Consider the following 54940-nt stretch of genomic DNA (forward strand, 5'->3'; position numbering starts at 1 on the left):
GCTCTTGTTGGCGATGGTGGGGCCCTGGTCGTGGGCGAAGCCGATCAGCCCGTCGACTCGGCCCGACATCAGCGCCGACATCTTGCCCGCCGCGTCCAGGCTCTGCTGGGTGACCTGGTCGGCAGGTACGCCGGCTTTTTCGAGATAGATGGGGAACGTGGTGGTCGGGGCGTCACCGGCCGACACTGCGATGGTGCGCCCGGCCAGGTCCTTGGGCTCGTTGATGCCGGAATCGGCGAACACCTGAACCGCCGACGGCGTGGTCTGAAGGAACACGCCGGCGCTCTTGATTTCCACGCCCTTGTCGATATTGCTCAGGACCGCCGGGGTGTCGGCCCAGCCGAAGTCGACCTGCTGCGAGCCGACGGCCTGAGCGGTCTTCGTGGAACCCTGACCGGCATCGATCTGCAGGTCGATCCCGTGCTTGGCGAAGATGCCCTCTTGCACCCCGTAGTAGAACGGAGCGTGTTCGCCGTACGGGTACCAGTTCAGCATCAGGGTTGCCGGGGTGGCTGAACCGTCTGCGGCAGGGGCATTTTCGGAACTGCCGCCTCCGCAGCCGGCCAGCGCCAGCATCGCAGCGGAGGCCAGCGCGACAGTGGCGTGGCGTCGGGAAAGGATCATGGCTCTACTCCTGGTTCGGTGAAAGTCAGGCGGAAGTTGCGGATTTGGTGGTGCGGCGGGACGAATGCCACGGGATGAGCAGCTTCTCGGCGATCTCGATGATCGCGAACAGCACGATGCCCAGCGTGGACATGATGATCAGTGCGGCGAACAACATTGCGGTATCGACATTTCCGTTGGCCTGCAGGATCACATAGCCCAGTCCTTCGTTGGCGCCGACGAATTCGCCGACGACCGCACCGGTCACCGCAAGCGTGGCGGCCACCTTCAAACCGGACATCAACTGTGGCAGTGAGGCCGGTAGCCGGATCTTGAGGAACGTCTTGAACCGGCTGGCGCCCATCGTGGAGGTCAGTTCAAGGATTTCGGGATCGACCGAACGCAGCCCGGCCAGGCCCGAGATGACGATCGGGAAGAACGCCATCAGGACTGCCACGAGGATCTTGGGCGTCGGCCCGAAGCCCAGCCACACGATGAACAGCGGCGCGATCGCGATCTTGGGAATCACCTGGGCGAACAAGATCAGCGGGTAGACCGTTTTCTCGAGGCTGGTCGAGTAGATCATCACCACGGCGACCAACTCGCCGACGATCGCGGCGATCAGGAACCCGATGACGGTCTCCCAGGTGGTGACCCAGGTGTGCTGGGCCAGGTAGGCCACGTTCTCGTGCGCGGTGCGCCAGGTGTCGCCGGGCGAGGGAAGGATGTAGGGCGCGACGAGCTCGGACGCGGTGACTGCCCACCAGCCGGTGAGTAGCACTGCGACGAGGGCCAGCGGGCGCCACAGCGCCGCGGCGGTGCGTTGGGCCGAGAAAGCTCGGGCGGGGGAGAAGGTTCGGCGCCGGGGTTTCGGCCCGGAGGCCGGGGCCCCGGAGGGGCGCACACCGGCCGAAGCGGTTACCGCCATGGATAAGTCCTAAATGTCGCAGTGTCACGGGCGCGGAGCCCGATCTGGGAATGCGCTTTCCGAAGCTCCCCGACCATAACGTGACCCATCGCACACTGTCAACGCCCGTGTGAGGCCCGACGCCCGACCGCAGGTTAGGTCAACCGGGTGCTGTCCCGCAGAACCACTCGTCCTGGGATACGTTCCCGCAGGTCATCGCAGTCGGTATCCGTGCGCAACGCCAATTCGACTGCCCGTGCACCAATCTGTTCAAGTGGCAGCGCCACCGTCGTCAGGGTCGGGGTGTAATCCCGCAGGGTCGGGATGTCGTCGAACCCGGCGATCCCGATGTCCTGGGGGACAGTTAGGCCCATTTCACGCCACGCCGCGATGGCGCCGATCGCCATCACGTCGGTCACGGCGAACACGCATACCGGCTCGGCCTGGTTACCTGGGCTGATCTGCAACGCCCCGGCCAGGCGGCGTGCCGCGGAGTGGCCACCGTCGCGGGTGAACTCGCCCGAGACCTCGACCAGCGGCGTGAGTCCACGGCGGCCGAGTGCGTCGACGAATCCGTTGCGCCGGTCCACCCCGGTGCGGATGCTGCCCGGCCCGCCGATCACCGCGAACTGGGTATGGCCGTCGGCGACCAGGGCATCTGCCAATTCGCCTGAGGCCAAGTAATTCTCGGGTTCGACCGCGCCGCCGAAGGCCAAGGGCTGGCCGACGACGACCACCCGGCCGCCGTTGGCGCGGTAGTGGCCGAACTCGTCTTCCAGTTCGCGGTCGAGGTCACCGCTCTGGCGGGAGCCGGCCAGCACAATCGCGTCGGCCCGGTGTGCGATGAACGTGCTGACCGATTCGCGTTCGATGTCGAAGTCGCGGTCGGTGCTGGCCAGCAGCACCTGCTTGCGTGCCGTCCGGGCGGCGGTCTGCACGCCGCGTGCGATCGATGAGAAGTACGGGTCGGCGATGTCGTGGACGATCAGGCCCAGCAGGCCGGTCGACGCCCGTGCCAGGGCCTGGGCCTGGGCATTGGGCACGTATCCGAGTTCGCGGGCGGCCGTGCGCACCCGGTCGGCGACGTTCTCACCCGGGATCCGGCTCGACCCATTGATCACGCGCGACGCCGTAGCCAGCGAAACCCCAGCTCGGGCGGCTACGTCCTGCAGTCTCACCGCTGCCATCTGCGTGCTCCCGCCTCGTGCTGCATTGGTACCCCGGGGTTGACCGGATCGTCGCATGAGCTTACCGTGGAAAGCGCATTCCGAAGTGCTGACATCGCAGACGGCTTGTTGTGGCGTCTTGAGCGATGCAGGTCAAACGACCGCACTGCCGGTGTTCACCGGCCTGTCAGATAAGGCATCTCTTCGATGAGTACATCCACCGGCACGTCACGCCGCACCCTGCGCATAGCCATGAACGGCGTCACCGGCCGCATGGGGTATCGCCAGCATCTCGTTCGCTCCATCCTGCCGCTGCGCGACGAAGGCCTCATGCTCGAAGACGGCAGCCGGGTGGCGGTCGAGCCGATCCTGGTCGGCCGCAGCGCGGACAAGCTCGCCGACATGGCGGCCGAACACGGTATCGAACACTGGACCACCGATGTCGCGTCGGTGATCGCCGATCCGACCGTCGACGTGTATTTCGACGCACAGGTGACCTCGCGGCGGGTCGAAGCGCTGACCGCGGCGATCAAGGCGGGCAAGCATGTGTACACCGAGAAGCCGACCGCCGAGACGCTCACGGAAGCAGTGGAATTGGCGCGAATGGCGCAGAACGCGCAGATCACCGCCGGAGTGGTGCACGACAAGTTGTACCTGCCGGGTCTGGTGAAGTTGCGTCGTCTGGTGGACGAGGGGTTCTTCGGCCGGATCCTTTCGCTGCGCGGCGAGTTCGGCTACTGGGTGTTCGAGGGCGACGGCCAGCCTGCCCAGCGGCCCAGCTGGAACTACCGCGCCGAGGACGGCGGCGGCATCACGGTCGACATGTTCTGCCACTGGAATTATGTGCTGGAGAACATCCTCGGCAAGGTCGAGTCCGTGACCGCGAAGGTGGCCACCCACATCCCCACGCGCTGGGACGAAGCTCATGAGCCGTATCAAGCCACCGCCGACGACGCCGCCTACGGCATTTTCGAGTTGGCCGGCGGCATTGTCGCCCAGATCAATTCGTCCTGGGCGGTGCGGGTGTACCGCGACGAGCTCGTCGAGTTCCAGGTCGACGGCACCCACGGGTCTGCGGTCGCGGGACTGCGTCGCTGCGTGGCCCAGCACCGTTCACACACTCCGAAACCGGTGTGGAATCCGGACCTTCCGGTCACCGAACCGTTCCGGGACCAGTGGCTCGAAGTGCCGGCCAATGCCGACCTGGACAACGGGTTCAAGCTGCAGTGGGAGGAATACCTGCGCGACGTGCTGGCCGGTCGGCCACACCGCTACGGCCTGCTGTCCGCGGCTCGGGGCGTGCAATTGGCCGCACTCGGCCTGCAGAGCTCGACCGAGGGCCGGCGGATCGACGTCCCGGAGATCGTGCTGTGACCGTGACGCAAACCGGCATCGCGATATCGCTGCCGACCGATGGCGCGCTGCGCCGCTTCGAACTCAGTGAGCCCGGTCGGTGGCGCAGGCCCGAGCAACCGATCACGTCGCGGATCGCCTATGCCGCCGCCCATGTCGTGCCGCGTTCGCTGGCCGACAACACCCCGGGTGCTCCTGCCGACCTCGACTGGGACGCCACCCTGGCCTACCGCCGCGAGCTCTGGTCCTATGGGCTCGGGGTCGCCGACGCGATGGACACGGCCCAGCGGGGGATGGGACTGGACTGGGCAGCCACCTGTGAGCTGATCCGGCGCAGCGGTCGGGAGGCCGCAGCGGTCGGTGGTCGCCTGGCGTGCGGGGCTGGAACGGATCAGCTTGTGCCCGAGGATGTTCCGTCCGGTGCCCGCGGATTGACGGCGATCGTCGACGCCTACCGCGAACAGATAGAGGTGGTCCGCGGCGCCGGAGCCCAGGTGATCCTGATGGCCTCCCGGGCATTGGCGCGGGTGGCGCAGTCTCCAGCCGATTATCTGACGGTGTACAACGCCGTGTTGTCTGAGGCGGATCAGCCGGTGATCCTGCACTGGTTGGGGGAGATGTTCGACCCGGCGCTGCGGGGTTACTGGGGATCTGGCGAAATTAATTCTGCGACAAAGGTCTTCCTGGAATTGATCGGGGCCAACGCCGACAGAGTCGACGGTGTGAAGGTCTCGTTGCTCGATGCCGCCCACGAGGTGGCACTGCGCCGGGCACTGCCGGCCGGGGTGCGGCTCTACACCGGTGACGACTTCAACTATCCGGAGTTGATCATCGGGGACGATCTGGGCCATTCCGATGCCCTGCTCGGCATTTTCGCTGCCATCTACCCGGCGGCCTCGACCGCGCTGCAGGAACTCGATGGCGGCAATGTCCAAGGCGCCACAACGATCTTGGAATCCACCCGTGCACTCGGTCGCCACATCTTCACCGCGCCGACCTACTACTACAAAACCGGAATCGCCTTCCTGTCCTGGCTCAACGGTCATCAGCAAGGGTTCGCGATGGTCGGGGGGTTGGCGAGCGGACGGTCGGTCATGCACCTGTCCGAACTGTTCAGACTGGCCGACCGGGCCGGCCTGCTGACCGACCCCGCCCTGGCCGCCCGCCGGATGCAGGCCTTCCTCGAGATGAACGGGGTTCCGGCATGACCGACGACTACCGGCGTCTGTCTCTCAACACGATGACCACCAAAGGTTTCACCCTGCATCAGGCCGCGGACGCCACTGCCGCGGCCGGGTTGGAATCGATTGGACTGTGGCGCGACCGGGTGGCCGAAGCCGGCCTGGATACCGCAGCGAAATTGGTGCGTGACAACGGGCTTCGAGTATCCAGCCTGTGTCGAGGCGGGTTTCTGACCGAGCCCGACGGCGCCGCCGCCCTGGACGACAATCGGCGTGCAATTGAAGAGGCGGCCACCCTCGGCACGCGAGAACTGGTTCTGGTGGTGGGCGGCATCCCGGACCGCGATCTTCCTGCGGCGCGGCAGCGGGTGGCCGAGCGACTCGACGAACTGGTGCCCTACGCCGTCGAACACGACGTCCGATTGGCGCTGGAACCGCTGCACCCCGTGTTCTGTGCGGACCGGGCGGTGATCTCCACGCTCGGGCAGGCACTCGCGCTGGCGGAGCCGTATCCGGCCACGGCGGTCGGTGTCGTCGTCGACACCTTCCACGTGTGGTGGGATCCGGGCCTGGCGGCGGGCATCGCCGCAGCCGGGGCTCAGGGCCGGATCAGCGCCTACCAGGTGTGTGACTGGCTGGTGCCCATGGCAGCCGACCCGCTCGTATCGCGCGGCATGATGGGTGACGGCGTGATCGACTTCGGCGCGATCTCGGCGCTCGTACAGGCCGCCGGATACAGTGGCGACATCGAGGTCGAGATCTTCAACGAAAAGGTCTGGGCTACAGACGGACACACCGTCATCGAAACCATGAAGCAGCGTTATCGCGACCTGGTGGCTCCGGCGCTGGATTAACGCACCTGGGCGCGTCCCCGCTGCAGCACCGCGTCGCGGTTGGCGGCGATGTCGTCGCCCGTCGCCCTGCTCATCCACTCCCGGGCCGACGCCGCCTCGATCCACAGCCCCTCGTTGGTCTGGGCTCCGTCGATGCGGTGATAGGAGGCGAGCAGGGCCTGCACCGCGGCCTGGTTGTTGCCGACGATGGAGGCGGCCACCCGGCGCGCGGTGGGCAGAAGCTCGTCATGCGCGACGACTTCGGTGACCAGTCCGGCACGTAACGCGTCGGCCGCCGAGAGGTAGTCGCCGGTAAGGCTCATCCGCCGGGCCAGGCCCACGCCCACCTTCTGCGGCAGCCGCACACTGAGCCCCCAGGTCGGCAGCAGGCCCACTCGGGCGTGGGTATCGGCGAACCGGGCCTGCTCGGAGGCGATCAGGATGTCGCAGTAGAGCGCCAATTCGAGCCCGCCGGTCACCGCGGCGCCGTTGATGGCCCCGATCACCGGTTTGGTCATCGCCGGCCACTTCGGCGAGATGTCGGGCAGCTCGGTGGTGTCTCCCAACTCTTTGAGGTCCAGCCCCGCGCAAAACACCGGGTCAGCGCCCGTCAAGATCACGACGTCGACACCATCGTCGGCCTGTGCGGCGCGTAGCGCGCCGTAGAAGGCGGTACGAAGCTCCGCCGACAGCGCATTGCGGGACTGCGGCCGGTTCAGGGTCAGCGTGCGGACCCGGTCGGTGGTGTCGATGAGCAAGACGGTCATGCGCTCACCGTATCCGCCGCACCGAACGCGCCTATCGTTGGTTCCATGTGCCGGAACATCACCGAATTGCGTGGGCTTGAGCCCGCCGCAACTGACGAAGAGATCGAGGCCGCGGCCCGTCAGTACGTCCGCAAGGTCAGCGGCATGACGCGGCCGACCGGGGCCAACGTGGACGCATTCGAGGCGGCTGTCGCCGAGGTCACCGCCACCACGACCAGATTGCTGGCCAGTTTGGCGCCGCGGCGTCAACCGCCGAAAACGGTTCCACCGTTGCGCCGTCCGGAGGTCCGCGCCCGGCTGGCTGCACAGCAGTGACACAAACCGCGCTCAAGGAGTGGAGCGCGGCGGTGTATGCGTTGCTCGACGGCCGTCAGACCGTGCTGTTGCGTAAGGGCGGCATCCACGAGAAGCGGTTCGCCGTGAATGCGACCAGTTTCCTGCTGTTCCCGACCGTCGCGCACAGCCACGCCGAGCGGGTACGCCCTGAACACAGCGACCTGCTAGGCGCCGCTGCTGCCGACAGCACCGAGGACGCGGTGACAATCCGGGCCGGGGCGAAAGTTGTTGCCGCAGTGGAGGTCAACCGGCCCGAAGCGATCGACAAGCTGGCGCCGTTGCACATCTGGACCGCCGAATCAGTGCAGGCCGACCGGTTGGATTTCCGGCCCAAACACCGGTTGACGGTCCTGGTGGTGCAGGTCAGTCCGTTGGCGGAGCCGATCCGGCTGACGCGCATGCCCGCGTACGCGGGGTGCAAGAGTTGGGTCGACCTGCCCGTGCAGGCGGAGTGGGGCCCACCCGTGCACGATGACGCGACGCTGCGGGACATCGCCGATCGGGTGCGGCGCTCAGTCGCCTGACGGTGGGCGCGGCCCGGCGGGCAGCACCACCCGTGACACCCCGCCGTCGCCGTGATGCACGGTGTGAGTGGCCGGTACCAACCGCGATCCGGAGATCGCGGGTTCGCCGGTGCCCAGATTCCGCGCGAACCGCGGATGCGAGCCGCCGGCAACCACCAGCCGGATGCGCGATCCAGCTGCGAACCGATGTGCCACGGCGTCCAGTTCGAGCCGGATGGTTCCGGACGGCTCGGTGCGTCTGCGGAAGGCATCGGTGACGTTGCGGGATCGGCCCTTGGCGTCCACCTCGCTGATGCGGACGAACACATCGTTGTGCGGGTTGTCGCAGCTGTGCGCCAGTTCAACCACCGGCGTACCGACGACGTACAGGTCGGCGGGCAGTGCATCGCCGGTGAAGGTCACCACGTCGGGACGGCACGCCAGCGGGGCGTCGTCGCGGTACCCGCCTTCCCGGGCCAGCATCCGGCCGCCGATCGTCGGAGTCGGCCGGGCCGGGTGGTAGGTGAAGGACGACGCAGGCCCTGTCGGCGACGGCGGGGTGTCCGCCAGCCGCCCGGTGGGCTGGAGGAACAGCTCGTACTCAGGCATCACCGGCGGCCAGTCCGGCAGCTCGACCCAGCCGTCGTCGTTGACATGAATCCGCACGGGACTGCGGCGCTTGTCACCGCGGCCGGCCAGATGCGTGTCCAGCCAGTCCAGCGATTCGCGGATCACCGTCGATACACCCCTGGTCATCAGCTGGCCGTGTGTCCATGACCCGACGGTCAGCGCGACGGGCACGTCGCGGCGGCGCAGCTGGGCATACTGCTGCAATGTCTGGTCGAGAAACAGATCCTGCCATCCGCTGAGCAGCAGGATCGGCACCTCGACGTGCTCGAGCGCCTTGTCGAAGCGCAGCCTGTCCCAGAACGGGTCGTCGCGCTCGGGATGCTCCAGCCAGGATTCGTACCACGGTGCACCGCTGCCGAGCAGTTGACGGCCGGCCGCCCCCATCGGCAGCCCACTGGTGGCCCGGGCGAGCTCGGCGGACGATCGCATTTCCCGCTTGAGGGCCGCCAACACGCCCGGTTCCTCCTGCCGGGCCACCATCGCGCTCCAGCCGAGAAAATCGTTGAGCGTGAACGAGCCGGTGCCCCAGGCCGACGCACTGAAATCGTGCGGGCCGACCGTGATGACGGCTGCCTTCATCTCCGGTGGCGGATCGGTCAGGAGCGCCCACTGGGTGAATCCGAGGTACGACAGTCCCACGGTGGCGAAGGAGCCCGTGAACCACGGCTGGGCGCGCAGCCAGGCGACCGTGTCGGCTCCGTCGTCCATCTCGTGGACCATCGGGGTGAACTCGCCGCCCGAGCCGAACGTTCCGCGCACGCTCTGTAGCACCACGTGGTAGCCGCGGGCGGCGTACACCTCGGCGAACAAGGTCGAGAACGGCAGCCGCCGACCGTACGGTCCGCGCACCAGCAGGGTTCCCGCGGGATGATCGGTTTCCGGCGCATAGTGGTCGGCCACCAGCTCGACTCCGTCGCGCATCGGGACGCGCAGCCTGTGCTGCACGGTGTAGCCGATTGTGTGCGGCGGGAGTCCGAGCAGACGGCTGACGGCCTGGTCGGTGAACCGGCGGAGTCTGGGGGTCACCGCACCAGATTACAAATCAGAATTTGTAGTACGGGGCCAGCTCATGGGCCCGCTGCATGTTGACCTGCAGGCAGTCGGGGTCGGGTTCTGAGTACACCGGCGAGTAGAACAGCGACTGCTGGATCACGCCGTAACTGGTCTTGAACGCCACCATGCAGGTGATCCACCAGCGGTCGTTCCAGTCGGTGGGCTTCATGATCCAGAATTGCGCGGCCCGGTGACCGTCGATGTCGAGCTCGAGCGCGTCGGGCGGAAGCGTCTCCTCATAGGTGCGCCAGACGAACGCTTCTATCGCCATCTGGTAGTTACCTGCGTCGTACTTGCAGCGCAGGCTGTCCTCGGGCGTCGGCGGTGTGTGTGCCAACCCGATCCGCTGGACCACGTCGAGCGGGATGTCCCGGCACGGATCGAACGGCGAGGGATCTGTGGTTTCGATCACCGGCCATTTGATGGTGGTGGAGACGTTGGTCATCGGCAGGTCGGTCGCGTCGAGACTCAGCACACCGGTGCCGGGTCCCGCCTGCGGACCTGCCTGCCAAACCAGGATCACCGCGGCAACCAGCGCTGACAATGCGGACAGCAGGCGCACTCTGGCGGCCATCCAACCCCCTAGCAGACTCGGTGAGAAATCATCCCCGGCTTGCGGGGAGTGTAGCGGTCAGCCACCGCTGACTCGACCATAAACGAGAACATGTTCTAGTTGCGAGGCCGGTGGCAGCGCCGTGCGCGATTAGGCTGGTCTGCTGTGGTTGACGCAATTGTGGTGCAGCTGTGGTGACGGACCAGGAGTCCAGGGACCGGCAGCCGGTCCTGTGGGCGGTCAGCGATCTGCATACCGGGCACACCGGAAACAAGCCGGTGACGGAATCGCTGTATCCGGCGTCGCCGGATGACTGGCTGATCGTCGCGGGCGACGTCGGTGAGCGCACCGACGAAATCCGCTGGGCGCTGGACCTGTTACGGAAGCGCTTCGCGAAGGTCATCTGGGTGCCCGGCAACCACGAACTGTGGACCACCAACAAGGATCCGATGCAGATCTTCGGGCGGGCCCGCTACGACTACCTCGTCGACATGTGCGATCAGATGGGCGTCGTCACCCCGGAACACCCGTTCCCGGTGTGGACCGAGCAGGGCGGTCCGGCCACGATCGTCCCGATGTTCCTGCTGTACGACTACAGCTATCTGCCCGCGGGCGCCACAACGAAGGCCGAGGGGCTGGCCATCGCCAGGGAGCGCAACGTGGTCGGCACCGACGAGTTCCTACTGTCCTGTGAGCCGTACGCCACCCGCGACGCCTGGTGCCGCGACCGCGTGACCCAGACCCGCAAACGGCTCGAAGATCTCGACTGGATGACACCGACGGTTCTGGTCAACCATTTCCCCTTGGTCCGGGAACCTTGCGACGCGATGTTCTACCCGGAGTTCTCGCTGTGGTGCGGAACCACCGCAACCGCGGACTGGCACACCCGTTACAACGCCATCTGCTCGGTGTACGGACACCTGCACATTCCTCGCACCACGTGGTACGACGACGTGCGCTTCGAAGAAGTATCGGTCGGTTATCCGCGAGAGTGGCGCCGTCGCAAGCCGTATCGGTGGCTCCGCCAGATCCTCCCGGACCCGAAGTATGCGCCCGGCTACTTGAACGAATTCGGCGGCCACTTCGAGATCACCCCGGAGATGCGTGCCAACGCCAAGGAGATGCAGGACCGGATCAAGGCCCGACGATCATGACGGGCACGCTTCTGGGCCAGGTGCTGCCGGGCCTGGTCTCCTCCGCCGAACTGTACGACGACCCACCGGGTTTGACGCCGCTGCCGGAAGAGGAGCCGCTGGTCGCCCGCTCGGTGGCCAAGCGCCGCAACGAGTTCGTCACCGTGCGGTACTGCGCGCGCCAGGCGCTGGGGGAGTTGGGCATCGGTCCGGTCCCGATTCTCAAGGGGGACAAGGGCGAACCGTGCTGGCCCGACGGGGTGGTGGGCAGCCTGACCCACTGTCAGGGTTTCCGCGGCGCAGTCGTCGGCCGGGCCACCGACGTCCGCTCGATCGGGATCGACGCCGAACCCCATGACGTGCTGCCCGACGGGGTACTCAACGCGATCAGCCTGCCGGTCGAACGCAAGGAGCTCGGCGGCCTGCCCGGTGAGCTGCATTGGGACCGAATCTTATTCTGCGCCAAAGAGGCAACCTACAAAGCGTGGTATCCGCTGACACATCGCTGGCTCGGTTTCGAGGACGCCCACATCACCTTCGGAGTGGATGATTCCGGCGCTGCGGGCGCCTTCCGGTCCCAGATCCTCATCGATCCGGCCGCAGAACACGGACCGCCGCTGACCGCACTTGAGGGACGCTGGTCGGTGCGAGATGGCGTGACGTTGACGGCGATTGTGCTGTGAGCGCCCTCCCTGAAGCGGGCTTGGTCATCGTCGACAAACCGGCCGGCATGACCAGCCATGATGTGGTGGGTCGATGCCGGCGGCTGTTCGGTACCCGCAAGGTCGGGCACGCGGGCACCCTGGACCCCATGGCCACCGGTGTGCTGGTGATCGGCATCGAGCGGGCCACCAAGATCCTGGGATTACTCACCGCGACGGACAAGTCCTATGCCGCGACGATCCGACTTGGCCGCACCACCACGACTGACGACGCCGAAGGCGAAGCATTGCAAGATGTTTCGGCCGCTTCGGTGACCGATGAACAGATCGAGGCGGCGGTTGCCGCACTGCGGGGCGACATCTCCCAGGTCCCCTCGGCCGTGAGCGCGATCAAGGTCGGCGGACAACGCGCCTACAAGTTGGCCCGTGAAGGGCAGACGGTCGAGCTTGCGGCGCGTCCGGTGCGCATCGACCGGTTCGAGCTGCACGCCGTCCGACGGGCCGGCGACTTCGTCGACGTGGACGTCGAGGTGGACTGTTCGTCAGGCACCTACATCCGGGCGCTGGCCCGCGACGCGGGTGCGGCGCTGGGCGTGGGCGGGCATCTCACGGCGCTGCGGCGCACCAGGGTCGGTCGCTACGGTCTGGACGAGGCCCGCACACTTGACGAACTCACCGAGCACGCCCGGCTGAGTTATTCACTGGACCAGGCCTGCCTGTTGGCGTTTCCGCGCCGTGATCTGTCGGATGCCGAAACCGAGGACACCAGACACGGCCGACCGCTCACACCGGCGGGCATCGCCGGCGTGTATGCGGCCACGGCACCCGACGGACAGGTCATCGCCCTATTGCAGGACGGTCAGGCCCGCACCAAGAACGTGGTCGTGCTGCGGCCGGCAACGTTGTAATACCCGGGCGCGCATGCATGGCCGGCACGTGACGTTCACTGCGTGCTAGTACGGCGGGGGTTTGTTCAGTTCGATGTTGAGTCGGCGTTCGGCGTTGATGCGTTGTCTGCGGGTTTGTTGGCGTGTGCGATTGCGGACCGGCATGTTGTGGTTCCGGTCGGTGGTTGGTGTCGGTGTGCGTTTTGTTGGTGGGGGTGGGGTTTGGGTGGTCCAGCCGGGGAAGAGGATCTGGCTGAAGGGTGTGGTGTGGTAGGTGTGGCCGGTGGGTGCGGTCCAGGTGTGGCTGCCGTCGGGATGTTGAAGGTCGGTCCAGCCGTCCTCGCCGGTCTCAAAAGTCTTTACTAGGTGGTGATTTCGGCATTTGGCGCCGAGGTTGCCGGGGTGGGTGGCACCGGCCGGCCATGGGGTGCTGTGGTCGAGGTCGCAATAGTCGGCTGAGACTCCGCAGCCGGGGAACATGCACCGCATGTCGCGCATCCGGACGTACGTGGCCAGTTTCGTGGAGGGCCGGTAGCCGGTCTGGTCGTCGAGGTCGCCTGGGGTGCTGAGGTATTTGACGGTGGCGCCGGTGGCGATGAGTTCGGCGAGCAGTGGGGCGGGCACGATCCCGCCGCCGAGGATGACGGCCGGGCCACCGCACACGGCGGGCACCCGGTCGGCGTCGAGATCGTGGCCGCATTCACCGTGGATCCGCGGATCCCGCGGCGCGGTGGCCGCAGGCTTGGTTTTGGTGGACTGCGCGACGGGCTGCGCGTCGGAAGGTGCGGGTGCCTGCGTGTCGGCAGCCTGTGCATCGGCAGCCGGTGTGTCGGTGTCGGTATCGGTGTCGATGTGGGCGCCGTTGCTGTCGCCGGCGTCCCCTTTGGCGTCGCCGCTGTCGTGGTCGGGGGTGGCGGTGGCCGCTTCGGGCAGTGTCTGTGCGAGGAGGTGGATCACCACGGCGCGGGAGCGGGGGTCGATGCCGGTGGCCTGGCAGTCGGGGTTGCCGCATTGGCAGGTGAGGTGGTCGGCGCCGGCGCCGATGGCGCCGAGTGCGTCGGAGCGGCGTTGGCCCATGGTGCGTGGGTCGTTGTCGCAGACTCCGCGGGCCATGGTGTTGAGCAGCTTTTTGAGCAGCTCTGCGTCGGTGGCCAGCAGGCGGCCCCAGACCGAGACGGTGCCGTTGGGGTCGTCGGCGTCACCGAAGTGGATGTCGCGTTCGCGGGCGGCGGTGCGGGTTTTGCGCACGGCGGCGGGGTCGAATTTCTCGACCCACACGTCGATGGCGTGCTCGGCTTTGGTCACCGAGAGCGCCCCGTAGGTGGTGGCGGCGCCGGCCAGGGCGGTGTCGATCAAGGCCAATGCGTCGTCGTCGACGATGAGGTGGGTGCGCCAGGTGATGGTCGAGATGACTTTCGCCGAGATCTCGCCGCGGGCGAACACGGCCGCGACTTTGGGAAGTCGTTCGCGTAACGCTTGGGCGATGCACATCTGGGCCGAGGCGGCGCCGCGGGTCAGGTTGCAGGTGGCGCTGACTGCCGCGGTTGCGCATTCCCAGCCGTCGATCACCTGCAGGGCTGAGGTGTGGTCTTCGTCGTCACAGTGGCGGGACACGATTTCGGCGATGAGGGCCAGGCGTTGAGCGGCCGCGGCGGCTTCGGTGCGGGTGCGGTGAGCGAGGGCGTCGATCAGTGCGGCGTCAGTGAAATCACTGAGCATCGACCGATCGAGCAACTCGAACACATGTTCGATACTACTTGAGTTGCCTCATGCCAGCAACGCTTTTCGGAGATTCTCGATTTGTCGCTGACCAGGCGGGCAAACCTCTGCGTCTGCTCGCGCGGGTTGGAGTCAGGCAACCACCCAGATTGCCTCTGCGGCAGGGTTTCCCAGTTCGACCGTGCTCGCTGACACGGGGGAACCCTCAGGCGCCTCGACGGACACCGAGATCATGCCGGCGAAGTCGCGCCGGGCCAGCACCCGCAAGCGTGAATCCAGACTGATGCCCACACTGTCGAAATAGCGCAGCATCTCCGGGTCGGCATCGGAGATCCGCGCGACGGTGCCGAAGTCGCCGTCCTCGCAGACTGACAACTGGCGGGCAGGCGGCGTCGGCACCTGTCCGTCGGCGGCCGGAATGGGATCGCCATGCGGATCGCGGGTTGGATGGCCCAGTTTCGCGTCGATGGCGTCGAGCATCCGGTCGGACACGGCGTGCTCGAGGATCTCGGCCTCGTCGTGCACCTCGTCCCAGCTGTAGCCGAGCTCGGACACCAGGAACGTTTCCATCAGCCGGTGCCGGCGCACCATCGCCAGCGCGGCGCCCCGGCCGGAGTCGGTCAGAGTCACCGCACCGTACTTCTCGTGGTGCACCAGGCCCTGATCGGCGAGTTTGCGGATGGATTCGGACGCGGTGGACGCCGACACGCCGATCCGCTCGGCCAGCAGTTTGGTGCTGACCTTCTCTCGCGACCATTCCTGGGCTGTCCAGATGACTTTCAAATAGTCCTGGGCAACCGTCGAGAGGTCGCGATGGTTACCGTCTGGACTCACAGTAAGGAAGTTTAGGCAATCATCACCTGATCTGGGGATCTAGAGCAGACCACGGCGCGGCTGGGTCGTAGGCTAGCTGCTGTGCAGCGCTGGCGTGGGCAGGACGAGATCCCCACGGACTGGGGCAGGTGTGTTGTCACCATTGGGGTGTTCGACGGTGTTCACCGTGGACATGCCGAGCTGATCAGCCACGCGGTGAAAGCGGGCAGGTCGCGCGGGGTACCGGTGGTGCTGATGACCTTCGACCCACATCCGATGGAAGTGGTGTTCCCAGGTAGTCATCCGGCACAGCTGACGACGCTGACCCGGCGGGCCGAGCTGGTCGAGGAACTGGGCGTCGACGTGTTCCTGGTGATGCCGTTCACCTCCGACTTCATGAAGCTCACCCCTGAGCGCTACATCCACGAACTGCTGGTGGAGAACCTGCATGTCGTCGAGGTCGTGGTGGGGGAGAACTTCACCTTCGGCAAGAAGGCGGCGGGAAACGTGACCATGCTGCGCAAGGCAGGGGAGCGGTTCGGGTTCGCGGTCGAGGGCATGTCGCTGGTTTCTGAACACCATCGCGACGAAACCGTCACGTTCTCGTCCACCTACATCCGCTCGTGCGTCGACGCCGGGGATGTGGTGGCGGCAGCCGAGGCATTGGGTCGCCCGCACCGCGTCGAGGGCGTGGTGGTGCGGGGCGACGGTCGCGGCAGGGTGCTGGGCTTTCCCACCGCCAATGTGGCGCCGCCGATGTATTCGGCGATTCCGGCCGACGGCGTGTACGCGGCGTGGTTCACCGTGCTGGGCCACGGCCCGGTGATGGGCACGGTGATTCCCGGCGAGCGCTATCAGGCCGCGGTATCGGTGGGCACGAACCCGACTTTTTCGGGTCGCACCCGCACCGTCGAGGCGTTTGTCCTCGACACCAATGCCGACCTGTACGGCCAGCACGTCGCGGTCGATTTCGTGGCCCGCATCCGCGGCCAGGAGAAGTTCGACATGGTCAAGGATCTGGTGGTGGCGATGGAAGCCGATACCGACCGCGCTCGCACGATTCTTGCTGCGCAGTAGGTCACTGCTAAACTTCTGGGCGATCCGGCGCATGCTGCAGTCCGCGGTGGCTGTGCCGAGAATGTGTTCGCGGGACTGAAAATGATGGAGTTACTTCGTGGCGCTTACAGCCGAGCAGAAAAAAGAGATCCTGGGCTCCTACGGCCTGCATGACACCGATACCGGTTCGCCGGAGGCGCAGGTCGCCCTGCTGACCAAGCGGATCTCGGACCTGACCGAGCACCTCAAGGAGCACAAGCACGACCACCACTCGCGCCGCGGTCTGCTGCTGCTGGTCGGCCGTCGTCGCCGCCTGCTCAAGTACGTCGCGCAGGTCGATGTGGCGCGCTACCGCTCGCTGATCGAGCGCCTCGGGCTGCGTCGCTGACGCGGCCTTAGTGCCGTCCCTGCCCGCGGTCCTGATTCAGGGGGCCGCCGCGTTACTCGCTGTTGGGATTTTGACGGGATGTTCCTCGGCGGCAGCCGCGGACATGCAGGCTGGCGACTGCCTCAAGATCGGCGGCACGCTGGAGCGTCCGGAAGCCACTGAGGCGGTGTGCGGTAGCAAGCAGTCCAACTTCAAAGTGGTCTCCACGGTCAGCGACAGCGACCAGTGTCCGATGGACGTGGACTCGTACTACTCGATGACGAGTCCGTTCAACGATGACTCCGAAACCGTCTGCATGGACATCGACTGGGTCGTCGGCGGCTGCATGAGCATCGATCCGGAGAACGACACCGACCCGTACCGGGTGGATTGCGCCGATTCCGATGCGCCGCACCGGCAGCGGGCGACGGAGATCCTGCAAGGCGTCTCGAACGCCGATCAATGCGCCACCGGGGTGGGCTACGCGTACGACGAACGCCAGTTCACCGTGTGTGTGGAGGACGTGGCCTAAGCAGCGCCGCGTTGGCGGTCCGACTGTTGCTGCCGTGTAGCATGAGGGCGTTCGATGGCCGAAGTTGATTCGAGTTCGCACTACGAATACTTGCTGGCCGATTGAACGTGAGGTGCGGTACCCGCGATCCCGCGGGCGCTGCTCCTGCGAGTCACATCAGGGCCCGCCTGGACGGGCGGTCTTCGGTAGTGGCTGCCGGGAATGCCGGAATGGGCATATCCGGCCGCTTCGATCGACGGCCGTAGCCGTATCCAGGCCCGTGGCATATCTGAGCGTGACGACGCGAAACAGCTGAATGAAAAATCAGAGAGGCCTTCGGACTAAATGTCTGCAGTCGAACTTGAAGACGGCGTGTTCGAAACCACCGCCGTCATCGATAACGGGAGCTTTGGCACCCGCACCATCCGTTTTGAGGCAGGACGCCTTGCCCAGCAGGCCGCCGGTTCGGTCGTCGCCTACCTCGACGACGAGACCATGCTGCTGAGCGCGACCACCGCCAGCAAGACGCCTAAAGACCATTTCGACTTCTTCCCGCTGACCATCGATGTGGAAGAGCGGATGTACGCCGCCGGACGCATCCCCGGGTCGTTCTTCCGGCGAGAGGGCCGGCCCTCCACCGATGCGATCCTGACGTGTCGTCTCATCGACCGCCCGCTGCGCCCGACGTTCGTCAGCGGACTGCGCAACGAGATCCAGGTCGTGGTCACGATCCTGAGCCTGGATCCCAAGGATCTCTACGACGTGCTGGCGATCAACGCCGCCTCGGCGTCGACACAGATCTCGGGTCTGCCGTTCTCCGGCCCCGTCGGCGGTGTCCGCGTCGCGCTGATCGAGGGTCAATGGGTCGCTTTCCCGACCGTCGAGCAGCTGGAAAAGGCCGTGTTCGACATGGTCGTCGCCGGTCGTGTGGTCGCTGACGGTGATGTCGCGATCATGATGGTCGAGGCTGAGGCCACCGACAAGGTCATCGAACTCGTCGCCGGCGGCGCCCAGGCGCCCACCGAAGCCGTCGTGGCCGAGGGCCTTGAGGCCGCCAAGCCGTTCATCGCCGAACTGTGCAAGGCACAGCAGGCGCTCGCCGAGTCCGCAGGCAAGGAGACCGCCGACTACCCGGTGTTCCCCGATTACCAGGACGACGTCTACTACGCGGTTTCCTCTGTCGCGACTGACGAGCTCGCCAAGGCGCTGACCATCGCCGGCAAGAACGAGCGCAATGACCGCACCGACGAGATCAAGGTCGAGGTGCTCGAGCGTCTCTCCGAGACCTACGCCGGCCGCGAGAAGGAAATCGGCGCCGCGTTCCGGTCGCTGACCAAGAAGCTGGTGCGTCAGCGCATCCTGACCGACCACTTCCGTATCGACGGCCGTGGTGTCACCGATATTCGCGCGTTGAGCGCGGAGGTCGCCATCATCCCGCGGGCGCACGGCAGCGCCCTGTTCGAGCGCGGCGAGACCCAGATCATGGGTGTCACCACGCTGGACATGGTCAAGATGGCTCAGCAGATCGACTCGCTCGGGCCGGAAACCTCCAAGCGCTACATGCACCACTACAACTTCCCGCCGTTCTCGACCGGTGAGACCGGCCGCGTCGGCTCGCCCAAGCGTCGCGAAATCGGCCACGGCGCACTGGCCGAGCGGGCCCTCATGCCCGTGCTGCCGAGCGTCGAGGAGTTCCCGTACGCGATCCGCCAGGTGTCGGAAGCGTTGGGCTCCAACGGTTCAACCTCCATGGGTTCGGTGTGCGCCTCGACCCTGTCGCTGCTCAACGCCGGTGTGCCGCTGAAGGCGCCGGTTGCCGGTATCGCCATGGGCCTGGTCTCCGACGACGTAGAAGTTGACGGCAAGACCGAGCGTCGCTTCGTCACCCTGACCGACATCCTCGGTGCCGAGGACGCATTCGGTGACATGGACTTCAAGTGCGCAGGCACCAAGGACTTCGTCACCGCGCTGCAGCTCGACACCAAGCTCGACGGCATCCCGTCCAAGGTGCTTGCGGGTGCGCTGGCCCAGGCCAAGGACGCCCGGGTCACCATCCTGGAGGTGATGGCCGAGGCCATCGACGCTCCGGACGAGATGAGCCCGTACGCACCGCGGATCACCACCATCAAGGTGCCGGTCGACAAGATCGGCGAGGTGATCGGGCCCAAGGGCAAGATGATCAACTCGATCACCGAGGAGACCGGCGCGTCGATCTCCATCGAGGACGACGGCACCGTGTTCGTCGGCGCCAGCAACGGCGAAGCCGCCCAGGCCGCGATCGACAAGATCAATGCGATTGCTAATCCGCAGCTGCCCAAGATCGGTGAGCGGTTCCTCGGAACCGTGGTCAAGACAACCGATTTCGGTGCGTTTGTGTCGCTGCTGCCGGGCCGTGACGGTCTGGTGCACATCTCGAAGTTGGGTCGCGGCAAGCGCATCAACAAGGTCGAGGACGTGGTGAAGGTCGGCGACAAGCTCCGCGTGGAGATCGCCGACATCGACAACCGCGGCAAGATCTCGCTCGTGCTCGTCGCAGAAGAGCAAGCGGAGCAGGCAGAGCAGGCCGACAACACCACCGAGGCCGCTGGGGACACTGCTGCGCCTGCCGATGTTGCGTCCGCCGAAGCCTGATACGCCGGCCTACACGTCGGCTCGAACCGAGGCATCCACACTGGAGACATCGCACATCCGCCGGACCACTTTGCCCGGCGGTCTGCGGGTGGTCACCGAGTTCATCCCGTCGGTGCATTCTGCATCGGTCGGGGTGTGGGTCGGTGTCGGCTCCCGCGACGAGGGCCGAAGCGTCGCGGGCGCCGCCCACTTTCTGGAACACCTGCTGTTCAAGGCCACTCCTAACCGCACCGCAGTGGAGATCGCTCAATCGGTCGACGCTGTGGGCGGTGAACTGAACGCGTTCACCGCCAGGGAGCACACCTGCTACTACGCGCACGTCCTGGACACTGATCTGGAACTGGCCGTCGATCTGGTCGCGGACGTGGTGCTGCGTGGCCGGTGCGCGGCCGATGACGTCGAGGTGGAGCGCGACGTGGTCCTCGAAGAGATCGCCATGCGTGACGACGATCCCGAGGACACCCTGGGCGACGTGTTCTTGACGGCCATGTTCGGCGATCACCCGGTCGGGCGGCCGGTGATCGGCAGCATCGAGTCGATCTCGGAGATGACACGCGCGCAACTGCATTCGTTCCACATGCGGCGCTACACCCCCGACCGCATGGTGCTGGCCGTGGCGGGCAACGTCGATCATGACGACGTGGTGGCGCTGGCGCGGCACCACTTCGGCAATCGGCTGGTGTCCGGACGCGCCGCGATGGCGCCCCGCAAAGGGTCGGGCCGGGTGCCCGGCCGACCGTCGTTGGTTGCGATCGATCGGGACGGTGAGCAGACCCATGTGTCGCTGGGCGTGCGTACTCCTGGACGGCACTGGGAGCATCGCTGGGCGCTGTCGGTGCTCAACAGCGCGTTGGGTGGCGGCCTGAGTTCGCGACTGTTCCAACAGATTCGGGAGGCCAGGGGATTGGCCTACTCGGTGTACTCGACGGTGGACACCTTCTCCGACAGTGGCGCGCTGTCCATTTACGCGGGCTGCCAGCCTGAGCGGTTTGACGAGGTGGTTCGGGTAACCATCGATGTGCTGGAAGACGTTGCGCGGGAAGGCATCACCGAGAACGAGTGCCGGATCGCGAAGGGTTCGCTGCGGGGTGGGCTGGTGCTCGGCCTGGAGGATTCCGCGTCGCGCATGCACCGGATCGGCCGCAGCGAATTGAATTACGGCGAGCACAAGACCATCGAGCACACGTTGGCTCAGATCGACGCCGTCACGCTCGACGAGGTCAACGCCGTTGCACGCCAGCTTCTGACCCGCGACTACGGTGCGGCTGTTCTCGGCCCCCAGCAAGCGAAAAGTTCACTACCGCAGCGCCTTCGGGCTCTGGTCGGCTGACACGCGTACGCAGGTACCGGGAGAGGGACTGTACGCTCGGTCCAATGACCGAATTCTCGCGGCGCAACGTACTGTTCGGATCCCTGGTGGCAGCGGCGGTGGCCGGGTTGAGTAGCGCGCCGGCGCACGCGGCGCCGGTCGACGATCAGATCAGCGAGCTGGAACAGCGGCACAATGCGCTGATCGGTATCTACGCAGCGAATCTCAATTCGCCTCGAACGGTCACCCACCGTCCCGACGAGATGTTTGCCATGTGCTCGACGTTCAAGGGCTATGCCGCGGGCCGGGTGCTGCAGATGGTGGGGCGCGGCGAGCTTTCGCTGGATCAGCGGGTGTTCGTCGACGCTGCCGCCATCGTGGCGAATTCGCCGGTGACCGAAGCACGGGCCGGCGGTGAGATGACGATCGGCGAGTTGTGCCAGGCGGCGTTGCAGCGCAGCGACAATACGGCGGCCAACCTGCTGTTGAAGACCATTGGCGGCCCTCCCGGCATCACCGCGTTCGCCCGCAGCGTCGGCGACGAGCGCACCCGGCTCGACCGTTGGGAGATCGAGTTGAACTCGGCCATCCCCGGCGATCCCCGGGATACCAGCACGCCGGCGGCATTGGCAATCGGATACCGGGCGCTCCTGGAAGGCGACGCCCTCCTGCCGCCCCAGCGCAATCAACTTCAGGAGTGGATGCGCGCCAATCAGACGTCGAGCATGCGGGCCGGGCTGCCTGCCGGCTGGACCACCGCTGACAAGACTGGCAGCGGGGATTACGGCAGTACCAACGATGTCGGTATGGCCTACGGTCCGGGCGGTGAAAGACTGTTGTTGGCGATAATGACGCGGTCACAGACCGACGACCCGAAAGCCGCCAATCTGCGACCGCTCATCGGCGAGCTGACGGCACTGGTGCTGCCGTCGCTACTCTGACCTACTCGACCGGGTCGATATCGGCGGCGGCGTTCTCGACCGTTGCATTCTCAGCACCGTGGTTCTCGGCGTTCTGGATTGCGATCTGCCGTGCGCCGGACGGGTTTTGCGTCAGCGGAACCCGCACCGTCAGGATGCCGCGTTCGTAGCTGGCGGTGATCTCTTCTTCGTTGGCCTCGGCCGGCAGTGTCACGGTGCGCACGAACGAACCGTAGGAGAATTCGGAGCGCGAGCTGACGTCGGTGCGTTCGGCCCGCTCGGCCTTGACGGTGAGCTGCCCCTCGATCACGGTGATGTGGACGTCGTTGGCCGGGTCGATACCGGGAATCTCGGCGCGCAGCTCGTAATGATCGTCGGTGGCCTCGTCCTCGATACGCATGAGGTTGCGCTCGAAGATGGGCCGCAGGCTGGCGAAGGGCGTGATCCCGGCGAAGAACTCGGAGAGTTCCGGCAGGAACGGACGGGGCTGGTGCGCGACGGGCAGGTTAACCACGGGTGACTCCTAGGATCCGGGTAAATGACTTGTGACGCTTGCTCTTTCGATCCAAGCATCGCTTTTGATCCGTCGGCCGAATGCGCGGTGAACAGCTCGAGTACGTGCGGCTGCTAGGCCAGCCGCATGGAGGTGTCGCGGCGCAGCACGAAGAAGTAGGGCTTGGCCGATCCGCGCAGGTCCATCGCCCCGATCACGGCGTCGTCGGTCAAGCGGCGGAACACGTCGTTGATGGGCAGCTGGTCGTAGATCATCGTGGCCGTGTCGACGCCGCGGTATCGGGTGGTGCGCAGCCTCGCTTTGGCGCCCCGGGCTTGCAGTACCGGCCGCATGGTGGAGATCGGGCCGGCCATCGGACGGTTCTTCAGCAGCGGCACCTTCGTCACGATCCCGAGACCGCCGAACGCCAGCGCGGGATTGAGCGCCCACAGGGACGCGTCGTCGGCCGCTGGGAACAGCAGTGGGTGCACGGTCTCGGCGTCGATGAACTGCTTTCCCCACCACCCGCTGGCCACCAGCACCCCGTCGAGCGGGTGGCAGGTGGGAAGTTCGGCACCGTGCCAAGTGCCGATCATGAAGTCCGGTTCGACGGCCTCGGCGGCGTCGAACACCTCAAGGGCCTCGGCGGTGGTGGTCGGCACGGTCACAAACAGCTCCTGCAACATGGCAGCCACCATACTTGACACCTGTCAACAATGGCCAACGTCTGTGATGGTGGGGGGCTGATTACGCCAAGAAGGGTGCTGGGTCGGTGAACGGCATGCCCAAGTCGCTGGCGACCTGCTCGGACAGCAACCCGCCCTCGTGTGTCGACAGGCCCTTGGCCAGTGCGGCGTCGGCGCGGCATGCGGCCTGCCAACCCTGATCGGCAAGCTTGAGCACGTACGGCATGGTGGCGTTGGTCAGCGCGAAGGTCGACGTGCGCGGCACGGCCCCGGGCATATTGGCAACGCAGTAGAAGACCGTGTCGTGGACCTTGAAGGTCGGATCGTCATGCGTCGTCGGCCGGGAATCCTCGAAGCAGCCGCCCTGGTCGATGGCGATATCCACTAGTACAGCGCCCGACTTCATGTGGGCCACAGTCGAATTGGTCACCAGCTTCGGGGCCTTGGCACCCGGAACCAGGACTGCACCGATCACCAGATCGGCACGCTTGACGGCTTCCTCGAGCTCCAGGCTCGATGAGTAACGAGTCTCGATGCGCCCACCGAACTCACCGTCGACGCGACGCAGCGTGTTGAGATTGAGGTCGAACACCGTGACGTGGGCGCCCATTCCGGCAGCCACCCGCGCAGCGTTGTAACCCGCAGTGCCGCCACCGATCACGACCACCTCGGCCGGAGCGACACCGGGCACGCCGCCCATGAGCACACCGCGGCCACCGTGGCTGCGCATCAGGTGGTAGGAGCCGACCTGCGCAGAGAGTCGGCCGGCGACCTCACTCATCGGGGCCAAAAGAGGAAGCGCGGCTGATCCGTCTGGGTTGGCGGTCTGCACGGTCTCGTAAGCGATCGAGGTGGTGCCGGAAGCCAGCAGCGCGTCGGTGCACGGCTTCGAGGCCGCGAGATGCAGGTAGGTGAACAGAGTCTGGCCCTGGCGCATGCGCGAGTATTCGGCTTCGATCGGCTCTTTGACTTTGAGCAGAAGCTCGGCGTCGGCCCAAACCTGGTCGGCGGTGGTGACGATCTCGGCACCCGCGGCCTTGTAGTCGTTGTCGGAAATGGCTGAGCCGTCGCCGGCACCTGCCTGGATGATCACGTCGTGGCCACGACGGGTCAGCTCGGCAACGCCCGCAGGGGTGATGGCCACGCGGTACTCGTTGTTCTTGATCTCGGTCGGGATTCCGACGAGCATGATCGCTCCTTCAGAGTGGATGTGCTAGAACAATTGTGAAGAACCTTCGAACTCTGAGCAATATCGATGATGAAGATTCGCTAGATTGGCGGAATGGCAGAAGAAACGTCAATACCGCTAGCGCGTGCGAGCCGTCCGCCGAAGGATGTTCGGCAACCTGACCTAGATGATGTGGACCGGCGCATCCTGTTGGCGCTGCATGCCGACGCCCGCATCTCCAACAGCGCGCTTGCCGATTCGGTGGGCATCGCCGCGTCGACGTGTCACGGGCGGGTTCGGCGACTCCAGGAGATCGGGGTGATCCGTGGCTTCTACACCGATATCGACCCGGCCGCCGTGGGTCTTGGTCTGCAGGCGATGATCTCGGTCAGCCTGCAGTCGAACGCACGCGGCAAGATCCGCAGCTTCATCGCGCACATCCGGACGCGGCCACAGGTGATGGACGTCTACTTTCTGGCGGGCGGTGACGATTTCATCCTGCACGTCGCCACCCGTGACACCGAGGATCTGCGGGCATTCGTGGTGGAGAACCTCAACGCCGACGCCGATGTCGCCGGTACGCAGACGTCGCTGATCTTCGAGCATCTGCGCGGGGCGTCACCCCTGTAGTCACCCGAGCTACTGGGCGCGCAGGATCAGCCCGTTGCCGTCGGCACCGGTCAGGCGTAACTCGTCACCTTCGATCGCAGACTGCACCTTGCCGTCGAGGACGCGCAGCACGGTCTGTTCGACCTCGCCGAGGCCATCCGGGCAGGCTCTGCGTGTGGTGGCCAGCGGGCCGAAGTCGATGACGGCCGGCGTGCCGGACACCACTGCGCGACCGGTGATCTGGTTGCATCCGGTCGAGCCGGTGACGGTGCCGTCGGCGGCGATCTTCAGCGTGGGTTTGCCTTGCTCCAACGCCTGCGATGTCGTGACCGCCTGCGCGGAGACCAGGCTGGTCACTTGCCAGGTGGTGTCGGTGAGCGGACGGTCGGGGTGAACCACCTTCTTGTCCTTCAGCGTGACGGTCGCAGTGTCGGTCTTCAGGGTGAGGGTGTCACCGTCGAGAGACCACGAGGGCTGTGCGTCGAAGAACCGTGACACCCACAGGTCGGAGTCGCCGACCGGCGGTGGGCACGCCATCATCGTGCTGGCCAGTTGGGTGACGACGCGGCCCTCGGCGAGGTCGACAGTGCCGGATCCGTGGTTGCACCCCGCAAACGTGCTGATCTGACCGCCGTCGAATCCGACTGTCAGCGGCCCGCCGCCCGGGATCTGATCGCCCTCGACCTGTACCGAGACGAAGTTACGGCCGTTCGGGCTGTCGTCGGCGCCGGCGTTGTCCGAACACGCGGCGAGAGCGAGGACGGCGAGCGCGATCGGCAGCAGACGCATGCCCCTACGGTAGAGGTCCGGACGCTGCGCACGGCGGGTTATCCGTGGGGTTGATCCGCCCAAAACGATTCGGCATCAGCCAGCGAGGTGTGATTGCCGAGCTCGGGTGAGTGCCGCTTCGGTGCCGAGTTCGCTGCGCAATTCTGGGTTGTCGACGTAGGCCCGCACGTAGTCGTACAGGATGTGGGGATCGGCATCGAATCTTCGGCACTCGAATTGGATCATCGGTACTTTCGGGAGGCGATCGATGCGCCAGAAGCGAGTCGTGTACCGGCGCACCCAATTGGCATTGGCCTGCCCGCCCACCAGGATGACGGGTAAGCCTGTGTAGCCGACAAATGCCAGCATTACACCCGCGATCGCCGGCCAGTCCAGTCGCGACTCGAAGCTCCATCCGCGGTGCACAATTCCCTGACTCGACAGGGTGATACCACCACGGCGGATGCGTCCGAAGATCACTGCAGCTCCGAACGACGCGAACACGACTCCCAGCGCGCCCAACAGCACTGCGCCACCGGGAAACCCCTCGTCCTGGTGGATGAATATCTCGATGGCTGCCATCCCGCAAAAGATTGCGCCACATCCCATCACCGCGACCAGGATGGTGAAATGCCAGGCCGAATAACGAATCTCCGTCCCCGGAATGCCATCCCGCTCCACCGTCCGGACCGCCGCTGAAAGGTCCACACGCCGGTATCGAACGACGACGCTGTATGCAATCACGAGAACCATAAACAGCGCGAACAGCAGGCAGTACCTGAGCGCTGTAAAGTTGCCGGCTCGTGCGACAACGATTCCGAACAGGACTGAGACCACGGCGATCGTGGTCAGCGTCGCGAGTGCGAAGTAGAAGCGGACACCGTCGCTTCCCCCCTTCAATCCTTGGCGCACGTCTGCCGGCTCAGAAGATCGCATCCCATGCGTCCTTTGCTAGTCCTCCGATGGCATTCCCTGTGTCGCCAACTGCGGCGATGCCATCACCGATGGCGTCGCCGAGGCTGCCGACGCCCACATCCTTTCCGATTTGAGGCCCAAGTGACCAAAGTGGCTGAAGATTGTTCGTGGCCGGGCTCCGACGACCGAGAGATCGCGCGCAGTAGGCTCCAGCCATGCGAGTTGGTGTTCTCGGAGCAAAGGGCAAAGTCGGCGCGACCATGGTGCAGGCGGTCGAAACCGCTGAGGATTTGACGCTGTCAGCCGGGGTCGATGCCGGCGATCCGCTCAGCCTGCTCACGGAGTCCCAGACCGAGGTGGTCATCGACTTCACCCATCCGGATGTGGTGATGGACAACCTGAAGTTCTTGATCGACAACGGCATTCATGCGGTTGTCGGAACCACCGGGTTCACTTGGGAACGGATCGAGCAGGTTGAGGCCTGGCTCAAGGGCAAGCCTGACGCCGCGGTGCTCATCGCGCCGAACTTCGCGATCGGTGCTGTGCTGTCAATGCATTTCGCCAAGCAGGCTGCACGGTATTTCGAGTCCGTCGAAATCATCGAACTGCACCATCCGTACAAGGCGGACGCCCCGTCGGGTACTGCGGCGCGCACTGCGAAACTTGTCGCCGAAGCACGAAAAGGGTTGCCGCCCAACCCGGATGCCACCAGCACCGGACTGGACGGTGCCCGCGGTGCCGACGTCGACGGTATTCCGGTGCATTCGGTACGGCTGGCCGGCTTGGTGGCCCATCAGGAAGTGCTCTTCGGCACTCAGGGGGAGACCCTCACCATTCGCCACGACAGCCTGGATCGGTCGTCATTCGTGCCCGGAGTGCTACTGGCCGTGCGGAAGGTGAGCCAACGGCCTGGGCTCACCATCGGCATTGAGCCACTGCTCGACCTGTCGTGAGCGACGGCGCGCGGTCGCTGCGCATTCAGCTGCTGATCGGCTTCATGTGTCTGGCGCTGATCGGGTACTTCCTCATGCTGGGCCGCGCCGCACTCGTGTTCATCACGTCCGGGGAGCCGGCGGCGGTCGGGCTCGGAATAGCGTTGCTGGCCTTTCCGATCATCGGTGGCTGGGTGCTGGTCGCGACCCTGCGCGCCGGCCTGGCGCATCAGCGCCTGGCCCGCCTGGCACGGGAGCAGAACATGGAACTCGACGTCAGCGCGTTGCCGCACAGACCGTCCGGCCGTATCGAACGCGACGCTGCTGACGCGTTGTTCACGACCGTCAAAGCCGAATTGGAAGAAGATCCCGACAACTGGCTGCGTTGGTACCGGCTGGCCCGGGCCTACGACTATGCCGGTGACCGCAGCCGCGCCCGCGAAACGATGCGCACCGCCGTACGCCTGCAGGAGCAAGACCCGCAATGAGCACCCTTCTGATCGTCCATCACACGCCGTCGCCGCACTGCCAGGAGATGTTCGAGGCGGTCGTGTCCGGGGCCACCGCCCCCGAGATCGAGGGCGTGGAGGTGGTGCGTAGACCGGCGCTGACTGTCTCGCCGGTCGAGATGTTGGAGGCCGACGGCTACCTACTGGGCACCCCGGCCAACCTCGGCTACATCTCCGGCGCCCTCAAGCATGCGTTCGACCAGAGCTACTACCAGCTGCTCGATTCGACCCGTGGGCGCCCGTTCGGGCTGTGGCTGCACGGCAACGAGGGCACCGAGGGAGCCGCGCGGGCGGTGGACGGGATCACCGCCGGGCTGGGCTGGGTGAAGGCTGCCGAGTACGTCGTGGTGACGGGTAAGCCGGGCAAGGATGACCTGGAAGCATGCTGGGAACTCGGTGCGACGATCGCTGCTCAATTGATGGGATGACGGGCTCAGCCCGCGCCATTTCGTCGGCACCGTGTTGCTGCCCGGCGCTTGACCAAGGCGCCGGGCGTCCGTATGGATTGTGGGTGCACGTTGATGAGTGAAGGAGAGTTATGCCGGGGATTGCCGAACTCGCACTAGGTGCCGCACCGCTTGCCGGCGGTGCCATGCTCGGCGCGATCGCGGGCAACATCAAGGGGCCGGATGTACGAGGCCTCATCAATAAGGATCTCGACCTGCTGGCCCGGATACCGGAAGAGGACGCCGAGCGGCGGACCCGGCTCAAGGCCAGCATCGATGAGCGCATCGACGAGTTGATCACCGCCGGCGAACGAAGCCGCGAGATTCGCGAGGCGGCGTTGTCCTACCGGGGCAATTGGCGCGACATCGTGGTGTTCATCTGCGCGCTGCTGTTCACCTTCATCTGGTGGAACGTCAGCCATAGCCGGTCCAACTGGCTGATCATGTTCATCGCGATGATCATCGTGTCGGTGGCGGCGGGCATCTACGCCGGCAGGGGCGTGCTCCGCGCGGTCAGGAGGTTCATGCACCGCGACGACAATCAGTAGCTTTTCGAAGCAGGTCAGCCGAGCCTGGCCCCGAAGAAGCTCTCCATCGCGTCCCAATGCTGTTGCGCGGCCGCCGGATCGTACGGCGCATTGTCCGGCACCGCGAATCCGTGTGCGGCGTCGTACATTTCGATGGTGTGCTCGACGCCCGCGGCGGTCAGAGCCTCCTCCAGCGTCTTGGCATGCTCAGGCGTGAACGAGGCGTCGTTCTGCGCCCCACCGACATAGATCGCAGCCTGCATCTTGTCGGCCAGCAGATGCGGACTGCCCGGATCATCGGAGGCCAGCCCGCCGCCGTGAAAGGACATCGCCGCCGCAACACGTTCCGGCACCCGGCCGGCGACAATCAACGACGTCCGGCCGCCCATGCAGTACCCCGTGGTGCCGAACTTGCTCTCGACCACGTCGGGGCGGGCCTCCAGGTAGTCGAACAACGCCGTCGCGTCGGCCGCCATGATGTCCGGAGTGACCTTGGCGATCATCGAGAACAACCGCTGCCGCTCGGCCTCGTCGCTGAACACCGTCGCCATCTCGAACGGCGCCCAGCCGGCATCCCGGTAGTACATGTCGGGCACAAGAACGGCGTAGCCCTCGTCGGCAAGTTGGGCCGCCATCTGGTCGAATGTGTCGCGGGCGCCCCCGGCGTCGGGGTACATGACGACCCCGGGCCACGGCCCGCTGCCATCCGGCGTCGCGAAGGTGACGGGGCAGGTGCCGTCGGGCGTGCTGATGGTGTCCTTGATGATCGGCATGGCTTCTGTTCTACTCCTCGCCTCCGCACGTAAGCTGGGCGAGTGCCCATCCAGACGCCTTACGAGGATCTGCTGCGCCTGGTGACCGAGCAGGGGACGCCGAAATCCGATCGCACCGGCACCGGCACTCGCAGCTTGTTCGGGCATCAGATGCGCTATGACCTCGGTGCGGGTTTCCCGCTGATCACCACCAAGAAGGTGCACACCAAGTCGGTGATCTACGAGCTGTTGTGGTTCCTGCGCGGCGATTCCAATGTGCGCTGGCTGCATGAACACGGGGTCACGATCTGGGATGAATGGGCCAGTGACACAGGAGATCTCGGTCCGATATATGGCGTCCAGTGGCGGTCGTGGCCGACGCCGTCGGGCGAGCACATCGACCAGATCAGCAATGCGCTGGAAATGCTCAAGCGTGACCCGGACTCCCGCCGCAACATCGTGTCGGCCTGGAACGTCGGCGAAATTCCGCAGATGGCCTTGCCGCCGTGCCATGCGTTCTTCCAGTTCTACGTGGCCGACGGCAAACTGTCCTGCCAGCTGTATCAGCGCAGCGCCGACTTGTTTCTCGGGGTGCCGTTCAACATCGCCAGCTACGCGTTGCTCACGCACATGATGGCCGCACAGGCCGGCCTCGGTGTCGGCGAGTTCGTCTGGACAGGCGGGGATTGCCACATCTACGACAACCACGTCGACCAGGTGGCGCTGCAACTCAGTCGCGATCCCAGGCCGTACCCGGAACTTGTTCTGGCGCCCCGTGATTCGATTTTCGACTACACCTATGAGGACATCGCGATCTTGAACTACAACCCCCACCCGGCCATCAAAGCCCCTGTCGCGGTATGAGGTCTGCTTGCAGGACCGAACGTTGACAGGGGGTGTCGGCCTCATCTGGGCACAGTCGACCTCCGGTGTGATCGGACGCGATGGTGGCATCCCGTGGCGGCTGCCCGAGGACCAGGCTCGGTTCAAGGAGCTAACCCTCGGTCAGACCGTGGTGATGGGCAGGCTCACCTGGGAATCGTTGCCGGCCAAGGTGCGACCGCTGCCGGGCCGACGCAATGTCGTCATCACCCGCGACCCGGACTACGTGGCCGACGGGGCAGAAGTGGTCACCGAACTGGGCGATGTCTTCCGGGGCTGGGTGATCGGTGGGGCGCAGATCTACGGGCAGGCGCTCGCGTTTGCAGACCGGTGTGAGGTCACCGAGATCGACATCGACCTGCCGCCCGCCGAGGGTGACGTGCTGGCACCGGTGCTCGACGAGTCGTGGGTGGGCACCGCCGGCGAGTGGCGGACCAGCAAGACGGGACTGCGCTACCGGTTCCACAGTTACCGGCGTCAGGCATAGTCGTTTGCGACGACGCGCAGGGAACTTGTCGGTGGGGTGAGGAACGATGGCGGGGTGGCCACTCTCACCGCGGCGCAGGCCCGCCGCATCGCCGTCGCTGCCCAGGGGTTTCGCGAAGCCAAGCCCAGCGCCGCGGTCAGCCGCGCCCATCTGCGCCGGTTGATCTCTCGGATCCAGGTGCTGCAGCTGGATTCGGTCTCCGTGGCGGTCCGCGCGCACTATGCGCCGGTGTTCAGCAGGCTCGGGCCGTATGACCGCGACGTGTTGGACCGGGCGGCCTGGTCGCACAATGCGCGTTCGCCGCGATTGTTGGTGGAGTACTGGGCCCATGAGGCGGCGCTGATGGCCGTTGAGGACTGGCCGCTGCTGCGGTGGCGTATGCGCGAGTACACCCACGGTCGGTGGGGTACCGAGATCGTGAAGAAGAACCCCAAGCTGGCCGAGGACATCGTCGCCACCATCGACGAGTTGGGACCGTCCACCGCCGGGCAGATCGAGGCGCATCTGGAGTCCGAGCCGCGCGGCCGCAAGGGTCCGTGGTGGGACCGCAGTGAGACCAAGTGGGTGGCCGAGGCGCTGTGGTCCTCGGGGGTGTTGACGACGGCGACACGCGTCGGGTTCGCCCGCCACTACGACCTCACCGAGAAGGTGCTGCCGCCAGAGGTGTTGGCCCGGGAGGTGAGCGACGACGACGCGGTGCGCGAATTGACCCTGCGCGCGGCCACCGCACTCGGCGTCGGCAGTGAAGCCGACATCCGCGACTACTTTCGGCTGGCGGCCAAGCAGGTCAAACCCGCGATCGCCAAGCTGGTCGCCGACGGCGAACTGGAGCCCGTCGAAGTCGATGGCCGGGCGGCCTACCTGCGTGCGGGACAGAAAGTGCCCGGCACGGACCGCGGGACGGCATTGCTCTGCCCATTCGACCCGCTCATCTTCTTCCGGCCACGGGTCGAGCGGCTGTTTAATTTCCACTATCGGATCGAGATCTACACGCCGGCGGCGAAACGTCAATTCGGTTACTACGTATGGCCGTTCATGCTCGACGGCCAACTTGTGGGGCGGGTGGATCTAAAACGCACCGACCGCGCACTGCAAGTGCCGGGCGCGTTCACCGAGGACGGGCAGGACCGGTCACGTGTGGCGGCCGCGCTGGCCGCCGAGCTGACGTCGATGGCCGGTTGGCTTGGGGTGGATGCGGTCGAGGTGGGGGACCGCGGTGACCTCGCCGACCCGTTACGTCGACAGTTCCTCTAGCTGCGGCGCTCGGCGGCCCCGAATAACGTTGGTGGCGAACACGATCGCGCCGATGATCAGCCAAACGATGCCGCCGATCTTCGCCAGCGCGTCGGCGTTGATCAGCACGTAGCCGATGATCATGAACCCCACGACTGGCACGACCAGGTGCAGAATGTAGTTCTTCGACTTCTTGCGCACCAGGTAGTACCACGCCACCGAGATGTGCAGCAGGCTGAACCCGAACAGGGCGCCGAAGTTCACCAGTGAGGAGATCAGGCCGATCTGGCCGACGAAGAACAGCACCAGCATCAGGCTCAGAGCGCTGACCACCAGGATCGCGGCGATGGGCACCTTGCGGGAGCTGATCGTGGACAGGAACGCGGGCAACTGACGGTCGCGGCTCATCGAGTAGAGGAGCCGGCTGGTGGCCGCCTGGGCGGCCATGGCGTTCGCGAAGCCGACGGCCAGCACATTCACGACGAAGAACGCGTTCATCCAGCCCGTGCTCGATGCGGCCTGCACCAGCAGGAAGAACGCATTGCCTGCTTCGTCGTCAGTGAACGACTCCCGACCGCCGGCCAACAGGCTGGCCAGCCAGGTCTGGGTGATGAACAGGAAGGCCACCACGAACAAGGCGATGATCATCGCGCGGCCGGCCGGGTTCTTCTTGCCGGTCGATTCCTCGGCGAGCGTCGAAATGCCGTCGAAACCCAGGAAACTCAGCACCGCAATGGACAGGGCGGCCGCGATCAACGGGGCGCTGACTACGTCGGAGTTCCAGATCGGCAACGTGCTCCACCCGACGTCTGGAAGTGACTGGCCGTTGATGGCGCGCACCGCGATGATGACGAACAGCACGACAAATACCAGCTCGACGGCCAAGAACAACCGGTTCACGATCTTGAGTGACCCGATCCCGAGCAGGTTGATGATCGTGTTCACGAGCACGAAGACGACGGCCCACACCCAGCGCGGGGTTTCGGGGAACAAGCCGACCATCGATTCGGCGGCGAAAACGTAGAGCAGCGTGGGGATCAACAGGTAGTCCAGCAGAATCGCCCAGCCGGCGAAGAAGCCGAGCCTCGGGTGGACACCGCGCCCCACATAGGCGAACACCGAACCCGCCAATGGGAACGACTTGGCCATCTGCGCGTAGGCCAGTGCGGTGAACACCATCGCGATCAGGCCGATCAGGTAGACCAGCGGCACCATGCCCGAGGCGCTGTTGTAGACGGTGCCGAAGATGGTCCACGGCGCGATCGGCACCATGAACACCAGGCCGTAGACGATCAGGTCGACGGTCGAGACTGACCGGCTGAGTTCCTGTTTGTAGCCGAACGATTCGAGGCTGCGCTGACCCTCACCAGTGGTGCGAGGCGCAGCATTTTCGCCAGTGTTGATGGCCATGACGATCCTGTCGGGTCGGGGGTTGGGTGTCAGACCCGGGCCGCGGCGGCCAGATCGTGCTGGTGAAGGAAATCTGCGATGACGCCGCGGAACTCCTCGGGCTTCTCCAGGTGCGTGCAGTGGCTGGTGTCGGGAAACACGTGACTGCGGGCGTCGGGAATCTTGTCGACGTACGGTTGCCAAGTGTGCGGGGTGGCCTCGTCGAACTCCCCGGCGACCACGAGCACGGGTGCGGTAACGGACGGCAGCCGGTCGATGATGGTCCAGTCGCGCAATGTACCGATGACATGAAACTCGTTGGGGCCGTTCATGGTGTGATACACCGTCGGCTCTGCTTCCATCTGTGCTTCGCTGTCGGCGAAGTCCTGGGGCATCGGCTCGACCCGGCACACATGGCGACGGTAGAACTCCAGCGTCGCGGCCAGATACTCGGGATCGGTGACCGTCCCGGCCGCTTCGTGGCGCTCCAGCGCGTCCAGTGTCTGCGCGGGCAGTTGCGCGCGAAGCGCGGCAGCTCCCTCGACCCACAGCTGCATCGAGGCGGGGGAGTTGCAGATGGCCAGTGAAGTGAGACCTTCGGGTCCTCGGACGGCGATCTCGGCGCCGAGCATGCCACCCCAGGACTGACCCAGCACGTGGTAGCGGTCGATGCCCAGTGCGGTGCGGACCGCGTGGAACTCGTCCACGAACAGCTGGGGGTTCCAGAAATCGGCGGGCGCGTCGGGCAGGTGGGTGCTGTTGCCACAGCCGAGCTGGTCGTAGTGGATGACGGTGCGCCCGCTCTCGTCGGCCAGTGCGGCGAGGTTGGCGACGTAGTTGTGCGCCATTCCGGGACCGCCGTGCAAGACGAACAGCGGCAGCGCGCCGGGGCGGGCGGTTTCGGGCGTCGTGACCTGAACCCAGGTCTCGTGCCCGCGGAATGGCACCATACGGGTCGAACGTGGCATGACGGCCAGCATGAGACATCAAAGGTCTCATTGCAAGACCATTAACCGCGAAGTAACACAAGACATCGATACTCTAGGCATCGTGGGGGAACGAACGACGCAGTTGACGCACCTGACCGGCGCCGCAGTGCACGGCCTGCTGGAACGCGAGTTGGACTCCGCGTCACGAGTCGACGAGATCACCGATCGGCTGGTCACCGCCATCGCGCTCGGTGAATACCTGCCCGGAGCGCGGCTGCCTGCCGAGCGTGAACTCGCCGCGTCCCTGCGAGTAGGTCGGATGACCGTGCGCTCGGCCCTGGCCAGGCTTGTCGACCTCGGGTTGGTGGAGACCCGGCGCGGCCGTGGTGGCGGCTCGTACGTGCTCCAACAATGGCCCGACTCATCTACCACGGCGGTGGGGCGCACCCTGACCATGCGGGCCGATGAACTCCGTGACCGGTGTGACGCCATCTGCCGGATCCACGGCGCGGTATGCCGCGCGGCTGCGGAGTCCAGATCAGAGGGCGACGCGCAGATGCTGCGTGAGCGGCTGGAGACCTACCGGGCCGCCGAGAGCGGATTGCCCGCGCAGCAAGCAGACAGTGCGTTGCATCTGGCGATCATGGACACTGCCCGCAATGCCGTACTCAAACAGGTACTGCTCGAACTCGAAGCCTCGGTAAGCATCGCTGCGCCGGCACACCTGTGGGGAGAGCCCGCGACGATGCGGCAGATGGAACTGCGGGCGTTGCGCGAACACGAAGAACTCATCGGTGCGATCGCGGACGGTCGAGGTGACGACGCCGACGCGCTGGCCCGCGCCCACGTCGCGATCGACTTCGAACTCATCTCGGCCGCGATGCGCAGGGCCGGGGTGCTCACGGACTGACCGACCCTGAATCGGCGGTGCGGACCGCGCCTCAGATCATCCCAAGGGTCTCGATACACACCTCAGTCGATCCGAAACCGGTTGCTGGCGTTGTCCGCTGGCACCACTTTCCGCCCCGGCGCTTCTCCGTGCGAACCACGCGGCCATCCGTGTTGAAGGTGATCTCCAGCTCCATCAGCTGCCCGGTCTGGTCCGGACAGGGGTGCTCCCACACCATGGTGCGGATGTCCCCATTCGGACCGCTGTCGAAGATCAGCTCCCAATCCCGTTCATTGGCGCGTTCCCGCACCAGGTCGAGAATCTCGTAGCTCATTGTCCTTACCTCCACTACTGTCTGCTTCGCTCGATATGAGCAAGATGAATTGCGCCGCAACGACATCGGTAGGGCCGCTGCGGGGAGTATTTGCCCCTGCCGCTCTTGCCGCGCTTCTGCATTGCTCTTACGGCTGCCCGGGCCTCTCTTTCGCTGTGGAACGCGTGCTTGTAAGGGGTGGGGCAAGGTGACGGGGGCAATCGCGCAGGCGCGACACTCTGCGGCCTACCGGACACTGCGGTCCGGAATAACCTGCGTGACTGTGGCTCTCAGATCGGCACCCTCGGGTCCGGAGATCGACGTCTCCCTATCGAAGGTGGCTGTCCCGTCGCCATTGATGGTGAAGTTGCCGATCTGATCCTGGTCACCTCCGGTCACCTTGAAAACCACTGTGGTCTTGTCCGGCAGTGGATTGGCGCTGACGTACTGCGGATTGATGGTGTAGCGGTAATTGCATCCCGCCGAGCCGAAGCACTTCTGCTCGGTGACAATCACGCCGATGACGAAATCGGCCGGCACCGGGGGCACCGCGGTAGGAGTGTCAGGCACCGACGGGGAAGACGCCCATGCGGTGGAGCCGGTGCTGGTGCCGACGGATCGGTCTGGAGCGACACAGCCGACGGCCGTCAATGCCAGTCCGAACACAACTACGGCCAGAGTGTTTCGCTGCTCGGTGCTGTTCATGACGAGGTGTCCTTCCGGCGGCTGCCGACGGCATGTGCGGGCCCAGCCACCATGACGCCAATTGCATTGGCGGCAGCGGTCATCGCAATCGTGCGTAGCATGAAGAGACCTTCCTTTCGAGGTAGGTGGACCGGGTGGCGGGGCAGGGTTCCAAGCTGTGATCCCGCCACCCGGTGTTCGGGGGAACAGGACAGTAAAAACCAACGGTCCGACAAGTACGTCAGGACGCGACTGCCGGTGGGCTGTCCGGTGAGTCAGCTGCTGCTTCGGTGAGCGCGGCGCCGAGGGATTCTCGCCACGCAACATCAACTACATGCGGGCGTTCACAGGGGCCTGGCCGGACGGGCAATTGTGCAAGCGGGCCTTGCGCAATTGACTTCTGCGCCGGTCGCCTGCGCACCAATTGAAGGCCTCAGCCGACTGCCCGCCTAGATTTAGGCCGGGATCTGATTCAGCACCGATGCCATGACATCGAAGACGACTGCAGTGTCTTCCCCGTTGACCTCAACGACAGGGACGAGTCGACTCTGACGGCCCGCTTCGACGCCGTCGAACTCCTCACCGACGGTGGCCCGAGCGAAGGTCGTTCCTTGAAACACCTCGCTGTAGCCAGCGTGATCTCCGAAGGTTGCCGGATTGGCACCAGTGGTCACGAGTTCCCTTGCGCGGTAGTCGAAACTCACCAAAACCTCGGTACCGTCGACGGTGAAGGAACACGACGTGAGGGATTGACCTTTCCAGTCGAAAACCACCTCCCGAGGCTGCTGCAATGTCGGCACCACTGCACATGGGGAGGCGTCGGTGAGGACGGTCACCGTTGTGTTTGGGGAGCTGCCCTGTTCTGGGTGTTCGGGCCATTCCGAGATCACCGCGCGCACCAACGACTCGCCGGTCGCGCATGCGTTGCGATCGCGTTCCATCGACACTCTCATGCGCACCGCGATCCCATTCTCGAAGGCGATGTCGTAGTTGCAGGCGCTTTCGACGAGTTGATCACGTACCTCGGGCGCAAGGGTTGAGGCAGCATCTGTTCGGCGTGCCTTGACGCCGTCGATGTCCACAATGGTGCCAAGCGTCGAGGTGAGAAAATCGTTTGGCGCGAGCGCAATTGACCAACTGACAGCAATCCCGCGCTCGGTGCCGTCATCCACGCGGGCTTCGCAAGAGGTCGAGTTCGACGACGTTCCGATCGCGCTGACGGTGCCGAACGACTCGAACGTCTGGCGATCGATCAATGCGCACGGATCGATCCCACGAGCCCACGTGATTGCCTCCGCTGGTGCCAACGCCGCTGGCGCCGCCGCAGTTTTGGACGGTGTTGTCGACGTGTCCGTGGCAGTTGAGCAACCAACCGCCAACAAGATCACTGCCGATATGGCGCAGGTGCGTCGCACGTTTGTCTCCCCCTGACGCCTGGACGACCCAGGCTCACCCCAAGAATCAAATCAGAATGCTCCCGTGGCGCTCGCGACTAGGAATGCCGGGATGAAAATGAGCAGTGACAGCGGTCCGGACAGGGTGCCGATGAATATTCCGTTTCCCGCCTGCCCCACCTTCCCAGGTCTCCGTGCGACGACGGCGGACGACGCCAGCACGACCAGGAAGAACGGTACGAGGAAGAAGATCGCTACGACGATCCATGGAAGGAAGATCCACGTCACGAAATCCACCACAAGGATGCCTGCCAGCGCGGCGACAAGCCAACTGGACCGTAGCGACAGTTCAACTGGTTGGCTGCGACGTCACTCACCATCGGATTATCCAAAAGCCGTAGACAATTCCCCCGAGGAGAACAACGGCGGATGATCCCGCGACACTGACGGCAAGGCCGTGGGCGCGCGACGACCGTGATGTCAGAAGCGAAACGGTTGTCAGCACCGCTGCGGGAGTGATGGTGACGGCGATCGCCAAGAATAGTGCGACCCCTGTCTCTTGGCTCACTTGACGAAGCGGATGTTTCAACCGACCGCGACGTAGGGCGGTTCAGATCCCGGTCCGAGCTATGGGCTTTGCTGCACCCCCGCAGCCAGCCCGGCGAATGCCGCATCGATCAGCCCGATGAGATCCGCGCCGTCGCTATCAGCCCACGCTGTGATTGCAGGCGTGATCGTGGCGAGCGCGGCCGCAGCCTGAACAGCACAGGCCAGGTCGGGAGAATCCAGGCCGGCGCGGCGGGCCAGTGCTCGGGCGAACAAAGCTCGGGTCTCGTCCTGCGCGAGCACATTTCGCGCCCGTAACGCCGAATTGCCCAGGACGAGCCTGGTCCGCTGCAGCAGCGGTTCACGGTCGGTGCTAAGAACGATCTCCAACCCGGCGCGGATTGCGTGGTGAATCGCCGCGAGTGGAGGCTCTGAGGCCGGTCGAGCGGCGATCAGTTCTTCGATCATCGGGTCGTATTCGTCGTACTCGACGACTTCTTCCTTGCGAGGGAAGTACCGGAAGAAGGTCATGTGGGAGACACCGGCCGCTGCCGAAATCTCTTCGACAGTCGTTGCGTCGTAGCCTTTCTCGGCGAACAGGCGCAATGCTTGGTCCTGAATCGCCTGACGGGTGGCCGCCTTCTTGCGTTCCCGCCAGTCCGTCACGGCCTGCCCAACGTCGTGGCGAGCCAGGCGCGCAACGCCGCCGGATCCGAACCACGCCAAGCGAGATGCCCGTCGGGCCGCACCAACAGCGCGTCCCCGTCGTTGCGACAAGCCACGACATCCCCGAGTCGGTCGCGCGCCACATCGGCGAACGCGGACGGCCCGAGCACCGCCCACGACGGTCCAAGTGCGTCGTACAACCGGACCGTCGACCCGTCGGCGCGCACGCACTTCTGATCGGCCATCCGATCACCCGTACGCAATCCAGGCAGCCAACGTGGCCCGCTCCGATACGAAATCTGAAGCTGTGATGACTTTTCCGCGATCCGTCGCCGCATCCACGAGCGGTTCAACAGCGGTATGGCGATGTGGTCGCGGACAAGTCGCGCCGCCCGGCCCTGCCCGACAACGATCTCGGTCAGACCGCTCGTCGTCTGCAGCACATCCCTGGCGACGGGGCGCCGTTCTGCCTCGTAGGTGTCGAGCAGCGTTGCGTCGGCGCGACCGGCGACGACGAGCGCGAGTTTGAACGCAAGGTTCTCGCCGTCGCCGATGCCGGTGTTCATGCCTTGTCCGCCGAACGGACTGTGAATGTGGGCGGCATCGCCGGCCAGCAGCACTCGGCCGCGTCGGTAGGTGTCGGCCAGGCGGCGCTGGATCCGGAACGACGACGTCCAGACCACCGAAGCGATCGTGGCACCGGCCTCGTCGCGAAGCCGGGACGCCATGTAGCCCACGATCTGGTCCGGGCCGGCTTCGTCCGGCATGTCCAGGGGAGCAGGAGCCATCAGACGCCAGAGGTCGTCTCCCGGCAGCGGGAAAGCGGCAAGCATCTTCGTGCCACTGACCCAAGCGGTGGCACCCTCCCGCGTCTGCGTGAGGTCGGCATGCACATCGGCCAGCAGGAATCGCTCGATGATCGGTACGCCCGGAAACTCGATGTCCGATGATTTACGGACGACACTGTGCGCGCCGTCGGCTCCGACGATCCAGCCCGCACGTATCTCGGCGTCACCGATCCGCAGTGTGACGCCGTCCTGATCGGCAACCAAGCCGGTGACCGCGCGTCCCCATTCGACTGTTCCGCCAAGCGCAGTGAGTCGATCGCGCAGCGCCTGCTCGATATCGGCCTGCGACATCAACAGAGCAGCAGGCCCGTGCAGCCGGGTAGGCCGACCGATGGGCAGGCTGGCCAGCGGGCGCCCGTCAACGTTGACGTCCACCCGTTGCACCGGCAGGCCGCGCATCGGCAGATCACCGAGTGCGCCCAGCCGATCGAGCACTTCGACACCCCGTGGCTGCAGGCCCAGGGCGCGTGACGTCACCGCCGGAGCGTCGGCCTTGTCGAGGACCCGTACCGAGACACCGGCCGCTTGTAGGCCGCAGGCCAGCGTGAGTCCGGTTGGTCCAGCCCCTACCACCACGACGTCCGCGTTCATATCCACTCCGTATGTTAGTTACTAACATGTTAGCGACTAACGCACGGAATACAAGGTCGGCAACAGTAAGGTGAGCGCGTGGCCGAGATTGCGCCGCTGCGCGTACAACTGATCGCCCGGACCGAGTTCCAGGCGCCGCCGGACGTGCCGTGGGAAACCGATGCCGACGGTGGCGAGGCGCTCACCGAGTTCGCCGGCCGAGCCTGTTATCAGAGTTGGTCGAAGCCGAATCCGAAGACCGCCACCAACGACGGCTACATCAAGCACATCATCGACGTCGGGCATTTCTCGGTGCTCGAGCACGCCTCGGTGTCGTTTTACATCACCGGAATCTCGCGCTCGGCAACCCACGAGCTGATCCGGCATCGGCACTTCTCCTACTCGCAGCTGTCGCAGCGGTACGTGCCGGAGCATGACGCCGAGGTGGTGGTGCCGCCCGGTTTCGAGGACGATCCGGAGCTGGTCGAGATCTTCGCCACAGCTGCCGACGCCAGCCGCGCCGCCTACACCGAACTGCTCTCGAAGCTCGAGGCGAAGTTCATCGGCGATCAGGCCGCTGGAAGTTCCGCCGTGCTGCGCCGCAAGCAGGCCCGGCAGGCCGCCCGCGCGGTCCTGCCGAACGCCACCGAAACCCGCATCGTCGTGACCGGCAACTACCGCGCCTGGCGGCATTTCATCGCAATGCGCGCCAGTGAGCACGCCGACGTCGAGATCCGCCGGCTGGCCATCGCCTGCCTGCGGCAACTCGTAGACGTCGCCCCCGCGGTGTTCTCCGATTTCGACATCTCGACGCTGGCTGATGGCACAGAGGTGGCAAGCTCCCCGCTCGCGACAGAAGCGTGACACCGAGCAGGTAATCTTGTTGCCCGTGAGCACCAGCGGCATCGACGTAACCGCCCAGTTGGGCACCATGCTGACCGCTATGGTGACGCCGTTCAAGCCCGATGGGTCGCTCGACCTCGATGCTGCGGCCCGGTTGGCTGCTCACCTCGTAGACGCCGGATGCGATGGGTTGGTGCTGTCGGGCACCACCGGCGAATCGCCGACGACCACCGACGACGAGAAGCTGGCCCTGCTGCGTGCGGTGCTGGAAGCCGTCGGAGATCGCGCCCGGGTCATCACCGGAGCCGGCAGCTATGACACCGCCCACAGCGTCGACCTTGCCAAGGCTTGCGCCGCCGAGGGTGCGCATGGGCTGCTCGTGGTCACCCCGTACTACTCGCGGCCTCCGCAGGCGGGGTTGATCGCACACTTCACGACGGTCGCCGACGCCACCGAGTTGCCGGTGCTGCTCTACGACATCCCGGCGCGCTCGTCCATCCCGATCGCCTGGGACACCATTCGCACGCTTGCCGAGCACCCGAACATCGTGGGCGTCAAAGACGCCAAGGGCGATCTGCCCGGCGGCGGCCAGATCATCGCAGAGACCGGGCTTGTCTACTACTCGGGCGATGACGCGCTGAACCTGCCGTGGCTGGCGATGGGCGCGGTTGGATTCGTCAGCGTGTGGGGTCACCTGGCTGCCGGCCAATTGCGGGATATGTTGTCCGCGTTCAACTCCGGTGATATCGCCACCGCACGCAAGATCAACGTCACGTTGGCCCCGCTGGCAGCAGCTCAGGCCCGGCTGGGTGGCGTGACAATGTCCAAGGCGGGGTTGCGACTGCAGGGATTCGAGGTCGGCGAACCGCGGTTGCCGCAGATTCCGGCTTCGCCCGACGAGGTCGAGGCTCTCGCCGCCGACCTGCGCGCGGCTACGGTGTTGCGGTAGATGAGTACCGATCTCGCGCCGCCCGCACCGCTGGCTCCTGGCGGTCTGCGGGTCACCGCGCTGGGCGGGATCAGCGAGATCGGCCGAAACATGACCGTTTTCGAGCACCTCGGCCGGTTGCTCATCGTGGATTGCGGGGTGCTGTTCCCCGGGCACGACGAACCCGGCGTGGACCTGATCCTGCCCGATCTGCGTCATGTCGAACATCGCCTTGACGACGTCGAGGCCCTTGTCGTCACGCATGCGCACGAGGATCACATCGGCGCGATCCCGTTCCTACTCAAATTGCGGCCCGACATCCCGGTCGTCGGGTCCAAGTTCACCATCGCGCTGATCCGCGAGAAGTGCCGTGAGCACCGCATCAAACCGGTGTTCGTCGAGGTGGGCGAGCGCCAAAGCAGCAGGCACGGGGTGTTCGAGTGCGAATACTTCGCGGTCAACCACTCGATTCCGGGCTGCCTCGCCGTCGCCATCCACACCGGGGCGGGCACGGTGCTGCACACGGGCGACATCAAGCTCGACCAGCTGCCGCTGGACGGCCGCCCCACCGACCTGCCCGGGATGTCACGGCTCGGCGACGCCGGGGTCGACCTGTTCCTCTGTGACTCAACCAATTCCGAGATTCCGGGCGTCAGCCCGTCGGAGAGTGAGATCGGCCCGACGCTGCACCGGCTGATCCGCGGCGCCGACGGCCGGGTGATCGTCGCGTGCTTCGCCTCGAATGTCGATCGTGTGCAACAGATCATCGACGCCGCCGTGGCGCTGGGCAGGCGGGTGTCGTTCGTTGGTCGGTCGATGGTGCGCAACATGGGTATCGCCCGCGAGTTGGGTTATCTGCGGGTCGACGATTCCGACGTCCTCGAGATCGGTGCCGCAGAGATGATGCCGCCGGATCGGGTTGTGCTGATCACCACCGGAACCCAGGGTGAGCCGATGGCCGCTCTGTCGCGTATGTCGCGGGGCGAGCATCGCAGCATCACGTTGACGTCGGGCGATCTGATCATCCTCTCGTCGTCGCTGATCCCGGGCAACGAGGAGGCCGTTTACGGGGTCATCGACGCGCTCGCCAAGATCGGGACCCGCGTCGTCACCAATGCCCAAGCGCGCGTGCACGTTTCCGGTCACGCGTACGCCGGCGAGCTGCTGTTCCTCTACAACGGCGTCCGGCCCCGCAATGTGATGCCGGTGCACGGCACCTGGCGGCACCTGCGTGCCAACGCTGCACTGGCGGCCCGCGCCGGCGTACCTCCGGAGAACATCGTGTTGGCCGAGAACGGTGTCAGCGTCGATCTGGTGGCCGGCAAGGCGTCGATTTCCGGCGCTGTGACGGTGGGCAAGATGTTCGTCGACGGGTTGATCACCGGCGATGTCGGCGATGCCACTCTCGGCGAACGCCTCATCCTGACTTCGGGTTTCATCGCCGTGACGGTGGTCGTCCACCGGGGTACCGGCCGGCCTGCCGGTCCCGCGCACCTGCATTCGCGGGGATTCTCCGAAGACCCCAAGGCGCTGGAACCGGTGGCGCGCAAGGTGGAGCGCGAGCTGGAAACCCTTGCCGCCGACAATGTCACCGATCCGACACGGATCGCGCAGGCCGTGCGTCGCACAATCGGCAAGTGGGTGGGGGAGACCTACCGGCGCCAGCCGATGATCGTGCCAACTGTGATCGAGATCTAGCCCGCCAATAGCAGGATTCCGCCGGTCAACAAGGCGAGGACCTTGACGGTTTCCAGCGCGACATAGGCGTAGTGGGCACGTGAGCGCCCGGAGTCTTCGCCGGCCAGCACCGCATTGGAGCGACGTGTCAACCGGGGCCGCACCGCGAGCAGTTGCACCGCCAGCGTCAGCACGGCAATCCCGATGGCCACGCTGACGGCCGGCTGCGGGGGGTCGATCGTCACTGCAACGAGAATGCCTGCGGCAAAAGCGATTTCGACGGCGTTGAGCGCCCGGAACACCAGCCGACCGATGCCGAGCCCGACTTGCAGGGTTACCCCGGGTGCGCGGAACTTGAGTGGTGCCTCCAAGAACGAGATCGCCAACACCATGCCGAGCCAACAGAATATGGCGGCAACTGCGACGGCAGCGGGGGCGTTCATCGGACTTCTCCATTCGCGGTGAGGTGAGCCAGGCACATGTCGGGCTCGACGAAGGCCTCCAGTCGATCAACGGTGAGCGGCGCCTGCCAGCTTTCCAGCGCACCCTGCATCAGTCCCAGGTGGATCGAGCACACCACCGCAGCGGGCGTCGTCGCGAGTTCGAGGAACGGGCAGTGCCGCAACCTCAGTTCGCCGGCCACCGGCGGCTCGGGCGCGAAGCCGAATTCTTCGAGCAGTCCGACCATGGCGTCGAGAGGGGAGTCGGTCGCCGGGCGCTCCACAGTGCGTCCCCACGTGCGCCCGATCTCGAGTGCTTTGGCGGCCGGGTTCTCATCAGCGGCGAGTCCCTGGATGAGGATCTCGGCGAGCATCCGGTAGCGCGTCGGCCCGTGAGGGTCCATCCGGCGGATCGCCCGGTAGAGCTGGGGTGGACGGCCCGGGCCGCGGTGGTGCGGTTGGACGCGTTCGACTTGTCTGTTGTCGAGCAGGGTGTCCAGGTGAAACCGCACGGTATTGGCGTGCACCCCGAGTTGGGCGGCGATCTGCGCGATGCTCAACGGCGTGCGCGACGCCTTCAAGGCGGTCAGCACATCGATTCGGCGCCTTCCGACCGCGGAGACCATGAGCTAGAGTTTATACAACTCGATGTTGTAAAAACTAGGGCGATTCGAAACGCCCGGAGAAGGCGTCCCGATGGCTGACGATTTGGTGGACCGTGCGGATGTGGAGCTGATGTTGTGGCGGTTCTACGGCAGGGCGCTCAATGATCCGGTCCTCGCTGAGTCGTTCACCGAACTACGCAGCAAGGGTCTGGAATCCCATCTCCCCGTGATGTGCGATTTCTGGGAGACGGTCCTGTTCCGGGCGGGCCTCTACCGCGGCAACGCGTTGGTCGTGCACCGCGCGTTGCATGCCCAACATCCGTTGTCTGCACGCCATTTCGTGCGATGGCTCACCCTGTGGAATGAGACCGTCGACGATTTGTATCAGGGGCCGCATGCTGACCGTGCCAAGCTTCAGGCCGCCCGGATCGCCAAGGCGATGCACCGTCGACTGGCAGGCAAGGATGCGGCCGAACTAGACGCTTTGATTGCGTGCTAACGCTTTTCGGCGTACACAGTCCATTCGATCTGGGAAGCCTCGAGCCTGCGACCGGCCGGGCCGATGTAGTGCTGGGTGAGGTAGTCAGGCCCGGCCTGCTCCACCAGCTGCCACCCGTAGGGCTGGATGAATGATCCGACCTCGTCGGGGTTGAGTCCGAACTGCCACAGCTGCTGGCGGATCCGGAATCGCCGATACAGCGATTCAGCACCGTAACGGTTGGTGCCGTCGATGAAATCCCTTCGGACATGGGTGAACACCAGGCGACTGCCGGGCGCAGCGGTGCGCAGGAAACCGAACGTCTGCCCGACGCCGTCGGCGCTCAAGTACTGTGTGACGCCTTCCCAGACGAAGAAGGTGGTGGCTCGTACTGCTCGATGGCGGCCAGCGCCATCGGGCCGAAAGCGGTTTGAGCCGCAGCGTTGCGGCTCATCGCTTGTTGACGATGCCCGCATCCACCGGAAGGGTCACCCCGGTGACGTAACGAGCCTGATCGGACACCAGCCAGGCCACCGCGTTGGCGATGTCCTCGGACTGAACCATCGACACCGGAAGGGCGTTGCCCAGATTCGCCGGTACTTCGGCCTCCTCGGCGACCTGTGTCAGCCACGAGCGGGTGAACTCGTTGTTGATCATCGGCGTGTCGACACCCGTGGGATGGATCGAATTCACCCTGATGCTGTGCGGTGCGAGGTGGTTGGCGTAGGCACGCATCAACCCGACTATGCCGTGCTTGGCCGCGGTGTACCCGAGTGAACCGCGATCGCCACCCCCGATACCGATCAGGCCTGCCGCCGAGCTGATCAACACGATCGACCCGCCGTCGCCCTGTTCGATCATCGTCGGCATCGACACCTCGACGGTGTGGTGTACCCCGGTGAGATTCACGTCGACGACGTCGCGCCACCCCTCTGGCCCCGACTGCATCGGCGCGATCCCGGCATTGGCCACCACGATGTCGAGCCGCCCGAGTTCGTCGACGCCGGCCTTCAGCGCGGCGCCCAGGGCTGCTTCGTCGCGAACATCGGCCCGCTGCGCGACGATCCGCGCGCCGGTGTCCTCGACGAGTTTGACCGTGGCGGCCAGGTCGTCGGGTGTAGCCATCGGATAGGGGACCGACGCGATCTGGTCACACAGATCCACCGCGATGATGTCGGCTCCGTCGGCGGCCAGTCGGAGCGCCTCGGCGCGGCCCTGGCCGCGCGCGGCACCCGTGATGAATGCGACCTTGCCTTTCAGGGGACCGTCGGCAGTCATCAGGGACGCAGCTGGCCCTTGGCAGGGTCGCCGGCGACAACGGGCTGCAGCATCTTGATGTCGGGCGCGCCGTCGAGCAGGTCGCCGACGGTCCCGAACAGGGTGCCGATGGCGGGGGCCGAGCTGTGGGTTTTGAGTGCCTCGGCGTCGGCCCACTGCTCGATGAAGACGAACGTGCCGTCGGCCTCGTGCAGTGAATAGAGCTCGCAGCCGGGCTCGTCGTGCACTGCCTTGATGGCCTTGGTGCAGGCTTCCCGGACCGCGTCCACGGACTCGGGCTTGGCCTTCATGGTGGCGACGACGACAACAGGCATATGCAGAGAACTCCTCGATGAGAACCAAAGCTGGACGACTGTCCACCCTAGCGACAAACCGCGTGAGATCGGTTCGTATAGCTAAGTTGTTATCGATATGAGCTTGTGACCTGTGTGGCAGATGGTGAATTTGAGGCATATGCGACTAGGCTTGCACCCATGGCTAACAAGACCGCTGCCCGATCTGGAGCGCGTTCGAGCAGGTCAAAGGCCGGTTCGCAGAGCGGGGCCCGGCGTAAGGCGCCGACGCGCCCCGCCCCGCCACGGCGCACGCCCGCCCGGAAGTCGCACGGCTCGCCGGTGGCGGCCGCAGGTCAGAAGCTCGGCCGCGGTGCCCGCGCCGGATGGCTGATGCTGGCCAAAGGCGCCGGTTCGACCGCCCGTTCGGTCGGACGCGCCCGAGACATCGAACCCGGCCACCGCCGTGACGGCATCGCGCTGGCGTTGCTGGGCATCGCGGTCGTCGTCGCCGCCAGCTCATGGTTCGACGCCGCCCGTCCGGTGGGCGCGTGGATCGACACCGCGCTGCGGACGCTGATCGGCGGACCCGTCGTACTCGTCCCGATCGTGCTCGGCGCGATCGCCGTCACCCTGATGCGTACCGAGCCCGACCCGGAATCGCGGCCCCGGCTGATTCTCGGGACGGCCATGATCGCGCTACCTGCGTTAGGCCTGTGGCATCTGTGGTCGGGATCGCCCGTCGACCCCATCGCGCGCCAGCAGGGCGCCGGCTTCCTCGGATTCGCCATGGGTGGCCCACTGTCCGACGGCCTGACCCCCTGGATCGCTGCACCGTTGCTGTTCATCGCCGTGCTGTTCGGCGTGCTGCTGGTCACCGGAACGACGATCCGAGAGGTGCCGTCGACGGTCCAGGCGATGTTCAGCACCCGGATGTTCCGTGACGACGACGGCTACTACGACGACGAGTACGACGAGTACGCGGATGCCGACACCGAGGATTTCTCCGACGGCTACTACGACGCTCCGGCCGACGACCAGGCGCAGACCTGGCCGACCTCGGACACCAAAGCCATCGAGGCTCCCAAGGCGCCGGCAGGCACCCCGATGGACAACTACCCGCTGGAAGACGCGCCGACCGTACCGGAGCCCGCCGTCAAGCCACGCGGGAAGAAGGCCGGTGCGGCCAAGAAGCCCGACGACACCCTGGTTCTCGACCGTATCGTCGAGGGCCCGTACGTTCTGCCCCCGCTGGACCTGCTGATCGCGGGTGACCCGCCGAAGCTGCGGACGGCCGCCAACGACCAGATGGAAGCCTCCATCACCTCGGTATTGGAGCAGTTCAAGGTGGACGCCGCGGTCACCGGCTGCACTCGTGGGCCGACCGTCACCCGCTACGAGGTCGAGCTCGGCCCCGGCGTCAAGGTCGAGAAGATCACCGCGTTGCACCGCAACATCGCCTACGCGGTGGCCACCGAGAGCGTCCGGATGCTGGCGCCGATCCCCGGTAAGTCAGCCGTCGGCATCGAGGTTCCCAACACCGACCGGGAGATGGTGCGGCTTTCCGATGTACTCACCGCACCCAGCACCCGGCGCGACCACCACCCGCTGGTGATCGGGCTGGGCAAGGACATCGAGGGCGACTTCATCTCGGCGAACCTGGCCAAGATGCCGCACCTGCTGGTGGCCGGCTCCACGGGTTCGGGCAAGTCCAGCTTCGTCAACTCGATGCTGGTGTCGCTGTTGGCCCGGGCCACCCCCGAGGAGGTCAGGATGATCCTGATCGACCCGAAGATGGTGGAACTCACGCCGTACGAAGGCATTCCGCACCTCATCACACCGATCATCACGCAGCCCAAGAAGGCCGCAGCCGCGCTCGCCTGGCTGGTCGAGGAGATGGAGCAGCGCTACCAGGACATGCAGGCCTCCCGGGTCCGCCACATCGACGTGTTCAACGAGAAGGTGCGCTCCGGCGAGATCACCACACCGCTGGGCAGTGAGCGTGTCTACAAGCCCTACCCGTACATCCTGGCCATCGTCGACGAGCTCGCCGACCTGATGATGACCGCGCCGCGTGACGTCGAAGACGCCATCGTGCGGATCACCCAAAAGGCTCGGGCAGCTGGTATTCACCTGGTCCTGGCCACGCAACGGCCGTCGGTGGATGTCGTGACGGGGCTGATCAAGACCAACGTGCCGTCACGGCTGGCGTTCGCCACCTCGTCACTCACCGACAGCCGCGTCATCCTGGACCAGGCAGGCGCCGAGAAGCTGATCGGTATGGGTGACGGACTGTTCCTGCCGATGGGCGCCAACAAGCCGATCCGTCTGCAGGGTGCGTTCATCACCGACGAGGAGATCCACGCCGTCGTCGAGGCCACCAAGGAACAGGCCGAGCCGGAGTTCGTCGACGGGGTCACCAAGGCCAAGCCGAGCGGGGAACGCACCGACGTCGATCCCGATATCGGCGACGACATGGACGTCTTCCTACAGGCCGTCGAACTCGTGGTGTCGTCACAGTTCGGCTCTACCTCAATGCTGCAGCGCAAGCTGCGGGTCGGGTTCGCCAAGGCGGGCCGGTTGATGGATCTGATGGAGACCCGCAACATCGTCGGCCCGTCCGAGGGCTCCAAGGCGCGCGAGGTGTTGGTCAAGCCCGACGAACTGGCGGGCACCCTGGCGCTGATCCGGGGCGGCGCCGACGCCAACGGTGCCGACGCCGAAGACGACGACGAGGAATTCTGAGGCCTAGAGCGTCAACAACATCCGGGTGTTGCCCAACGTGTTGGGTTTGACGTAGGACAGGTCGAGGAACTCGGCCACGCCGGTGTCGTAGGAGCGGCGCATCTCCTCGAACACCTCCGCGGTCACCGGGGTGCCGTCGATCTCCTCGAAACCGTGCTTGGTGAAGAAGTCGACTTCGAAGGTCAACACGAAGATCCGCTGCAGGTGCAGGTCGCGAGCGACCTCAAGCAGTCGCTCCACCAGCAGATGCCCGACTCCGGCGCCACGGACCCTCGGGTGCACCGCGACTGTGCGCACCTCACCCAGGTCGGCCCATAACACGTGCAGGGCGCCGCACCCGACGAGTTCGCCGTCGAGTTCGACGACCCAGAATTCCTGGACCGCCTCGTACAACGTCACCAGGTTCTTCTCCAGCAGAATCTTCCCGGCGTAGATGTCGACGAGGTTCTTGATGGCGGAAACATCGGAGGTGCGGGCGCGTCTCACCACAGGGCGCGAAGCCGCTTCTGCTTGGCCTGGATTCACGCCTCCGTTCACAGGTGGAGAGTATCGGTCTCGGCAACGGATATTCTGTTGCGGTGCCGGGCCAGCCTCCTACCGATCCGGTGGTCCCGCGCGCGCGCGTGGCCAACCTCGCCAACATGCTCACCGGTGTGCGGCTGGTGCTCGTGCCGGTGTTCCTGGTGCTGTTGTTCGTCGACGGCGGCCACGAAACGACTTGGCGCCTAGCTGCTTTCGCGGTGTTCGCGGTGGCGGTGATCACCGACCGGTTCGACGGGGCATTGGCCCGTAGCTACGGCATGGTGACCGAGTTCGGCACACTCGCCGACCCCATCGCCGACAAGGCACTGATCGGTGCGGCGCTCGTCGGTTTGGCGATGCTGGGCGATCTGCCATGGTGGATGACCGCGGTAATCCTGACACGTGAGATAGGAATCACCGTGCTGCGTTTCGCGGTGCTGCGTCACGGCGTGATTCCGGCCAGCCGCGGCGGCAAGCTCAAGACCCTGGTGCAGGCAGTCGCAATCGGGCTGTTCGTGTTGCCGCTGCAGTCCTGGCCGAGTCTCTGGCTGACGGTGGCGTGGGTGACCATGTGGGCGGCCGTGGTGCTGACTGTCCTTACCGGTGTCGACTACGTGATTTCGGCGATCAGGGACTCCCGTGGACGACCCGCTCGTCACTGAAGATGCTCGCGCGCTGGTCGCTGACCTCACGGTGCACGGCCAAAGCGTGGCCACCGCAGAGTCGCTGACAGCGGGCCTGCTCGCTGCCACGCTGGCAGGCGTGCCCGGTGCCAGTGCGGTGTTGCACGGCGGCCTGATCACCTACACCGAGGACACCAAGATCTGGTTGGCCGGTGTGGCGCCGCAAGTGCTCGACGCCGTCGGTCCGGTCGCCGCTCCCACCGCACGCGCATTGGCCGTCGGAGCCCGTCAACGCTGCGCGGCCACCTGGGGCGTCAGCCTCACCGGGGTGGCCGGGCCCGAACCGCATGGTGGGCATCCGGCAGGCACGGTGTTTCTGGGGCTCGCCGGTCCGATGGACACCGAGGTCGTCGAACTCGCGCTGTCCGGTTCCCGCTGGGATATCCGGCTGGCCGCGGTCAATGAGGCGATCGCCCGGTTGCGGGCGCTGGTCGAACAGCAATAGTTGGCTCAGTCGGGAACCATCCGGGTGGGTTTCAGCGTTTTGCAGATAGCGAACCGCTGACGGCCACCGAAGGAGGGCACTATGACGGCATTGCTGCGCGAGGTGATTGGCGACGTGCTGCGCAACGCCCGTACCGAGCAGGGACGCACCCTGCGGGAGGTGTCCGACGCGGCCCGGGTCAGCCTCGGTTATCTGTCCGAGGTGGAGCGTGGCCGCAAGGAGGCTTCGAGCGAACTGCTCAGCTCCATCTGCGATGCGCTCGATATTCCGTTGTCGCGGGTGCTGACCGATGCCGGGGACGGCATGGCGCGCCGCGAACGCGATGCCGTCGCGGCCAACCTCGCCCACGTCGCGCACATCGATGCCGCGACCAAGGTGGTCATCCCGCAGGTCGTCTCGATGGCAGTGGCCTGACCGCAAGGTGAAGCGATATTCGCCCAACACGCCTCCCCAACACGCAGCGGGGCTGTGGCGGCATGCCCGAACCCGATAAGTTGGCAGCAGAGCAAAAAATCGCAAGTCCGAACAACTGAAGCCCGATAGACAAGGCGGAACGAACCCATGGCCAATCCGTTCGTCAAGGCATGGAAGTACCTGATGGCGCTGTTCAGCTCCAAGGTCGACGAATACGCCGACCCGAAGGTGCAGATTCAGCAGGCCATCGAGGATGCGCAGCGTCAGCACCAGGCGTTGACCCAGCAGGCCGCCCAAGTGATCGGCAACCAGCGTCAGCTCGAGATGCGCCTCAACCGCCAACTCGCCGACATCGAGAAGCTGCAGGTCAACGTGCGTCAGGCGCTCACTCTTGCCGACCAGGCCACTGCCGCCGGCGATGCCGCCAAGGCCACGGAGTACAACAACGCCGCGGAGGCGTTCGCCGCGCAACTGGTCACCGCCGAACAGAGCGTCGAGGATCTCAAGGGCTTGCACGATCAGGCACTGCAGGCCGCCGGACAGGCCAAGAAGGCCGTGGAGCAGAACGCCATGATGCTGCAGCAGAAGATCGCCGAGCGCACCAAGCTGCTCTCGCAGCTCGAACAGGCCAAGATGCAGGAGCAGGTCAGTTCGTCGTTGCGGTCGATGAGCGAGATGGCGGCACCGGGCACCACACCCAGCCTCGATGAGGTGCGCCAGAAGATCGAACGTCGCTACGCCAACGCCATGGGCGAGGCTGAGCTCGCACAGAACTCGGTGCAGGGCCGGATGATGGAAGTGCAGTCGGCAAGCGTGCAGATGGCCGGCCATTCCCGGCTGGAGCAGATCCGTGCCTCGATGCGTGGGGACGCCCTGCCCAGCGGCGGTGCCACCCAGGCCACGCCGGCCGCCCCGGCGCCCAACCAGACTCCGGCCACCCCGGAAAACCCGCTCAGTCAATAGCGATTCGAGTGTCCTAGATCATGGCTACCAAGACCGGTCGACCAGAAGCCTGGCGGTCACTGCTGCAGCGGTGGACAGACACCGCTGCAGATGTGTCGGCGGCACTCGCCGACAAGCTCAGCGCCGCTGCTGACCCGCGCGCCAAGCAGCTGCGGAAGCGGCGGTGGGCGCTGCGGTTCGGCGTGTTCTTCACGCTGTCGTGCGGGTTCTGGGTCCTGGTCACCGCACTTCTGGCGGCGTGGAGCACTCCGTTCTGGGTTCTGATCATCACCGGTGCCATCGCCGCGGGTGCGGCATTTCCCGCGACCCTGGCATGGTTGCGTTATCGGTGGCTGCGGTCTGCGCCGCTACCGGCGGAGCGCCCCACGATCGGGCGGCGGTTGCCGCCGTGGGGTTCGGCTGCCCGCCAGCCGATGGCAGCACTGGTGGCCTCCGAGCGGGGCATGTTCTCGCTGCTCGGCGTCATGGAGCGCGGTCGGATACTTCCCGCCGACGAACTGCGCGAGCTGACCGCGGTCGCGAACCAGACCGCGCGAACCATGGCCGCGACCGCCAACGAAGTGGTGTCCATGGAGCGGGCGGTCAGCAACGCCCCGCATTCACGCCCGCATTTGGTGCCCACCATCAACGCATTCACCGCGCAGTTGGGTCAGGGTGTTCGCCAGTACAACGAAATGGTCACCGCGGCAGCGCAATTGGTGTCGGCGGCAAACAGCGGGCAGGCGTCGGCGTCGCCGCTGTCGCAGCAGCGCTATCGCAACGAGTTGAGCGGCGCCACCGACCGCCTGATCGGCTGGGCGCAGGCGTTCGACGAGCTGGGTCAGCTGCGCCGGGCCTGACGGCTCAGACGGCGCTGCTGCTGGGTGGCCCGGACCGCGGGCCGTACTTCTCGATGTAGGCCTGATGGATGTGCGCATCCTTCTCGCGCTTGAGCTTGTCGACAAGACTCGGGTCCAGCCCGTGCAGCCTGAGCATGTGGCGGCGCCAAATCTTGTTCAGCGCGTGAGAGAAGTAGATGAAGGGGATGAGGATCGGCACCGTCATGCTCAGGTGTACGTCCAGCGTTGTCGGGATCAGCCAGAACGGGGCCAGGACGAGCACGGCGGGAACCAGCACCCGCAGCATCATCCGGCGGGTGGCGCCTTTACTCGTCAGGTCTTCGCGCACCCAGTCGCGCATCGAATCCGGCAGTCGTCGGCCCATGCAGTAGCCGACGAACTGGACCGGGTTGGGTTTGGTCCGTTCGAGCGTGCTGCTCATAACGTTGCGCGCAGTGACGGAATCACCACGCCGGCCACCCCGCGCACGGTCGCCTTGAACATATCGAAGAAGTCGAAGTAGTCCCGCCACAGCGTGATTCGGCCGTCGTGTACTTCGAACACTCCGCAGACCCAGAATTGCAGCCGCAGCGGGCCGAAGGTCAGCGCATCCGTGCGCTCGGTGAGCACGGACGCGCCGTCGGCCGCACTCCGGTGAATCTTCACCTCGAAACCTGCGCGCCCCTGCATCGACCGGAAGAGCTTGATCGCCCGGTTGCGTCCGTAGATGGTCGGCAGTCCGACATTCTGGTAGACGAGGTTCTGGGCGAGTGTGCTCTCGGCCGTGTCGAAGTCCTCGTCTTGCAGCGCGTTGAGGAACGTCTCGACCGTCGCGGTCGGGCTCAGCAGTGCTGTGGTTGATTGGTCAGCCATGCCCGAAGCCTAAGGCCCCGGGCTATGGCAGGGTAGGCCGGTGCGCGTAGCTGTGGTCGCCGGGCCAGATCCCGGACATGCCTTCCCGGCCCTGGCGTTGTGCCTGAAGTTCCTGGCCGCCGGGGATACCCCGACCCTGCTGACCGGCGTCGAATGGCTGGACACCGCGCGCGCCGCCGGGGTCGACGCGGTCGAACTGGTCGGCCTCGATCCGACCGAACTCGACGACGACACCGACGCCGGGGCGAAGATTCATCAGCGAGCAGCACGGATGGCGCAGCTCAACGTGACCCGGTTGCGGGAGCTCAAGCCGGACCTGGTGGTGTCCGACGTGATCACCGCGTGTGGTGGGCTGGCGGCCGAACTGCTCGGGCTGCCGTGGATCGAGCTCAACCCGCATCCGCTGTACCGGCCGTCGAAGGGGCTGC

63 protein-coding genes and 1 pseudogene (2 of these 64 only partly in view) are annotated in these 54940 nt (G+C 65.7%); 34 read left to right on the forward strand and 30 right to left on the reverse strand.

Going from position 1 to position 54940, the window contains the following annotated elements:
• From ABQF30_RS07630 to ABQF30_RS07640, 3 genes are all read right to left on the reverse strand, one after another.
• Positions 1-624 carry the 5' portion of an ABC transporter substrate-binding protein gene (locus tag ABQF30_RS07630; RefSeq protein ID WP_448462178.1) on the reverse strand. Its footprint begins 408 nt before the window's first position, so the window shows 624 of its 1032 coding nt (coding positions 1-624); its start codon is at positions 622-624; its stop codon lies off the left edge, out of view.
• A gap of 25 nt (positions 625-649) precedes the next feature.
• Positions 650-1531: an ABC transporter permease gene (locus ABQF30_RS07635; protein WP_448462179.1), complete on the reverse strand. Its 882-nt coding sequence runs from the start codon at positions 1529-1531 to the stop codon at positions 650-652.
• Positions 1532-1665: 134 nt separating this feature from the next.
• The gene (locus tag ABQF30_RS07640) at positions 1666-2697 is read right to left on the reverse strand and encodes a LacI family DNA-binding transcriptional regulator (RefSeq protein WP_448462180.1); all 1032 of its coding nucleotides are present in this window, start codon (positions 2695-2697) and stop codon (positions 1666-1668) included.
• Between the two features lie 186 nt (positions 2698-2883).
• Between ABQF30_RS07640 and ABQF30_RS07645 the strand changes: the two genes are divergently transcribed.
• From ABQF30_RS07645 to ABQF30_RS07655, 3 genes are read left to right on the forward strand one after another with little or no spacing between them, the layout of a single operon-like run.
• A complete protein-coding gene (locus tag ABQF30_RS07645; RefSeq protein WP_448462181.1) occupies positions 2884-4050 on the forward strand; it encodes a Gfo/Idh/MocA family protein in 1167 nt (388 codons plus the stop codon).
• Positions 4047-5237 carry a dihydrodipicolinate synthase family protein gene (locus tag ABQF30_RS07650; protein ID WP_448462182.1) on the forward strand — a complete coding sequence of 397 codons (1191 nt, stop codon included), beginning with the start codon at positions 4047-4049 and terminating at the stop codon, positions 5235-5237. Before ABQF30_RS07645 ends, ABQF30_RS07650 begins: the two co-directional genes overlap by 4 nt.
• Positions 5234-6064 carry a sugar phosphate isomerase/epimerase family protein gene (locus tag ABQF30_RS07655; RefSeq protein ID WP_448462183.1) on the forward strand — a complete coding sequence of 277 codons (831 nt, stop codon included), beginning with the start codon at positions 5234-5236 and terminating at the stop codon, positions 6062-6064. The genes ABQF30_RS07650 and ABQF30_RS07655 overlap by 4 nt, the downstream gene beginning before the upstream one ends.
• Here the strand turns inward: ABQF30_RS07655 and ABQF30_RS07660 are convergent.
• On the reverse strand, positions 6061-6810 hold the full coding sequence (locus ABQF30_RS07660; RefSeq protein WP_448462184.1) for an enoyl-CoA hydratase: 750 nt from the start codon (positions 6808-6810) through the stop codon (positions 6061-6063). The genes ABQF30_RS07655 and ABQF30_RS07660 overlap by 4 nt on opposite strands.
• 45 nt (positions 6811-6855) lie before the next feature.
• Between ABQF30_RS07660 and ABQF30_RS07665 the strand changes: the two genes are divergently transcribed.
• Both ABQF30_RS07665 and ABQF30_RS07670 read left to right on the forward strand, forming a co-directional pair.
• On the forward strand, positions 6856-7125 hold the full coding sequence (locus ABQF30_RS07665) for a DUF2277 domain-containing protein (RefSeq protein ID WP_448462185.1): 270 nt from the start codon (positions 6856-6858) through the stop codon (positions 7123-7125).
• On the forward strand, positions 7122-7670 hold the full coding sequence (locus ABQF30_RS07670) for a DUF1802 family protein (RefSeq protein WP_448462186.1): 549 nt from the start codon (positions 7122-7124) through the stop codon (positions 7668-7670). The genes ABQF30_RS07665 and ABQF30_RS07670 overlap by 4 nt, the downstream gene beginning before the upstream one ends.
• Here ABQF30_RS07670 and ABQF30_RS07675 read toward each other — a convergent pair.
• Together ABQF30_RS07675 and ABQF30_RS07680 are read right to left on the reverse strand one after the other, a co-directional pair.
• On the reverse strand, positions 7659-9305 hold the full coding sequence (locus ABQF30_RS07675; RefSeq protein ID WP_448462187.1) for a CocE/NonD family hydrolase: 1647 nt from the start codon (positions 9303-9305) through the stop codon (positions 7659-7661). The genes ABQF30_RS07670 and ABQF30_RS07675 overlap by 12 nt on opposite strands.
• Positions 9306-9321: 16 nt before the next feature.
• Complete coding sequence (locus ABQF30_RS07680) at positions 9322-9906, reverse strand: DUF3558 domain-containing protein (RefSeq protein ID WP_448462188.1); 585 nt, start codon at positions 9904-9906, stop codon at positions 9322-9324.
• A 170-nt stretch (positions 9907-10076) separates the two neighbouring features.
• On the opposite strand from ABQF30_RS07680, the gene ABQF30_RS07685 reads away from it, so the two are divergent.
• The 3 genes from ABQF30_RS07685 to truB are packed head-to-tail and all read left to right on the forward strand — an operon-like array spanning position 10077 to position 12588.
• Entirely contained in the window at positions 10077-11039 is a 963-nt protein-coding gene (locus ABQF30_RS07685; RefSeq protein WP_448462189.1) for an ACP phosphodiesterase PptH, read from the forward strand.
• Positions 11036-11701, forward strand: coding sequence for a 4'-phosphopantetheinyl transferase PptT (gene pptT, locus ABQF30_RS07690; RefSeq protein ID WP_448462190.1), 666 nt, complete (start codon positions 11036-11038; stop codon positions 11699-11701). Before ABQF30_RS07685 ends, pptT begins: the two co-directional genes overlap by 4 nt.
• The gene (truB, locus tag ABQF30_RS07695; RefSeq protein WP_448462191.1) at positions 11698-12588 is read left to right on the forward strand and encodes a tRNA pseudouridine(55) synthase TruB; all 891 of its coding nucleotides are present in this window, start codon (positions 11698-11700) and stop codon (positions 12586-12588) included. Before pptT ends, truB begins: the two co-directional genes overlap by 4 nt.
• A gap of 45 nt (positions 12589-12633) precedes the next feature.
• Here truB and ABQF30_RS07700 read toward each other — a convergent pair whose 3' ends face one another.
• Both ABQF30_RS07700 and mntR read right to left on the reverse strand, forming a co-directional pair.
• Positions 12634-14310, reverse strand: a complete 1677-nt coding sequence (locus ABQF30_RS07700) for an HNH endonuclease signature motif containing protein (protein ID WP_448462192.1) — start codon at positions 14308-14310, stop codon at positions 12634-12636.
• Positions 14311-14418: 108 nt separating this feature from the next.
• Positions 14419-15120 carry a manganese-binding transcriptional regulator MntR gene (gene mntR / locus ABQF30_RS07705; RefSeq protein WP_448462193.1) on the reverse strand — a complete coding sequence of 234 codons (702 nt, stop codon included), beginning with the start codon at positions 15118-15120 and terminating at the stop codon, positions 14419-14421.
• Positions 15121-15201: 81 nt separating this feature from the next.
• Here mntR and ABQF30_RS07710 point away from each other — a divergent pair, with 81 nt between their 5' ends.
• From ABQF30_RS07710 to bla, 6 genes are all read left to right on the forward strand, one after another.
• Positions 15202-16176, forward strand: coding sequence for a bifunctional riboflavin kinase/FAD synthetase (locus tag ABQF30_RS07710; RefSeq protein ID WP_448462194.1), 975 nt, complete (start codon positions 15202-15204; stop codon positions 16174-16176).
• Positions 16177-16273: 97 nt separating this feature from the next.
• Positions 16274-16543, forward strand: a complete 270-nt coding sequence (rpsO, locus tag ABQF30_RS07715) for a 30S ribosomal protein S15 (RefSeq protein WP_448462195.1) — start codon at positions 16274-16276, stop codon at positions 16541-16543.
• Positions 16544-16562: 19 nt separating this feature from the next.
• Positions 16563-17054 carry an LppU family putative lipoprotein gene (gene lppU / locus ABQF30_RS07720; protein ID WP_448463522.1) on the forward strand — a complete coding sequence of 164 codons (492 nt, stop codon included), beginning with the start codon at positions 16563-16565 and terminating at the stop codon, positions 17052-17054.
• 324 nt (positions 17055-17378) lie between these two features.
• The gene (locus ABQF30_RS07725; protein WP_448462196.1) at positions 17379-19664 is read left to right on the forward strand and encodes a polyribonucleotide nucleotidyltransferase; all 2286 of its coding nucleotides are present in this window, start codon (positions 17379-17381) and stop codon (positions 19662-19664) included.
• Positions 19642-20994 (forward strand): M16 family metallopeptidase, encoded by a 1353-nt coding sequence (locus tag ABQF30_RS07730; protein WP_448462197.1) that lies wholly within the window; start codon positions 19642-19644, stop codon positions 20992-20994. The genes ABQF30_RS07725 and ABQF30_RS07730 overlap by 23 nt, the downstream gene beginning before the upstream one ends.
• A gap of 44 nt (positions 20995-21038) precedes the next feature.
• Complete coding sequence (gene bla, locus ABQF30_RS07735) at positions 21039-21914, forward strand: class A beta-lactamase (protein ID WP_448462198.1); 876 nt, start codon at positions 21039-21041, stop codon at positions 21912-21914.
• A 1-nt stretch (position 21915) separates the two neighbouring features.
• Here bla and ABQF30_RS07740 read toward each other — a convergent pair whose 3' ends face one another.
• From ABQF30_RS07740 to ald, 3 genes are all read right to left on the reverse strand, one after another.
• A complete protein-coding gene (locus tag ABQF30_RS07740) occupies positions 21916-22407 on the reverse strand; it encodes an Hsp20/alpha crystallin family protein (RefSeq protein ID WP_448462199.1) in 492 nt (163 codons plus the stop codon).
• 113 nt (positions 22408-22520) lie between these two features.
• Complete coding sequence (locus tag ABQF30_RS07745; protein WP_448462200.1) at positions 22521-23072, reverse strand: DUF4334 domain-containing protein; 552 nt, start codon at positions 23070-23072, stop codon at positions 22521-22523.
• A 61-nt stretch (positions 23073-23133) separates the two neighbouring features.
• Positions 23134-24261 carry an alanine dehydrogenase gene (gene ald / locus ABQF30_RS07750; protein ID WP_448462201.1) on the reverse strand — a complete coding sequence of 376 codons (1128 nt, stop codon included), beginning with the start codon at positions 24259-24261 and terminating at the stop codon, positions 23134-23136.
• Positions 24262-24354: 93 nt separating this feature from the next.
• Here ald and ABQF30_RS07755 point away from each other — a divergent pair, with 93 nt between their 5' ends.
• Entirely contained in the window at positions 24355-24870 is a 516-nt protein-coding gene (locus tag ABQF30_RS07755; protein ID WP_448462202.1) for an HTH-type transcriptional regulator AldR, read from the forward strand.
• Between the two features lie 9 nt (positions 24871-24879).
• On the opposite strand, the gene ABQF30_RS07760 is transcribed toward ABQF30_RS07755, so the two are convergent.
• Both ABQF30_RS07760 and ABQF30_RS07765 read right to left on the reverse strand, forming a co-directional pair.
• On the reverse strand, positions 24880-25638 hold the full coding sequence (locus tag ABQF30_RS07760) for an META domain-containing protein (protein WP_448462203.1): 759 nt from the start codon (positions 25636-25638) through the stop codon (positions 24880-24882).
• Between the two features lie 75 nt (positions 25639-25713).
• Positions 25714-26553, reverse strand: a complete 840-nt coding sequence (locus tag ABQF30_RS07765; protein WP_448462204.1) for a hypothetical protein — start codon at positions 26551-26553, stop codon at positions 25714-25716.
• Between the two features lie 194 nt (positions 26554-26747).
• Here ABQF30_RS07765 and dapB point away from each other — a divergent pair, with 194 nt between their 5' ends.
• The 4 genes from dapB to ABQF30_RS07785 all read left to right on the forward strand — a co-directional run bounded on the left by dapB (position 26748) and on the right by ABQF30_RS07785 (position 28967).
• A complete protein-coding gene (dapB, locus tag ABQF30_RS07770; RefSeq protein ID WP_448462205.1) occupies positions 26748-27485 on the forward strand; it encodes a 4-hydroxy-tetrahydrodipicolinate reductase in 738 nt (245 codons plus the stop codon).
• Positions 27482-27952, forward strand: coding sequence for a tetratricopeptide repeat protein (locus tag ABQF30_RS07775; protein WP_448462206.1), 471 nt, complete (start codon positions 27482-27484; stop codon positions 27950-27952). The genes dapB and ABQF30_RS07775 overlap by 4 nt, the downstream gene beginning before the upstream one ends.
• Positions 27949-28401 (forward strand): flavodoxin family protein, encoded by a 453-nt coding sequence (locus ABQF30_RS07780; protein WP_448462207.1) that lies wholly within the window; start codon positions 27949-27951, stop codon positions 28399-28401. Before ABQF30_RS07775 ends, ABQF30_RS07780 begins: the two co-directional genes overlap by 4 nt.
• A 110-nt stretch (positions 28402-28511) precedes the next feature.
• Positions 28512-28967 carry a hypothetical protein gene (locus tag ABQF30_RS07785; protein WP_448462208.1) on the forward strand — a complete coding sequence of 152 codons (456 nt, stop codon included), beginning with the start codon at positions 28512-28514 and terminating at the stop codon, positions 28965-28967.
• Positions 28968-28981: 14 nt separating this feature from the next.
• Here the strand turns inward: ABQF30_RS07785 and ABQF30_RS07790 are convergent, their stop codons facing one another.
• A complete protein-coding gene (locus ABQF30_RS07790; RefSeq protein ID WP_448462209.1) occupies positions 28982-29719 on the reverse strand; it encodes a dienelactone hydrolase family protein in 738 nt (245 codons plus the stop codon).
• Positions 29720-29761: 42 nt separating this feature from the next.
• Between ABQF30_RS07790 and ABQF30_RS07795 the strand changes: the two genes are divergently transcribed.
• From ABQF30_RS07795 to ABQF30_RS07805, 3 genes are read left to right on the forward strand one after another with little or no spacing between them, the layout of a single operon-like run.
• Positions 29762-30562 carry a thymidylate synthase gene (locus tag ABQF30_RS07795; RefSeq protein ID WP_448462210.1) on the forward strand — a complete coding sequence of 267 codons (801 nt, stop codon included), beginning with the start codon at positions 29762-29764 and terminating at the stop codon, positions 30560-30562.
• A gap of 22 nt (positions 30563-30584) precedes the next feature.
• Positions 30585-31067, forward strand: a complete 483-nt coding sequence (locus tag ABQF30_RS07800; protein WP_448462211.1) for a dihydrofolate reductase — start codon at positions 30585-30587, stop codon at positions 31065-31067.
• 54 nt (positions 31068-31121) lie between these two features.
• Positions 31122-32321 carry a winged helix-turn-helix domain-containing protein gene (locus ABQF30_RS07805; RefSeq protein ID WP_448462212.1) on the forward strand — a complete coding sequence of 400 codons (1200 nt, stop codon included), beginning with the start codon at positions 31122-31124 and terminating at the stop codon, positions 32319-32321.
• Here the strand turns inward: ABQF30_RS07805 and ABQF30_RS07810 are convergent.
• Positions 32301-33710 (reverse strand): APC family permease, encoded by a 1410-nt coding sequence (locus ABQF30_RS07810; protein ID WP_448462213.1) that lies wholly within the window; start codon positions 33708-33710, stop codon positions 32301-32303. The two genes, ABQF30_RS07805 and ABQF30_RS07810, sit on opposite strands and share 21 nt — an antisense overlap.
• Positions 33711-33739: 29 nt before the next feature.
• Positions 33740-34669 (reverse strand): proline iminopeptidase-family hydrolase, encoded by a 930-nt coding sequence (locus ABQF30_RS07815; protein ID WP_448462214.1) that lies wholly within the window; start codon positions 34667-34669, stop codon positions 33740-33742.
• Between the two features lie 70 nt (positions 34670-34739).
• On the opposite strand from ABQF30_RS07815, the gene ABQF30_RS07820 reads away from it, so the two are divergent.
• A complete protein-coding gene (locus tag ABQF30_RS07820) occupies positions 34740-35528 on the forward strand; it encodes a FadR/GntR family transcriptional regulator (RefSeq protein WP_448462215.1) in 789 nt (262 codons plus the stop codon).
• Between the two features lie 31 nt (positions 35529-35559).
• On the opposite strand, the gene ABQF30_RS07825 is transcribed toward ABQF30_RS07820, so the two are convergent.
• The 6 genes from ABQF30_RS07825 to ABQF30_RS07850 all read right to left on the reverse strand — a co-directional run bounded on the left by ABQF30_RS07825 (position 35560) and on the right by ABQF30_RS07850 (position 40549).
• A complete protein-coding gene (locus ABQF30_RS07825) occupies positions 35560-35841 on the reverse strand; it encodes a hypothetical protein (protein ID WP_448462216.1) in 282 nt (93 codons plus the stop codon).
• Between the two features lie 225 nt (positions 35842-36066).
• Positions 36067-36525: a hypothetical protein gene (locus ABQF30_RS07830; protein ID WP_448462217.1), complete on the reverse strand. Its 459-nt coding sequence runs from the start codon at positions 36523-36525 to the stop codon at positions 36067-36069.
• A gap of 434 nt (positions 36526-36959) precedes the next feature.
• Positions 36960-37919, reverse strand: coding sequence for a DUF3558 family protein (locus ABQF30_RS07835; protein WP_448462218.1), 960 nt, complete (start codon positions 37917-37919; stop codon positions 36960-36962).
• A gap of 51 nt (positions 37920-37970) precedes the next feature.
• Positions 37971-38186, reverse strand: coding sequence for a hypothetical protein (locus ABQF30_RS07840; protein WP_448462219.1), 216 nt, complete (start codon positions 38184-38186; stop codon positions 37971-37973).
• 339 nt (positions 38187-38525) lie between these two features.
• Positions 38526-39110 carry an acyl-CoA-like ligand-binding transcription factor gene (locus ABQF30_RS07845; RefSeq protein ID WP_448462220.1) on the reverse strand — a complete coding sequence of 195 codons (585 nt, stop codon included), beginning with the start codon at positions 39108-39110 and terminating at the stop codon, positions 38526-38528.
• Positions 39107-40549: an FAD-dependent monooxygenase gene (locus ABQF30_RS07850; protein WP_448462221.1), complete on the reverse strand. Its 1443-nt coding sequence runs from the start codon at positions 40547-40549 to the stop codon at positions 39107-39109. Before ABQF30_RS07850 ends, ABQF30_RS07845 begins: the two co-directional genes overlap by 4 nt.
• Positions 40550-40627: 78 nt before the next feature.
• On the opposite strand from ABQF30_RS07850, the gene thyX reads away from it, so the two are divergent.
• The 3 genes from thyX to ABQF30_RS07865 are packed head-to-tail and all read left to right on the forward strand — an operon-like array spanning position 40628 to position 43997.
• A complete protein-coding gene (thyX, locus tag ABQF30_RS07855) occupies positions 40628-41392 on the forward strand; it encodes an FAD-dependent thymidylate synthase (RefSeq protein ID WP_448462222.1) in 765 nt (254 codons plus the stop codon).
• Positions 41393-41411: 19 nt separating this feature from the next.
• Complete coding sequence (gene dapA / locus ABQF30_RS07860) at positions 41412-42320, forward strand: 4-hydroxy-tetrahydrodipicolinate synthase (protein ID WP_448463524.1); 909 nt, start codon at positions 41412-41414, stop codon at positions 42318-42320.
• The gene (locus ABQF30_RS07865; protein ID WP_448462223.1) at positions 42321-43997 is read left to right on the forward strand and encodes a ribonuclease J; all 1677 of its coding nucleotides are present in this window, start codon (positions 42321-42323) and stop codon (positions 43995-43997) included.
• Here the strand turns inward: ABQF30_RS07865 and ABQF30_RS07870 are convergent.
• Positions 43994-44419: a hypothetical protein gene (locus ABQF30_RS07870; protein ID WP_448462224.1), complete on the reverse strand. Its 426-nt coding sequence runs from the start codon at positions 44417-44419 to the stop codon at positions 43994-43996. The two genes, ABQF30_RS07865 and ABQF30_RS07870, sit on opposite strands and share 4 nt — an antisense overlap.
• A complete protein-coding gene (locus tag ABQF30_RS07875) occupies positions 44416-45042 on the reverse strand; it encodes a helix-turn-helix transcriptional regulator (RefSeq protein ID WP_448462225.1) in 627 nt (208 codons plus the stop codon). Before ABQF30_RS07875 ends, ABQF30_RS07870 begins: the two co-directional genes overlap by 4 nt.
• A gap of 70 nt (positions 45043-45112) precedes the next feature.
• Here ABQF30_RS07875 and ABQF30_RS07880 point away from each other — a divergent pair, with 70 nt between their 5' ends.
• Complete coding sequence (locus ABQF30_RS07880; RefSeq protein ID WP_448462226.1) at positions 45113-45520, forward strand: group III truncated hemoglobin; 408 nt, start codon at positions 45113-45115, stop codon at positions 45518-45520.
• Here ABQF30_RS07880 and ABQF30_RS07885 read toward each other — a convergent pair.
• The 3 genes and pseudogenes from ABQF30_RS07885 to ABQF30_RS07895 form a co-directional block, all read right to left on the reverse strand.
• A pseudogene (locus ABQF30_RS07885) lies at positions 45517-45876 on the reverse strand (class I SAM-dependent methyltransferase); the annotation flags it as partial. The gene ABQF30_RS07880 and the pseudogene ABQF30_RS07885 overlap by 4 nt on opposite strands.
• A 73-nt stretch (positions 45877-45949) precedes the next feature.
• A complete protein-coding gene (locus ABQF30_RS07890) occupies positions 45950-46777 on the reverse strand; it encodes a mycofactocin-coupled SDR family oxidoreductase (RefSeq protein WP_448462227.1) in 828 nt (275 codons plus the stop codon).
• A complete protein-coding gene (locus tag ABQF30_RS07895) occupies positions 46777-47091 on the reverse strand; it encodes a putative quinol monooxygenase (protein WP_448462228.1) in 315 nt (104 codons plus the stop codon). Before ABQF30_RS07895 ends, ABQF30_RS07890 begins: the two co-directional genes overlap by 1 nt.
• A gap of 159 nt (positions 47092-47250) precedes the next feature.
• On the opposite strand from ABQF30_RS07895, the gene ABQF30_RS07900 reads away from it, so the two are divergent.
• Positions 47251-49794 (forward strand): FtsK/SpoIIIE family DNA translocase, encoded by a 2544-nt coding sequence (locus ABQF30_RS07900; protein ID WP_448462229.1) that lies wholly within the window; start codon positions 47251-47253, stop codon positions 49792-49794.
• A gap of 3 nt (positions 49795-49797) precedes the next feature.
• Here ABQF30_RS07900 and ABQF30_RS07905 read toward each other — a convergent pair whose 3' ends face one another.
• Entirely contained in the window at positions 49798-50319 is a 522-nt protein-coding gene (locus tag ABQF30_RS07905) for an amino-acid N-acetyltransferase (protein WP_448463526.1), read from the reverse strand.
• Positions 50320-50372: 53 nt separating this feature from the next.
• Here ABQF30_RS07905 and pgsA point away from each other — a divergent pair, with 53 nt between their 5' ends.
• From pgsA to pspM, 5 genes are all read left to right on the forward strand, one after another.
• Positions 50373-50978 (forward strand): CDP-diacylglycerol--glycerol-3-phosphate 3-phosphatidyltransferase, encoded by a 606-nt coding sequence (gene pgsA / locus ABQF30_RS07910; RefSeq protein ID WP_448462230.1) that lies wholly within the window; start codon positions 50373-50375, stop codon positions 50976-50978.
• Positions 50956-51444: a CinA family protein gene (locus ABQF30_RS07915; RefSeq protein ID WP_448462231.1), complete on the forward strand. Its 489-nt coding sequence runs from the start codon at positions 50956-50958 to the stop codon at positions 51442-51444. The genes pgsA and ABQF30_RS07915 overlap by 23 nt, the downstream gene beginning before the upstream one ends.
• Positions 51445-51525: 81 nt before the next feature.
• The gene (clgR, locus tag ABQF30_RS07920) at positions 51526-51858 is read left to right on the forward strand and encodes a transcriptional regulator ClgR (RefSeq protein ID WP_448462232.1); all 333 of its coding nucleotides are present in this window, start codon (positions 51526-51528) and stop codon (positions 51856-51858) included.
• Between the two features lie 147 nt (positions 51859-52005).
• Complete coding sequence (gene pspA, locus ABQF30_RS07925) at positions 52006-52821, forward strand: phage shock protein PspA (RefSeq protein ID WP_448462233.1); 816 nt, start codon at positions 52006-52008, stop codon at positions 52819-52821.
• A 20-nt stretch (positions 52822-52841) separates the two neighbouring features.
• The gene (pspM, locus tag ABQF30_RS07930; RefSeq protein WP_448462234.1) at positions 52842-53660 is read left to right on the forward strand and encodes a phage shock envelope stress response protein PspM; all 819 of its coding nucleotides are present in this window, start codon (positions 52842-52844) and stop codon (positions 53658-53660) included.
• A 4-nt stretch (positions 53661-53664) separates the two neighbouring features.
• Here the strand turns inward: pspM and ABQF30_RS07935 are convergent, their stop codons facing one another.
• Entirely contained in the window at positions 53665-54081 is a 417-nt protein-coding gene (locus tag ABQF30_RS07935) for a DUF5313 domain-containing protein (protein ID WP_448462235.1), read from the reverse strand.
• Positions 54078-54512: a limonene-1,2-epoxide hydrolase family protein gene (locus tag ABQF30_RS07940; RefSeq protein ID WP_448462236.1), complete on the reverse strand. Its 435-nt coding sequence runs from the start codon at positions 54510-54512 to the stop codon at positions 54078-54080. The genes ABQF30_RS07935 and ABQF30_RS07940 overlap by 4 nt, the downstream gene beginning before the upstream one ends.
• Before the next feature lie 40 nt (positions 54513-54552).
• On the opposite strand from ABQF30_RS07940, the gene ABQF30_RS07945 reads away from it, so the two are divergent.
• Positions 54553-54940, forward strand: partial view of a glycosyltransferase gene (locus tag ABQF30_RS07945; protein WP_448462237.1) — the 5' end (the start) only. Its footprint extends 785 nt past the window's final position; the window shows 388 of its 1173 coding nt (coding positions 1-388); it begins with the start codon at positions 54553-54555; the stop codon falls past the right edge of the window.

The sequence above is a fragment of the Mycolicibacterium sp. XJ870 genome (genome assembly GCF_053483975.1).

What these genes read in the sequence shown, in the direction of transcription:
- ABQF30_RS07825 (WP_448462216.1), bottom strand. Translation starts at nt 35,841, where the DNA reads ATGAGCTACGAGATTCTCGACCTGGTGCGGGAACGCGCCAATGAACGG.
- ABQF30_RS07865 (WP_448462223.1), top strand. Translation starts at nt 42,321, where the DNA reads ATGAGTACCGATCTCGCGCCGCCCGCACCGCTGGCTCCTGGCGGTCTG.
- pspA (WP_448462233.1), top strand. Translation starts at nt 52,006, where the DNA reads ATGGCCAATCCGTTCGTCAAGGCATGGAAGTACCTGATGGCGCTGTTC.
- ABQF30_RS07870 (WP_448462224.1), bottom strand. Translation starts at nt 44,419, where the DNA reads ATGAACGCCCCCGCTGCCGTCGCAGTTGCCGCCATATTCTGTTGGCTC.
- ABQF30_RS07830 (WP_448462217.1), bottom strand. Translation starts at nt 36,525, where the DNA reads ATGAACAGCACCGAGCAGCGAAACACTCTGGCCGTAGTTGTGTTCGGA.
- ABQF30_RS07900 (WP_448462229.1), top strand. Translation starts at nt 47,251, where the DNA reads ATGGCTAACAAGACCGCTGCCCGATCTGGAGCGCGTTCGAGCAGGTCA.
- ABQF30_RS07875 (WP_448462225.1), bottom strand. Translation starts at nt 45,042, where the DNA reads ATGGTCTCCGCGGTCGGAAGGCGCCGAATCGATGTGCTGACCGCCTTG.
- clgR (WP_448462232.1), top strand. Translation starts at nt 51,526, where the DNA reads ATGACGGCATTGCTGCGCGAGGTGATTGGCGACGTGCTGCGCAACGCC.
- ABQF30_RS07655 (WP_448462183.1), top strand. Translation starts at nt 5,234, where the DNA reads ATGACCGACGACTACCGGCGTCTGTCTCTCAACACGATGACCACCAAA.
- ABQF30_RS07665 (WP_448462185.1), top strand. Translation starts at nt 6,856, where the DNA reads ATGTGCCGGAACATCACCGAATTGCGTGGGCTTGAGCCCGCCGCAACT.
- ABQF30_RS07765 (WP_448462204.1), bottom strand. Translation starts at nt 26,553, where the DNA reads ATGCGATCTTCTGAGCCGGCAGACGTGCGCCAAGGATTGAAGGGGGGA.
- ABQF30_RS07640 (WP_448462180.1), bottom strand. Translation starts at nt 2,697, where the DNA reads ATGGCAGCGGTGAGACTGCAGGACGTAGCCGCCCGAGCTGGGGTTTCG.
- ABQF30_RS07680 (WP_448462188.1), bottom strand. Translation starts at nt 9,906, where the DNA reads ATGGCCGCCAGAGTGCGCCTGCTGTCCGCATTGTCAGCGCTGGTTGCC.
- ABQF30_RS07760 (WP_448462203.1), bottom strand. Translation starts at nt 25,638, where the DNA reads ATGCGTCTGCTGCCGATCGCGCTCGCCGTCCTCGCTCTCGCCGCGTGT.
- ald (WP_448462201.1), bottom strand. Translation starts at nt 24,261, where the DNA reads ATGCTCGTCGGAATCCCGACCGAGATCAAGAACAACGAGTACCGCGTG.
- ABQF30_RS07890 (WP_448462227.1), bottom strand. Translation starts at nt 46,777, where the DNA reads ATGACTGCCGACGGTCCCCTGAAAGGCAAGGTCGCATTCATCACGGGT.
- ABQF30_RS07940 (WP_448462236.1), bottom strand. Translation starts at nt 54,512, where the DNA reads ATGGCTGACCAATCAACCACAGCACTGCTGAGCCCGACCGCGACGGTC.
- ABQF30_RS07850 (WP_448462221.1), bottom strand. Translation starts at nt 40,549, where the DNA reads ATGAACGCGGACGTCGTGGTGGTAGGGGCTGGACCAACCGGACTCACG.
- ABQF30_RS07635 (WP_448462179.1), bottom strand. Translation starts at nt 1,531, where the DNA reads ATGGCGGTAACCGCTTCGGCCGGTGTGCGCCCCTCCGGGGCCCCGGCC.
- bla (WP_448462198.1), top strand. Translation starts at nt 21,039, where the DNA reads ATGACCGAATTCTCGCGGCGCAACGTACTGTTCGGATCCCTGGTGGCA.
- ABQF30_RS07645 (WP_448462181.1), top strand. Translation starts at nt 2,884, where the DNA reads ATGAGTACATCCACCGGCACGTCACGCCGCACCCTGCGCATAGCCATG.
- ABQF30_RS07725 (WP_448462196.1), top strand. Translation starts at nt 17,379, where the DNA reads ATGTCTGCAGTCGAACTTGAAGACGGCGTGTTCGAAACCACCGCCGTC.
- ABQF30_RS07935 (WP_448462235.1), bottom strand. Translation starts at nt 54,081, where the DNA reads ATGAGCAGCACGCTCGAACGGACCAAACCCAACCCGGTCCAGTTCGTC.
- ABQF30_RS07785 (WP_448462208.1), top strand. Translation starts at nt 28,512, where the DNA reads ATGCCGGGGATTGCCGAACTCGCACTAGGTGCCGCACCGCTTGCCGGC.
- ABQF30_RS07880 (WP_448462226.1), top strand. Translation starts at nt 45,113, where the DNA reads ATGGCTGACGATTTGGTGGACCGTGCGGATGTGGAGCTGATGTTGTGG.
- ABQF30_RS07815 (WP_448462214.1), bottom strand. Translation starts at nt 34,669, where the DNA reads ATGCTGGCCGTCATGCCACGTTCGACCCGTATGGTGCCATTCCGCGGG.
- ABQF30_RS07745 (WP_448462200.1), bottom strand. Translation starts at nt 23,072, where the DNA reads ATGTTGCAGGAGCTGTTTGTGACCGTGCCGACCACCACCGCCGAGGCC.
- pptT (WP_448462190.1), top strand. Translation starts at nt 11,036, where the DNA reads ATGACGGGCACGCTTCTGGGCCAGGTGCTGCCGGGCCTGGTCTCCTCC.
- ABQF30_RS07780 (WP_448462207.1), top strand. Translation starts at nt 27,949, where the DNA reads ATGAGCACCCTTCTGATCGTCCATCACACGCCGTCGCCGCACTGCCAG.
- ABQF30_RS07660 (WP_448462184.1), bottom strand. Translation starts at nt 6,810, where the DNA reads ATGACCGTCTTGCTCATCGACACCACCGACCGGGTCCGCACGCTGACC.
- ABQF30_RS07730 (WP_448462197.1), top strand. Translation starts at nt 19,642, where the DNA reads ATGTTGCGTCCGCCGAAGCCTGATACGCCGGCCTACACGTCGGCTCGA.
- ABQF30_RS07895 (WP_448462228.1), bottom strand. Translation starts at nt 47,091, where the DNA reads ATGCCTGTTGTCGTCGTCGCCACCATGAAGGCCAAGCCCGAGTCCGTG.
- dapB (WP_448462205.1), top strand. Translation starts at nt 26,748, where the DNA reads ATGCGAGTTGGTGTTCTCGGAGCAAAGGGCAAAGTCGGCGCGACCATG.
- ABQF30_RS07755 (WP_448462202.1), top strand. Translation starts at nt 24,355, where the DNA reads ATGGCAGAAGAAACGTCAATACCGCTAGCGCGTGCGAGCCGTCCGCCG.
- pspM (WP_448462234.1), top strand. Translation starts at nt 52,842, where the DNA reads ATGGCTACCAAGACCGGTCGACCAGAAGCCTGGCGGTCACTGCTGCAG.
- ABQF30_RS07790 (WP_448462209.1), bottom strand. Translation starts at nt 29,719, where the DNA reads ATGCCGATCATCAAGGACACCATCAGCACGCCCGACGGCACCTGCCCC.
- ABQF30_RS07810 (WP_448462213.1), bottom strand. Translation starts at nt 33,710, where the DNA reads ATGGCCATCAACACTGGCGAAAATGCTGCGCCTCGCACCACTGGTGAG.